The sequence below is a fragment of the Oribacterium sinus genome (assembly GCF_963553175.1).
GTDB classification, from domain to species: domain Bacteria; phylum Bacillota; class Clostridia; order Lachnospirales; family Lachnospiraceae; genus Oribacterium; species Oribacterium sinus_B.
On record NZ_CAUVME010000010.1, the window covers coordinates 1 to 57671 of the forward strand.

A 57671-nucleotide genomic window follows, 5' to 3' on the forward strand; every position below is an offset into this window, starting at 1 on the left:
TCGGAAGTTGGTCTGTATCAGGACGACTTTTCTGATGAAAAGTCTGTCCTTACGGATACTAAGCGAAAAACTGCGCGTCTCTTGTTTTTCGTAAGTATCGGGCTAAGACTATCCCATATTCAGCCCTATATTGCCGAAAATTTCTTTTTTGCTTTATAGCATTCTTCAATAGGATGGGGAGGTTCATAAAAGTCTTTTCCCGAAGAATAAATAACTTTTATACAAAAAATAGAATAGGCTTGAAGTTTTTATGGTAAAAATTTCGTAAAATTCGGTTTTCAAGCCTTGAGCTTAGTGCTATAATACAAATACCAGAAGGAGAAGAAGATTAAGAATTCTCTTAATATTTGAATAGAAGTATTTGAATAGAGAGAAAGCTCTTTGTGGTTGCCAGTGCCATATGTTTTAGATGCAGAGAGGTGATGACGTGATTAAGAAAGAGATGATCGCCATGCTTTTAGCTGGCGGCCAAGGCTCACGCCTTGGGGTTCTTACAAAGAATGTTGCCAAACCGGCGGTTTCTTTTGGCGGAAAATATTCCATTATTGATTTCCCCTTAAGTAACTGTATTAATTCCGGCATAGACACAGTGGGAGTACTTACTCAGTATCAACCCTTACGCCTGAATGCACATATCGGCATCGGTATTCCTTGGGATTTGGATCGTAATAGGGGAGGCGTTACGGTATTGCAGCCCTATGAATCTCAGAAAGATACCGGCTTTTATTCGGGAACGGCCAATGCCATTTACCAAAATATCGCTTATATCGAGAATTATGATCCGGAGTACGTGTTGATTCTTTCCGGGGATCACATTTACAAGATGGATTATGAGGTTATGCTGGAGTATCACAAGGCGATGAAGGCCGACTTAACCATTGCCGCCATGCCGGTACCCATGGAGGAGGCAAGCCGTTTTGGAATTACCGTCACCGATGAAGCCGGCAGGATTATAGATTTCCAGGAGAAACCGAAGGAACCCAAGAGTAATTTGGCTTCTATGGGAATTTATATCTTTACCTGGAAAGTGCTAAAGGATGCTTTGCTACGAACCCGGGATGTGCCGGATTTGGATTTTGGAAAGCATGTTATTCCTTATATTTTCCAGAACATAGGGAATGTTTTTGCCTATGAGTTCAACGGATATTGGAAGGATGTGGGAACCTTGTATTCCTACTGGCAATCCAATATGGAACTGATTGCATTGATTCCCGAATTTAACTTGTACGAGGAATATTGGAAAATTTACACCCAGACCGATAATCCCGCTCCACAATTTATCTCAACCCATTCCCACGTAGAACGATCCGTTATTTCTGAAGGTTGTGAGATTCATGGAGAGATTTACAATTCTATTATCGGTGCCGGTGTAACAGTGGAACATGGGGCCGTTATTTCAGATAGTATTATTATGGCAAACACGGTGGTGGGAGAGAACACACATATCGACCAGGCTGTGATTGCTGAAAATGTAGAGATTGGCAAAGATTGTGTGATTGGTACCGGAGAATACCAGGATTCTGTTTATGACAGCAGGGTGTATTGTTCAGACCTTGCTACGATAGGGGAGAATTCCCTTATACCCGATGGAGTTTCCATTGGCAGAAACACGGCGATTTATGGGAAGACGGATCTTTCGGACTACCCGGATGGATTCCTTCAAAGTGGAGGAGCGATTATAAGGGAGGATGAAAGACTATGAGAGCAATAGGAATTATTTTAGCAGGCGGTAACAACAAAAGAATGAGAGAGCTTTCCAACAAGAGAGCGATTTCCGCAATGCCGGTTGCAGGCACCTTCCGTTCTATCGACTTCTCTCTTTCGAATATGTCCAATTCGCATATTCAGAAAGTAGCTGTGTTGACCCAGTATAACTCCAGGTCGTTGAACCAGCATCTGTCCTCTTCCAAGTGGTGGGACTTCGGAAGAAAACAAGGTGGACTATATGTTTTTACCCCGACTATTACTGCGGAGCATGGAGATTGGTTTAGGGGTACGGCAGATGCACTCTATCAAAACCTTGTTTTTTTACAGTCATCTCATGAGCCTTATGTCATCATTGCCGCAGGAGATGGGGTATATAAGCTTGACTATAACAAGGTACTGGAATATCATATCGAAAAGAAAGCGGACATCACCGTTGTATGCAAGAACATGGATGCAGGGGATGATATATCCCGCTTTGGCTGTCTTAAGATGAATGAGGACAGCAGAATCGTGGATTTTGAAGAAAAGCCCGTATCAACTGATGCCAGTTGTATTTCCTGCGGAGTTTATATTATCCGCAGAAGACAGTTGATTGAGCTTTTGGAAAAAGCCCATGATGAGGATCGTTATGATTTCGTAAAGGATATTCTGATTCGCTACAAGAACATCAAGCGAATCTACGGTTATAGACTAAATACTTATTGGAGCAATATCGCTTCAGTGGAGTCCTTTTATCAGACAAATATGGACTTCCTAAAGAGAAATATTCGGGATTACTTCTTTAAGCAGGCCCCCGGTGTATACACAAAATTGGCCGACAATCCGCCTGCGAAGTACAATCCGGATTGCAGTGTGCATAATTCCATAGTGGCCAGCGGTTGTATCATCAACGGGACAGTGGAAAACTCTGTTTTGTGCCGTAAGGTCTACGTTGGAAATAACTGCATTATTCGCAATTCGATTATCCTGAATGATGTGTATATCGGAGATAACAGCGTCATTGAACATTGCATCGTGGAGAGCCGGGACACCATTCGCGCCAATACCACCTACATTGGAACACCGGAGAATATCAGAATCGTCATCGAGAAAAATGAAAGGTATACCATGTAAAAAGGAAGGAGTATCATGGAGGTTACAGATGTACGGGTTCGTAAGGTTGACAAAGAAGGTAAGATGAAGGCCATTGTTTCTATCACATTTGATGAAGAATTTGTGATTCATGACATTAAGGTCATTGAGGGAGAAAAGGGCTTATTCATCGCTATGCCTTCCAGAAAAACTACGGACGGTGAGTATAGAGATATCGCTCACCCTATCCGCTCCACCACGAGAGAGTTACTTCAGCAGACCATTCTGGAGAAATACCAGGAGGATGCAGAGGAAGAAGGCGAAGGATTTTGATTTCGCGACGAAGTAAAATCTCACAAACCTGAGGCCACTAAGGACAATAATCCTTAGTGGCTTTTTGCGTACAATGCTTTACAAGTGCAAATCTTACGGTATTTTGTTTATTAATTTTCCTTCTTTGGTCGAAATGTAAAGATGGTAAGGAGCACTTTCGTTTTTTTTCTACAATGAATCAGGGAATTATGGATGCCTGAGAGTAGAACAAGCTTAAGAAATATGTTAAAATAAATGCACTAATCTATAGAGGGAATTGAATAAAGAGTTTTCTCGGAAAAGGAGTTCGGAGAAATAGTATGAATAGAATAACAGAAGTTAAGATACGCTTTATCTACCTATTGTTTTTGATTTTTGTGCTTATCTTTGTGGTAGCCAGTTCTATGCGCTACTATGATAAGCTTGGATTTTATGAGGAAAAATTTGAAGTTTTACAATCCGGCTGGCAAAGAGTTTTGCCGGACGGTTCAAAGAAACGTTTATATTCTACCGGGGAGTCCGTTCCGGAGAAGGAGCTCTTAATTGAGCGACAGTTACCCCAGGATGTTCCTTATGCGTTAACCAGCTTGTTTATTCGAACAGTGCATCAGGATATTACGGTGTGGATAGACGGTAGAGTGGTATATGAATTTAAATATGCGGATATCCCGCCATTTAATAGTAAGATTCCGCCTATTTCCTGGGTTCGTATCCCGGTACAGAAGGATCAGCTTGGGAAGATGATTCGTATTGAGCTGACCGGAAGAGGCAGAACAGCGGAGAATACCCTTGGAGGTATTTATTTTGGAGAAGACGTCTCTATTATTTGTGCCATTCTTTGGAAGAATGCTTTGCAGATACTGGCAGCTTTTTGTCTCATGTTCCTGGGAATCGGAATGTGGGTGGAATATATTCTGGTGGATAAAAAGAAGGGAGACGAAAGAGGAGCATATTATACAGGAGTCAGTCTATTTTTTATGGGACTATGGCTTGGTTGTCAGATTGATGCCAGACAGCTGATTTTTAACAATATTCTCTTGCTGTGGAATTTGGAGTACCTGTCTATTATCATGATTCCGGTACCGGCGCTACTTTTTATCAACAAAGTGGAAAAGGGCTTATGTCAAAGAGAACTCTTCCTATTGTCCTTTTTTATCTTTATCTGTGATACCTTGATAATCTTTTCTGCGGGTGTAGGAATCTTTTCCTTTGCAGAATTAAATCTTCCCATTGACATTTTGGGACTGATTACCGCAATTGAGGTATTGCGTAGCTTTTACATGGTTTGGAAGAAGGATAAACATCTCTTTAGGGAGTTGACCTGGATGATGGGGGCTTATTGCACCCTGATTGGTTTCTGTATTATTGAGTTGCTTTCCTATATGATTAGCGGCTATGCAAACCAGGGAAAATTCCTTTCCATCGGAACCATTATCTTTGCCTTCCAGATTATGCATGCGCAAGGCATTGAGTATGATAAGGTACAGAATGAAAAGAGCAAGCTGGAGATTTCCGATAAGGTACAGGCAGAATTTTTAGCCAATATGTCCCATGAGATTAGAACCCCCATTAATACCGTTATCGGTATGAATGAGATGATTCTTCGGGAGAGCCGTGATGATGCGGTATTAAGCTATGCACAGGATATTCAGGCTTCCGGGCAGACCCTCTTGTCTTTAGTAAATGATATTTTGGACTTCTCCAGAATCGAATCCGGAGGAATCAAGCTGGTACCTAAGCCCTATGAATTGGCTACTGTGATTCACGAAATTAACAGTATGGTTCGTTTCCGTGCAGAGTGGAAGGGTCTGCAATTCGAAATCCTTGTTGACGGAGACACTCCGGCGGTGCTTTACGGAGATGCTTTCCGGGTGCGGGAGGTTATCCTAAACCTGATTGATAATGCGATTAAGTACACGGAAAAGGGAAAAATTACTCTGAGCGTAACAGCAAGGGCTTTGGACGAAGAGGGAAATTCTCCTGTGCAGTCCAAGGAAGAAACCGGGCTCAGTACGGCAAAAGCCATTGAGCTGCAGATTGCTGTAAAGGATACCGGTGTAGGTGTGAAGGAAAGTGATCAGAAGCTTATTTTCCAGAAGTTCCAAAGAGTACAGTCCGGTTGGAGCCAGAATATTCAGGGAACAGGCCTGGGACTGCCCATTACCAACTATTTTGTGGAAATCATGAACGGACACATTCAGTTGGATAGTGTGTTTGGAGAGGGCTCCTGCTTTACAGCTTATATTCCCCAGTGGCAGTTAAACGAAGACCGTATCGGAAATTATGAAGAACGGTACCAGAAGCAAAGAGGAGAGAAGAAGGACTTTAATAAGGGCTTTATTGCCAAGGACGCCAGAATTTTGGTGGTGGATGACAATGAATTAAATCTTCGTCTGGTACAGAATCTTTTGAAGAGGACAGAAGTACAGATTACCTGTGCCTTTTCGGGAGAAGAGTGTATTGAGAAGTTAAGAGAAGAGAACTTCGATATTATATTCCTTGACCATATGATGCCGGGAATGGATGGAGAAGAAACCTTGAAGAAGATTCGGGAAAATGCCTTTGAAAACCGTTATGGAAAACCGGTTCCCGTCATTGCCTTTTCCTCCAATATGCTCCCCGGTATTCGTCAGAAGTACGTAAACACAAGCTTTGACGCTTATCTGACGAAGCCTGTGGATGGAAATGAGCTGGAGAAAACCTTGTATACCTTCCTGCCGGAGAATTTAATTCGGAAGAGAACAAATGAAGAATATTTTCAGACAGAATTAAAGAAACATGCTATAGTAGAGAAGGAAGAAGAAGAGAAAACGCTGGATCGAAGTACAGGTTTGCAGTATTGCATGCAGGATGAGGAAGTATATCGAGAAATCCTGGGGCTTTTCAGAGACAGTAGTGACGAGAAGATGCAGGAGCTGGAGAAGGCATTTGCAGAGAAGGACTACAGTAAATATCGTCTTTATGCCCACGGATTAAAGACAACCTCCTTAACAGTTGGCGCCGTAAAGCTATCCGAAAATGCAAAAAAACTGGAACATGCAGCAAAAAGAGTAGTAGACAAGGTAGAGAAAGAGGAAGCCGAGCATTATATTGCCTATAATCATGAGGCTTTCATGGCTCTCTACAGGAAGACAATTCAAGAAGCTAGAGAATACTTACAGTAGTCCGGGAGTTTATCCATGAAGAAAATTAAGCTTGTGGTATGTGATGATGAGCTGGTACAACGGAAATTTTTAGGGGTCCTATTGGGACGATTTTTTAAAGAACGGATGATTCCGGTAGAGATATCTTACTATGGCTCCGGAGAGGAATTTCTGGAAAATAAAGAGCAGGATCTTAACCTTACAGATTTGTTTTTATTAGACATTTTTATGCCGAATTTAAATGGAATTGAACTGGCAAGGGAGATTAAAGAACGAAATGCTCCGGGGAAAATCATTTTTATCACAGGGGGAAATGACTATGTGACGGAGGCTTTTGAATTAAAGGCATTTTCCTACATTCAAAAGCCTGTGGAATATGAGAAATTTTCCAAAGTGCTTTCCCACGCCTTGGAAACCGTGGAAAAGGTAAAGTATATGGAAGTCATGGTGGACCGGGAGCCGGAACGGATTTATCTGGAAGACGTGGAATACGTAGAAACCATGGGAAGAAGGCTTCTCATTCACCTGCGTGAAGATGATATGGAAACCTATATGTCCATGAAAGCCTTTATGGATCAACACGGGAAAGATGATTTTGTACAGATTTCCCGTTATATTGCGGTATCCAAGGATTGCATTCAACGGATTACCGGGCGAAGTTTAATCTTGCAGGATGGAACGGAATTATCCATCAGTGAGAAGTATTTAGCTACAGCCCGGAAGGAACATACGGAATATTTGCATACTAAGAAGATGGCCAGTGTCTAGGAAGCTAGACATGGCCTCTTTGTGTGTTACTAAAGGATTTTCGATAAAGTAATTTTAATAGATGAATTAAAAATTATTTTCTTAATTTTTTCAAAGAAAATTAAGAATAAAAAACTTAAATAGAGCTTGACGTGTCTTTATCGTTTTTCGTATGATAAAAGCAGGATGTAAGATTTTTGTAAGATGTTTCCAGGGATGGTGGAAAAGGAGTAAAATGAGCCAGAGAGTGGTCATCGTGGATGACGAGTTGATTCCCAGAAAAATTGCAGAAAAGGCATTGAAGGATCATTATCAGGTAGCTACTTATGACAATGCCAAAGCCGCATTGGAGGATTTGCCGAATTCCAAACCGGATATTTTGCTGGTGGACTTGCATATGCCGGAGATGGACGGCTATGCTTTCTTGAAGGAGATTCGCCGTTTGGAACGCCATGATTTGGCCAATATTCCGGTGGTGATTATGACCTCTGACGAGGATTCCGGAGCGGAGATTAAGGGCTTTGATTTGGGCGCTTATGACTATATCAGAAAACCTTTATTGCCGGATCTTTTACTTCGCCGTGTGGAACGGATTATAAAAAGAGAACAGATGCTGAAGCATCTGGAAAAAAAGGCGGATATCGATGTTTTAACGGGACTTTTTAATAGAAGTGCCTGTGTACAACAAATTAACGAGTATTTACAAATGAAAAAAGACAACGGTCTTTTGCTCATGCTGGACCTGGACCATTTTAAGATGGTAAATGATCGTTTCGGTCATGAGATGGGAGATCAGGTTTTGATGGAAGTGGCGAAGGTGCTACAGGGACTGGTGCGTTCCGATGATGTTTTGGGGCGTATTGGCGGTGACGAGTTTATTATTTTTTACCGAGGCTTCTGGAATGAGGATGCTTTGAAGGATCGCTGTGAGGAAATCTGCATGAAGGTGAAGTCTTGCCTGGAACATGTCTTAGGCTCCTCTGTTTCGGGACAATTCGGAATTTCCATCGGTGTTGCCATGGCGCCTCAACAGGGCTCCGACTTTTTAAGTCTTTACCAAAAGGCGGATGAAGCCATGTATCATGTAAAGTCCGCAGGACATGGGGGATATTTCGTTTTTTCGGAAGAGCAGGAGGAAGAAGAGGAAATCAGCAACGTGGTTTCCTTGCCGGAGATTCAGAAAAGAATTGAGGGCAGAGATTATTTCCCCGGTGCTTATATGGTGGATTATGAAGATTTTTGCAGTATCTATCATTTTCTAAAGCGGACGGGAGAGAGAGCACAGCTTCCGGTACAGATGGTTTTGTTTACGGTAGAAGAGAGTTCGGATGCGGATCGCAGAGGAACGGAAAATCGAATGAGGAACTTTGGAGGTCTTTTGAGCAAGACGATTCGAAGGGGAGATGTGGTGGTTCGCTGCGGTAATAAACAATACATGATTTTATTGGTTGGAGCAAGTGCGGAATCCAGTCATGTGGCTATTGACAGAGTGATGCGACAGCGATCTTTGGAGGAACAAGAAGATTATCCTATTCGTGTAGAGGTCAACAGCTTGATAGGTTAGTAGATGATTAGAGCATAGAGCATTTAGAGCATAGAGCATTTAGAATAAAGAGCATTTAGAATAAAGAGCATTTAGAGTAAAGAGCATTTAGAGCATAGAGCATTTAGAGCGAAGAACATTTAGAGTATAGAACAGATAGGGTAAAAAAGATGAATATGTTGATTGAGGCCAACCGGCTTGTGAACCGGTTTATTTGGGGAGTACCGGCTATGGCCTGTATTCTTGGTGTGGGTTTGTATCTGAGTATCCGTACCGGATTTTTACAGCTTCGGAATTTTCCTGAGGCTATGCAGGTAACAATCGGAAGAATTTTTCGAAAAAGAGAGGCAAAGGACGGGGCTTTGACACCCTTCCAGGCGGTTTGCACCGCTTTGGCGGCCACCATTGGAACGGGAAATATTGCCGGTGTGGCGGGAGCCATCAGTATCGGCGGTCCCGGAGCAGTCTTTTGGATGTGGATGTCCGCGATTTTAGGGATGTGCACAAAGTTCTGTGAAGTTACCTTGGCAGTTTATTATCGGGAAAGCAATAAAAAAGGGGAGCTGCTGGGCGGACCCATGTACTATATCAAGAACGGTTTAGGCAGGCAGTGGATGTTTCTGGCTTACCTCTATGCGGTATTTGGTATTCTTACGGTGTTTGGCACCGGAAATGCGACCCAGGTGAATACGATAACAGCGGCAATTAATGAGGCCTTATTCCATTTTTCCCTATTGCCTACGGAAGGGAATGGAAGGGTAAACCTTTTTATCGGGATAGTGATTGCTGTGCTGGTTGCTTTGATTTTGTTGGGAGGAATCAAGAGAATTGGACAGGTGACGGAAAAGCTGGTTCCTTTTATGGGTTTGTTTTATGTCGTATTGTCCTTAGGGGTTGTTTTCCTTCATTTTGATAGGGTTCCCTCTGTTTTTACTACGATTTTTGCTTCTGCCTTCTCTCCCAGAGCATTTACGGGAGGTGCTGTAGGAAGCTTTATTCTTTCCATGAAGAAGGGAATTTCCAGAGGGATTTTCTCTAATGAAGCGGGCTTGGGAACCGGTTCTATTGCCCATGCAACGGCGGATACCAGAAAGCCGGTTAAACAGGGATATTTTGGAATTTTTGAGGTGTTTGCGGACACCATTGTGATCTGTACGCTGACGGCTCTTGTAATCTTATGCAGTGGAGTAGATATTCCTTTCGGAAGAGAAGCCGGCGCTGAACTTACGATTTCAGGCTTTACCAGCACCTATGGAGCATGGTCCAGTATTTTTACTGCGGTGGCTCTTTGCTGTTTTGCTTTTTCCACCATTTTAGGCTGGGGCTTATATGGAGCTCGATTTACAGAGTTTGTTTTTGCCTCTCCTATTGCGGTAAAGATTTTTTTAAGTCTTTATGCCTTGGTATCTATCTTGGGAGCTACGGTGGATTTATCCGTGGTCTGGTCTGTAGCGGACAGCTTTAATGGTCTTATGGTAATCCCTAACTTGATTGCTCTTTTCCTCCTGTGTCCTAAGGTGTTACAGTGTATTTCGGAATATCGTAAGAGTGAAGGATAGGAAAGGCTCTGTTTATTATGCAAAATGAAAAGACTGTTGTCGTTTATGCGACAACAGTCTTTTCATTTTGCACGTCCATGGAGAAGCTCCAGTTTCCCATTTGGGTTTTCGGGGTGTGGATTTCTTCGTAGGACATTAAGGAAAAGCCTGCTTTTTCATAAAAGCGGGCGTTATTTTCCGTGTTGGTAATCAGGGTGAATTGTCCCCCGCCTTCAGAGGCTACATAGGGAATTACTCCTTCTTCCAGGAATTGTGCGCCGATGCCTTCCCCTCTACGGCTGTTTTTTACTGCTAAAGAGCTTAGATACCAGAAGGGGCATTTTTGGCTGTGAATTACCTTTTCCGCTTTTTCTGTCATGGATATCCATGCCAGAGTCTTGAAAATACCGCCAATCATAAAGGTTTGCAGTGCCTTTTTGGAAACGTAGTCTTTAAATTCCACACCCTTGTCCATAGGGCTTTGGATTGCTGCTACGGCGAGAATTTCTCCCTCTTCTTCGGCCAGTAACATTCTCTGTTTTCCGTAGTAAATTTCCACGGCAATGGTTTGGATAGAGCGCACAAATTCTCTGCGCTTTTCATTTTCTTCAATAAAATTAGAAAAATAAGGATAGTCAAAAAAAGAATCGGTTAATAAGTCTACGCAGGCAGTCAAATCTTTTTCTTCAGCAAAACGGTATTGTAACATGGAATCCCTCCCGTAAATCATAGGCGTATTCTTCGGAAACATCCTGTTTCCTTTTCGAAATAATTTCGACTCATTTACACAATAATATAAAATTTAATTTTTAAAGCAGGCGCTCATCATAGGAAGCACGAATACCGCCAATAAACTTCGGTCGTACTCTGGCTGCAGTAACATGGGCGTGGAGAAGTTCCTTTTGAGAAAGCCTAAGAGGAACTGCAACGGATTTTAAGTGCATTCCGATAAAGGTATCCCCGATATCCAGACCTGCATCGGCTTGGATTCTCTCTACAAGAATAGGATCCCGGAAATTCTCATAAGCTTTTGTGGAAAATGACCCTCCTGCCTTTGGTTTCGGAACTACATTTACAGGCTCCGGAAAGGGAAGGGCTGCACGTTCCACCACAAGGGCTCTATTTAAATGCTCACAACATTGGGTGGCTAAAAAGACCTCTGCCTCTGAACAGGCCCGATAGATGCCCTGAAAAAGGCATTCTGCCGCTTCCAAACTGGAACAGCTTCCGATTCTTTCTCCGATAACTTCAGAGGAGGAGCAACCCACCACAAGAATCTGTCTCTTTTGCAGCTTGGCCTTTTCAATCAACTCTTTACATAGAGAATAGCTTTGTGCTTCCAGTTCTTTGGGACTGATTTCTGTAAGAGGATGTTCTGCTAAAGCGTCTAAATTTCTCTCGATGTTTTCGTTATTCATAAAGGCTCCTTTCTCTTTTTTGCAAAGAATTCCGCCAAATCTTCTGTAAGGCAGTTTAAATATTACAACCGGTGAATAAGATAATCTTGTTGATTTCCTCTACAGTTTACTCGAATGAGAGAAAAATTTTCAAGTATTTTGTGTGTAAGATAAAATAATTTACTTATATTTCATTTTTGTATTTAGAAAATTAAGCAACAGCAAAGAAGAAAATACAAAGGCAAAGTTGATTATATTCTTAGAAATTATATTTCTAAATTCCGAACAGTGTGTTCTATAAATTCAATTTATTATATGAATTTTAGTTTTGCCGATAATAATCAGGTCGTAAAAAATCGAGAAAAATGGAATTTTCTACAGAAGGAGTGAAGGAACAATGAAAAAACACGATTTGAGTACATCAAAGGGCAGACAAATGCAGGGGTCAAAGCGAAGCCATTCCTTAAGCGGAAGAATTTCTTTGAGCTTAGGTATTATCATGCTTTTCTTATTTGCATTGATGACCGCTTTTATCTTGGCAGTGGCCAGCGCGGCATTTAACAAGAAAAATGAGCAAAACATGAATGCTCTTTCCAACTTGAATGCGAGTAGAGTGAACAAAATCACGGTCAATACCAGCAATACCATGAAGTCTTTGGCAGAGAGCTTCGTGAATTTTCATAAAGAAGACGGCGGAGATTCAGCTCTTAGCGGAAAGAGCAAGCTGGAAGAAGCTACCGGAGCATTGACGGTTTCGGAGGCTGAGGAAGAGTATTATTTAATGAAAACCATGCAGGGCTTTGCGAAAAACAATCTGGGGATTGTGAGCCAGGCATTGCTCTTGGAGCCGGATGCATTTTCCAAGGAAAACAGCAATTACTCTCTTCGTTATGATACCGACGGAGACAAGTTCTCCATGGTGCCTTACGAGGTTTACGGTACACAGGATTTTTATAAGCAGGCTCAGGAAAGCAAGGTGGCTTCCGCAACCCTTCCTATGGAAAATGCGGACACCGGTAAGGCAAGCTTCTATATGACTGTTCCCATTCTGGACGGAGATCGTTTTTTGGGAATCGTAACCACAGAGATTTCCACAGAGGTTTTCAACGAGTTGGATATGAGCACCCTCGGTTATGAGAATGTGTTCTTTGATGTTTTAGATAACCAAAATAACTTCGTTTACAGTAACAACCCGGATGCAAAGGGAAAGAATTTAGGAGACCTTATCGGTCAGAAATATAGTGATATGCTGGTGGAAAAGATGCAGACTAAGGAAGCATTTTTCCAAAGAGACAGTCAGGTTCGTTACTATGTACCTTTACAAATCGAGGGTGTAGATTGGTGGGTACAGACCGCGATGACCATTCCTCATTTTGATCAGGAGAAAAATCAGCTTTTATTTGCTTTGATTTTGTCCGAGGTCATCATTTTCATTCTGGTTCAGATTATTAACTTCCTGCGGATTTCCAATGCATTAAAACCATTAAAGAAGATCAGTGAGGCCGGAAAAGAAGTGGCAGGCGGAAACTTCGATGTGGAAATTCATTATCCCCAGCAGGATGAAATCGGAGAGCTTTCTCGCAGTATTTCCGAAGTAATCGGAAGAAGTAAGAAGATTGTATTTGACCTTAGAGACCGTTTGGATGCTATGGCGGGCGGAAACTTTACCGAAAATCTGGAAAGCGAAGAGTATGTAGGAGATTATGCACCGCTTCTGGAAAGCTTAAAGCATATTCAAGAGGATATGAATAAGACTTTACAGGAGGTTCATGCTTCTTCCGTACAGGTATTAAGCAGTGCGGAGCAGGTAAATACCGGAGCACAGAGCCTGTCTCAGGGTGCTACGGAGCAGGCTTCCTCCATCGAGGAGCTGTCTGCCAATATGCAGGATATCTCTCACTCCATTCAGGCTTCTACAAAGACTGCAGGAGAGGCCTATAAGCTCCAGGGAGAGGCAGGAGTTGCGGTGCTTCAGTCCAATGAAAAGATGGAAGAAATGCGTAAGGCTATGGACGATATTACTGCAAAGTCCAATGAAATCAGTAAAATTATTAAGACCATTGATGACATTGCCTTCCAGACCAATATCCTTTCCTTAAATGCGGCTATTGAGGCGGCAAGAGCAGGAGCAGCCGGAAAGGGCTTTGCCGTGGTGGCGGATGAGGTGGGAAACCTTGCCCAGAAATCTGCCAAGGCGGCACAGAATACCGGTTTACTCATTGAAGAAACCATTGAAGCTGTGGAAAAGGGTGCAAAAATCACCGAAGAAACTGCAGAATCCTTAAATTCCGTTTCCAAGAGTACGGAAGAAGTAAACACCTTGATCGAGAAGATTTCTTCTGCATCCAGCAAGGATTTGGAAGGTATCACTTCCTTAAATCAGGGCTTACAGCAGATTTCTTCCGTAGTACAGGCAAATTCCGCAACAGCAGAACAGAGTGCGGCAGCCTCCGAAGAGCTTACCGGTCAGGCCAATAAGATGAATGAATTGGTGGAGCGCTTCCAGTTGAAGGAAGAGTAAGAAATAAAAGCTAAGATAAAAGCTAAAACAAAAGCTAAAACAAAAGCTAAAACAAAAGCTAAAACAAAAGCTAAAACAAAAGCTAAGATAACAGCTAAATAACAGCTTGAACATTAAGAAAAAGCCTTTATGGATATAGGCCTGAAAAAGGGAAATCCGAAGCCGATTTCAGCCCTGAATTCCATAGAGGCTTTTTTGTATTTTTAAAGTCCAAAATTCATAGACATTTTTTTTCCCTATGGTAAGATAGAAAACGTAATTCTTAACGAGTATCGCTCACGTAGTGTGCGGTATCTCGTTTTATAAAGAATCGGTCAAGAGCTTAGGAGGAAAAAATGAATAAAGAGATTGAAACGAAGGCAATAAACAGTATCCGTATTCTTTCTGCAGATGGAATCCAAAAGGCGAATTCAGGACACCCCGGATTACCCTTGGGAGCGGCACCCATGGCATATACCCTTTGGGCGAAACACCTTCATTTTCATCCTGAGCATCCGGAATGGGATAACAGAGATCGCTTCGTGTTATCTGCAGGGCATGGTTCCATGATGCTCTATTCTTTATTACATCTTTTTTCCTTTGGGCTGAGCAAGGAAGACTTGATGCAGTTTCGTCAGCTGGGGTCCCTTACTCCCGGACATCCGGAATATGGTCATACCAAGGGCATTGATGCCACCACTGGCCCCTTGGGGGCAGGTCTTGCCATGGCGGTAGGTATGGCTATGGCGGAAAGTCATTTGGCGGCAGAGTTTAATAAAGAAGATTTAAAGCTGGTAGACCACCGAACCTATGCTCTCTGCGGAGACGGTTGTCTGATGGAGGGAATTTCCTCCGAGGCCCTTTCTCTTGCCGGAACCTTGAAGCTGGATAAATTGACCATCTTGTACGATTCCAACAAGATTTCTATTGAGGGCAATACAGACATTGCTTTTACGGAAAATGTGGAACAGCGTATGCAGGCCTTCGGTTTCAAGACCTTGACGGTTGAGGATGGTAATGATATCGAAGCGATTTCCCAGGCTATTGAAACCGCTAAGGAAGACTGTTCTGCCCCCTATTTTATTACGATTAAGACTCAAATCGGCTATGGCGTTCCCAAGAAGATGGGCAGTGCTTCCGCCCACGGAGAGCCCTTGGGAGAGGAAAATATTAAAGAAATGCGGCAGTTCCTAAACTGGGAAGAGGAGGAGCCTTTCCTTGTACCGAAGGAGGTTTATGCCCACTATGATGCTTTGGTAGAGGAAAAGAAGACTTCCTACAGTGCCTGGGAGGATTTAAGAGCAAAGTACGAGAAGGCATATCCCGAGTGTTATGCCAAGTACTGTGCTTATCATAATCCCGGAAGTGCAGCTTCTCTGTTGCAGGAAGAAAAGCTCTGGACAGCTGTGGAGAAGCCGGAAGCAACCCGTTCTTCCTCCGGAGAAGTGATTCAGATTTTAAAGGATTTGGTGCCGAATCTTTTCGGCGGTTCTGCAGACCTTGCCCCTTCCAACAAGACGGAAATGAAGGGAGAGGGATTTTATTCCCCGGAAAATCCCCTTGGAAAAAATATCCATTTCGGAGTAAGAGAGCTGGCCATGGCAGGCATTGCCAACGGAATTCTCCTGCATGGAGGACTTCGTTCCTATGTAGCGACCTTCTTCGTGTTCAGTGATTATGTAAAGCCTATGGCAAGACTGGCAGCCCTTATGGGATTGCCACAGATTTATGTATTAACCCATGACAGTATCGGTGTAGGAGAGGATGGACCTACCCATGAGCCTATTGAACAGCTGGCTATGCTTCGTTCCACCCCGAATTTCCGGGTGTTCCGTCCCTGTGACAGGCAGGAGACCGCAGCGGCCTGGTTCTCCGCATTGTCCAGCACGGATTGTCCCACAGCCATTGTACTAAGCAGACAGAATCTTCCCCAGTATTGTAAGGATGGAAGAGATGCTTTGAAGGGTGCCTATATTCTTTCCGGAGGAGAGCAGGAGCCTGAATTAATCCTCATGGCCACCGGTTCCGAAGTGGAGCTGGCAGAAGAGGCGGCTAAGGTGCTTAGAGGAGAAGGAAGAGCGGTTCGCGTGGTTTCCATGCCTTCCTTGGAAGTATTTGCTCTGCAAAGTCCGGAATATCAGGAGAAGGTATTACCGAAGTCCTGCAAAAAGCGCATTTCCATTGAGGCCCTTTCCACCTTCGGCTGGGGCAAATATGTAGGCTTTGAAGGAAAGAGTATCGGTCTGGATCGCTTCGGTGCCTCCGGTCCTGCCAAGTCCCTCTTTAAGGAATTTGGATTCACGGTAGAAAGAGTTGTGGAAGAGGCAAAGAGCTTATAAATTTTCTGTTCAAGGAGGGAAAGAGATGAAATTTTATATTGATACAGCGAATGTGGCGGAAATTCGAGAAGCCTATGATATGGGAATCATTGCCGGTGTAACCACCAATCCTTCTCTCATTGCCAAGGAAGGTCGGGACTATCAGGAAACCCTGAAGGAAATCGCCTCCTTTATGGACGGCCCCATTTCCGGTGAAGTACGGGCGGACAGTGACACCGCAGAGAAGATGATTGCGGAGGGACGTGAGATTGCCGCTTTATCCAAAAACATGGTAGTAAAGATTCCTATGACCGCAGAAGGTTTAAAGGCGGTAAAGGTGCTTTCCAAGGAGGGTATCAAGACCAATGTCACCTTGATTTTCTCTGCAAACCAGGCGCTTTTGGCAGCCAGAGCGGGAGCAAGCTACGTTTCTCCTTTCTTGGGAAGAATGGATGACATTTCCTCCGACGGCCTTATCCTGATTCAGGATATTATGGACGTTTTCAGCCAGTATCCGGACTTGGAAACCGAAGTGATTTGTGCTTCTGTAAGACACCCGATTCATGTTTTGGAATGTGCAAAGACCGGGGCGGACATTGCGACCGTTCCCTTCAAGGTTTTGTTGCAAATGATTTCTCATCCTCTGACAGATCAGGGAATTGAAAAATTTAAGGCAGATTATGCGAAGGCATTTCCAATAATGCGAAGGCATTTTCAATAAAGAATTGACATCTTTTTCACAGCACAGTATAGTAAAAAATGCTGTGAAGGATGACAATTTATGAGGGCGCTATGGAAAAAAAAGGAATATCCCAGGCGGTAATACAACGTTTACCCAGATATTATCGGTACCTAGAGGATTTAATGGATCAAAAAATTGATCGTATCTCTTCTTCGGAACTATCCAAAAGAATGCATTTGACTGCTTCCCAGATTCGACAGGATTTGAATAACTTCGGCGGATTCGGACAGCAGGGCTACGGTTATAATGTGAAGAATCTTCATGAGGAAATCGGGAAGATTCTAAACATCGATAGAGAGCATCCTATGATTATCGTAGGGGCCGGACATTTGGGAATTGCCTTGGCAAATTATACGAATTTCCGGAAGCGGGGCTTTGTCCTTCGGGGGATATTTGACTCCAACCCCAAGCTATGGGGAGAGAAGGTAGGAGACTTAAAGATTGCTCCTATGGAGGAGATTGAGTCGGTGGTAAAGCAATATCACATCCGCTTGGCTGCCATCTGCATCCCCAAGGATGTGGCAGTACCGGTGGCGGAGAAATTGATTTCTTACGGCATTGACGGTCTCTGGAATTTTGCCCATGTGGATTTGGAGGTACCGGATCACGTGGTGACGGAAAATGTTCATTTGTCAGAAAGTCTTATGCGCCTGTCCTACCGTGTCTTCGAGGAGCGTTCATGATTTTGGGAATCGGCTGCGATATATTGGAAATTGCCCGTTTAGAAAAATTAGTAAAAAAAAATTATACCCATAGGGTATTCACAGAAGAAGAACGCCGGCAAAGTGAGGGAAGACTCTCTCGCTTGGCCGGTGATTTTAGTGTAAAAGAAGCAGTGTCCAAATGCTTCGGCACCGGAGTAAGAAGCTTCTCCCTTTTGGATATTGAAGTGCTTAGGGATAGTCTGGGAAAGCCCTATGTGAAGCTCTATGGCGGCGCGGAAAAGATTTTTCTGGAAATGGGCGGAAAGGCTCTTCATGTCAGTATCAGCAATACCAAGGATCTGGTAATGGCCTATGTGGTTTTGGAAGGAGAAGGCTTTTAGATAATGTAATGAGAGTTTGATACATGCTAAAAGATAGAATGAGATTTTGATAAAATCCAAAAATATGATGAGATTCTGATAAAATTTAAAAGATATGATGGGATATGAACTCGAAAAGATATGTTGAGATTCTGATGAATTCTAAAACTGTGGTAAAAATATGATAAAAGAGGAACAGGACGGCTTTAAAATGAAAATATTTCTTCCTAAACGAAATCCGGCTTCTCATAAGGGATCCTATGGAAAATGCCTGATTATTGCGGGAGCGGGAGGAATGGCCGGAGCAGCTTATTTTGCGGCACTATCCGCCTATCGTTCCGGTACCGGGCTTGTGAAGCTGTGCAGTGCAAAGGAAAATTTGGGGATTTTACAGACCTTGATTCCGGAGGCTATTATTCTTTCTTTTTCGAAGGAGAGGGAGCATTTCCAAGAAGTAGAAAAGGCAATAGAATGGGCGGATTTTCTGCTCTTTGGTCCGGGAATGGGCACAGGGGAAGAGGCAAGAGAACTATTGGGTTTAGTTTTGGAAAAGGGAAAAGTTCCTTTATTGATTGATGCGGACGGGCTTAATCTTCTTTCAAGGGATTCCGCCTTACAAGCTTTGGCAAAAGCCTATGGAAGGAAGTCTCTTTTATTCCTAACCCCTCATCTTATGGAGTTTTCCAGACTTTCGGGAAAAAGCCTTACAGAAATCGAAAATCAAGGAGGAGAAATTGCAAAATCCTTTGGAAAAGAGTACCATTGTATTTTGCTGTTAAAGTCTCATGACACCATGGTGATTTCTCCGGAGGGGGAACTTGTTTATCACAGGAAGAAAAGTTGTGCTGCCCTCAGTAAGGGAGGCTCCGGGGATGTGTTTGCCGGAAGTTTGGCCGGGATTTATCTGATATTAGAGGAAGAAGATAAGACCGCAAAGCAAATCCGGCAAGGCTGTATTGCGGCTATCTTGTCCTGTGAGGCACAGATTTTAGCCGGAGAATTGGCTGCCAAGGAATGGGGAGAACACGGCGTCCTGGCACAGAACATTGCCAATGCCATGGGTAAGGCTCTGGAACTTTTGGAAGAGCAGGGATGTTCGATAGACTAAGGCTAGAAATGAGAAGACATTTGCCAAAGAGTGAATCAGGGAATCTGTCAAGCTAAAACGAATTAAAGAAGACAGATTATAAAAGACAGATTATAAAAGACAGATTATAAAAGACAGATCAAAGAAGACAGATCAAAGAAGACGGTAAAAGAAGGTAAGCGAAAAAATGTGTTTGGGAAGAGAAAGCTACGGCAGAACCTACGCGGTAGTGGAGTTAAGTTATTTACAGGATAATATCAAAGCAGTGAAATCCCATCTTCGGGAGGGAATGCAGTTTTGCGCCGTAGTGAAAATGGATGCCTATGGCCATGGAATTGTGGAGGTGGCCAGAGCCGTAGAGGAAGAATGTTCCCTCTTTGGGGTAGCCACCATTGAAGAAGGAATTATATTACGAAAGGGAGGAATCACCACGCCCATATTGATTTTGGGGGTGGTTCCCAAGGGGCAGTACAGAAGTCTTTGGCACTATGACATTATGCCCTCTCTGTTCACCAGGGAGCAGGGAGAAGCGCTCTCCGCTATTGCCAAGAAGGAAGGGAAGAGCCTGCCCTGTCATTTGGCTTTGGACACCGGAATGGGAAGAATCGGTATTCAGGTTGAGAAAGAGGACGCTGTAGAATTGGGACTGGAGCTTTTCTCTTTGAGCGGAATTGAAATCTGCGGTATTTTTTCTCATTTTGCCTGCTGTGACGAAAGGGATAAGTCTTATACGGAGATGCAGGAAAGGCGTTTTGCAGACTATCTTAAAGCTTTAGAGGAGAGAGGAATCAAGCTTCCCCTCTGTCACCTTTCCAACTCCGCCGGGATTTTAGAGGGACGGGGAGTGCAGTACGATATGGTGCGGGACGGCATTGCGATGTATGGGCTTTATCCCTCCAAGGACATGCAAAGAAAGCTACCCTTGAAACAGGCTCTATCCTGGAAGGCGAAACTCAGTCATATTAAGGAGGTTCCGGCAGGAGAAGCCATTTCCTACGGTGCAAGCTTTATCGCAAAGGAAGCTATGCGGGTGGCTACCGTTCCGGTGGGCTATGGAGACGGTTATCCGAGAGTCCTTTCTAACAAAGCAAAGGTCTTGGTGGGAGGAAAGCCTTGTCCCATTCTTGGCAGAGTTTGTATGGATCAGTTTATGGTTGATGTGAGTCATACAGAGGCGGAAATCTTTCAGGAAGTTACTCTTCTGGGACAGGAGGGAGAGGAAGAGATTTCCCTTTATGATTGGGAGGAATGGGGCGTTTTTTCCTATGAATTCCTCTGCAACCTGGGAAATCGAGTGCCGAGAGTTTACAAAATGAAGGGAAAATGGGTGGGAACCTATGATCCCCTGTCTTCCTTGCATATTGAGGAATATCAGGATGAAGAAGGCTAAACCCGGGAATAAGCCTATTAAGCTACTATGCGGATGGAGTCATCACCGGAACAAAATGTTCTAAAAAAATTCAGAGACCCCGAGGCAAAGGAGTGGCTCACTTTGTGGAACGACTTGTTTTTTGGAAAAAAACTTGCATAGAAGGGGAAGACTGGATAATATAGAAAAATATTATAGAAAGTAGGAGATAAGCATGTCAGGACATTCAAAATACTCAAACATTAAAGCAAAAAAAGAGAAAAATGATGCCGCAAAGGGAAAGATTTTTACCATTATCGGTCATGAAATCGCCTTAGCCGTAAAGCAGGGAGGAGCGGATCCTGCCAGTAACTCCAAGTTAAAGGACGTTATTGCCAAGGCGAAGGCTAACAATATGCCTAACGATACCATTCAGAACGGTATTAAGCGTGCAGCAGGTGCTTTGGATACGGTAAACTTTGAAGAGCTGCAGTATGAGGGCTACGGGGTAAACGGTGTAGCCATTATCGTTAAGGTATTGACCGACAATAAGAATCGTTCCGCAGCGGATGTTCGTTCCGCCTTCACAAAGGGAAAGGGAAGCCTGGGAAGCCAGGGCTCCGTATCCTTCCTTTTTGAGGAAAAGGGACAGATTATTCTGGATAAGGAAGAAATGGAAGACTTAGGCCACGATGCGGAAGCCTTGATGGATATGGCGATTATGGCCGGTGCCGAGGATTTACTGGAAAGAGATGATTACTATGAGATTCTCACTGACCCCACCGAGTTTTCCTCCGTACGAGAAAAGCTGGAGCAGGAGAACCTGCCTATGGCGGAAGCGGACGTGGTTATGATTCCGGGAAATACCGTTTCCGTAACCGACGAAGAAGCGGTAAAGAACTTAAGAAAGACTCTGGACCTTTTGGACGCATCCGATGATGTGCAGAACGTTTACACGAATTGGGAAGAGGAATAAAAAGAGATTGCCCCCATTCCGGACCTATACTGTATGAAATCCTAATGTACTGTATCTTTTACAGTCTCTTTTGGGCTTATAGGACAAAACGTGTTGATGAAAACCGCTCTACATCCTTGTAAATCAAGGCTGTAGGGCGGTTCAAATTTTTTGCAGATAGTGTGCTTTCTTCCCCAATTCCAGACCTATACTGTTATGAAATGCTTAAAATTCATCTTCTCTTTTTCTTCCTCCACATTTTACCAGGGGAAGTCTTTAATTTCTTCCAGAGCCAGTTTTGGGCTTACCAGAATGGAATAGTTCTGATGATAAATCACAAAGCCGGGGGCGGCTCCGGGAACCTTCTTTAGGTTCTTCTTCTGGGTATAATCCACCTCCACCTTTTGGCTGCTGCCTTCCGAAGAGAAGTAGGCGGCCAGCTCTGCGGCTTCTTCAAAGAGTCGATCGGGAAGCTCTTCCAAATCCTTTCCCTCTGTTTTAGCGATTACATGGGAGCCGGGAATATTTTTTCCATGGAACCAAAAGTCTTTTCCCTCTGCAATCTGGAAGCTGAGAATTTCATTTTGCTGGTTATTTTTTCCCACATAGAGAAGATAGCCGTCTGAAGAACGGAAAAGTCTCGGCTTGGACTGGTCTTCCTTTCGCTGTTTTTTCTTCTTTCCGCTGACTTTTTTGATAAAGCCGAAGTCTCCCATTTCTGCCCTTATGGCATCCAGATCCCCTGCACTTTCCGCAAGCTGAATACTGTTCATAATGGACTGGAGGTGGTAGAGCGTTTTTTTGCTTTCCGCTACCTGCTCTAAAAGATTCTGCTCCGTCCTCTTGGCCTTATCATATTTTTCAAAATACTTCTTGGCATTTTCCATAGGAGAAAGAGTAGGATCCAAGGGGATTTTTTCTTCCTTTCCCGTGTAGTAATTTTCGCACTGGAGCTCTTTCTCGCCTCCTGTAAGGCTATAGCCGTAGGTGGTTAAGAGTTCTCCGTAGATTCTGAATTTATCCTTTTTCTCCGTGTCCTTTAACTGCTTTTCCTGTAATGCCAGCTTTTTATTACAGCGCTCCAAGAGGGTATGGCATTGCTTCTTTAAGTCTGTGGATTTCTGCCGTACTCTGTCGTCCCTCTCCTTATTTCCGTAATATTGAAGAAGGAGGGCGGAGGGAGAGGAAATGTATTCTTCGGAAAATGCCGGATTACCCTTGTATTGTTGCACCGGGAGTGCGGAAAAATCAAAGGCCTTTTCCCCTTCATACAAAATGACCGGATGAAAATCCTTTTCCTGAATCGTTTTCCGAAAGGCCAAAATGGATTCCTTAACCTGCATCCGTTCCTCTGAAGATAAGGTATTGGAGAGTTTATCGATAGGGAGACCGGCATCAAGACAAAGCTCTCTGGCCAGTAATGGGCTTAGTCCGGAAAAGCTTTGGAAGAGGCATTCCCATAAGGGGAGGGATTCCTTTTCCAAGAGCGTATTCAGCTCCTCCATAGGGAAGGATAAAATGTTTTCCTTATGGAAGGCATCCGGAATAAAATATTCCCTTCCGGGAAGCACTTCTCTTACCGAGGACTGGCTCAGGGAAATTCTCTTTATGGCGTCTAAAATCGTATAATCCTCTTTCAGTAAAATGATGTTGGAATACTTACCCATAATCTCCACAGCCAAATGCTTGATACCTACATCCCCCAGCTCATCTCTATGGGATATATCCAAAAAGAGCACCCGCTCCAGTCCTGCCTCCGTAAGCTTTAGAGAAGCCTGCCGAATGCTTTGAATAATGCCGTTTCCGATATGCTTTCGAAGGGACATACAAAAGCTGGGGGCGGTAATGGGGGCGGTTTTCCCTTCATTTGCCAAATATAGAAGAGGGAAGGAGGGATTGGCGGAGAGGTGGAGAATCTCCGTGTTTTTTTCCTTCTTTATAAAAAGTTGTAATTCATCCTTTTCACTTTGGATGATTTTGGAAATCTTTCCGCCTAAAATTCGTTCTTGAAATTCCGCGATGCACGCTGCAAGATACAATCCGTCAAATGCCATGAAAACCGTCCTTTTCCACTTGAAATAGTAAATCCACCTTGCTATCATACTGGAATACCGGCCTGTAAGTTTGGTGGTTTATACGTAAATGAAATTGCCAACAGGAAAGTTCTTTATCCTTTCCGGCTATGACTTTTCCTGTATTTTCGTAGGAAAAGCTACAAAGAGGATAAAGTAAAGGCATGAAAAATGCAAGAGAGGGGGCTTTATGAGTATCAAAAGTATGACAGGATTCGGCCGCTGTGTGGGAGAGAAGGATTGCTCCGGTATCACGGTGGAAATCAAGTCGGTTAATTCCCGTTTTTTAGACCTGTCTATACGCCTGCCCCGGACTATGCAGCATCTGGAAATGAAGTGTAGAGAATGGGTGAAGGAAAGAATTTCCAGGGGAAAGGTGGAAATCTTTGTTTCTCTGGAGGACAGCACGGAAAAAAAGAAGAAACTTCTACTTCGGGAGGATTTACTGGATGCCTATGTGGAAAGCATTAAAAAAGTAGCCGAAAAATATTCTCTTCCCTATAATCTGGATGCCAAGGAGCTAGTGTTTTTTCCAGAGGTGGCTCAGATTGTGGAAGGGGAGGAAGAAGATCGGGAGGAAGCTCTTTTCTTGGCTATGGAGCTGGCTATGACAGAATTTCAAAAGGCCAGAGAGAAGGAAGGAAGCAATTTAAAAAGAGATATTCTTTTAAAACTTTCGGAAATGCAGGAAGGCATTGATTTCATTAAAGGAAAAGAAGGAGATATTCAAAGGGCTTATGCTGAGCGTCTTCGGAAAAAGATGGAGGAGATGCTCTCCGGAAGAGAGGTGGAGGAAGGCAGAATTCTGCAGGAAGTGGCAATTTTTGCTGATAAGGTGAGTACGGATGAGGAAATCACAAGGTTGCAAAGCCATATCCAAAGAATGGCAAAGCTTTTAGAGGAAGAGATTCCTATAGGAAGAGATTTGGATTTTCTTTTGCAGGAAATGAATCGGGAAAGCAATACCATATTATCTAAGGCTAATGATTTATCTGTATCCGAGAAGGCTTTAAAATTGAAAAATCATATCGAAAAGATTCGAGAGCAGGTACAGAATATAGAATAAGGGAAGCAGGAAAGAAGAATGGAAAAGCATAAAGAAAAGGGAATTTTGGTGGTGGTGTCCGGGTTTTCCGGGGCGGGGAAGGGAACGATCATGAAGAATCTGACCCAAAAATATGATAACTATGCCCTGTCCATTTCCGCAACAACAAGAGCAGCAAGACCGGGAGAGGAGGAAGGAAAGTCCTATTTCTTCGTCAGCAAGGATCGCTTTGAAGAGATGATTGACCGGGATGAGCTGGTGGAGTACGCCAAGTATGTGGACAATTATTACGGAACGCCCCGAAAGTTCGTGGAGGATTGCCTTGCCGAAGGAAAGGATGTCATTCTGGAGATAGAGATTCAGGGTGCCTTGAAAATCAAGAAAAAGTTCCCCGACAGCCTTTTGATTTTTATGGCACCACCCTCCGCTGAGGAGCTCAGAGCCAGACTGATCGGCAGAAACACCGAGGATGAAGCGACAGTTAATAAACGCTTAAGTCGTGCCATTGTAGAGGCGGAAGGTGTGGAGGCCTATGACTATATTCTTGTCAATGCAGATATTGACACATGCACGGAAAAACTGCATAATTTAATCCGTGCCTCTCATGATCGGGCAGAGGTACATTTGGATCTGATTGAAGAAATCAGAAAGGACTTAAGGAGGATAGAAGATGCTACGTCCAACGTATAATGATTTAATAGAATCTATGAACCGCAATAGAGAAGAGGGGGAATTGGAAGTACAGTCTCGCTATTCCGTAGTAATTGCCAGTGCTAAGAGAGCCAGACAGCTGATTGACGGAGAGGAACCTTTGATAAAGGGAGAAGAGGGTAAGAAGCCTCTTTCCATGGCGATTGAAGAGATTTCCCGTAACCTTGTCAACGTGGAAAAGGGCTTGGATTATGAGGATGAGCCGATTATCCTTCCGGAGAAAGAAGAGTATTCTCGTTATGCCATTGATGAAGATTTGGATGAGGACGAGGATGTAGAAGAAGATTCGGAAGAAAAGGACGAAGAGGAAGACTTTTCCGAAAGGGATGAGGAAGAGGAAGACTTCGGAGAAGACGATTATCAGTCTGATAGTGAGGCCTAATGAAGCTTTATCTGGAGAGCTTAGGCTGTGATAAAAATAGAGTAGACGCGGAGAAGTTGCTTTTCGAGCTTTTACAGAAATATCCCGGTTCCTCCGTTACCGATGAGCCAAGTGAGGCGGAGATTGCCATTGTGAATACCTGCTCTTTTATTGGTCCCGCCAAGGAAGAAAGTATTCAGTGTATTCTGGATTTGGCGCAATACAAGGAAACGGGAAAGCTGGAGAAGCTTATTGTGGCAGGTTGTCTCGTGGAGCGCTACAAGGATGAGATTCGGAAAGAACTTCCGGAGATTGATGAAATTACTTCCGTAAAGGATTATGTGAAGAGACTGGACTATCAGATGGCCAGGGTAGAAAGCGGAGAGAAGTACAGTCGCTACTTAAAGATTGCAGAGGGCTGCGATAAATATTGCAGCTACTGTATTATTCCAAGGCTTCGCGGCCATTATCGTTCCATTCCCAAAGAGCTGGTCTTGGAAGAAGCAAGAGCTTTGGTTTCGGAAGGGGCCGGGGAGCTGATTTTGGTTGCCCAGGAAACCACTCTTTACGGTACGGATCTTTATAAAAAGAAGGCTTTGGCAGAGCTTTTGGCAGAGCTTTCCGAGATTCCGAATCTTCAGTGGATTCGGATTTTGTATTGCTACCCGGAGGAAATAGAACCGGAGCTGATTCGGGAAATGAAGAGGAATCCGAAGGTATGTCACTATCTGGATCTTCCTATACAGCATGCCTCTGACAGGATTTTAAAGAGGATGAATCGGAGAACCAGAAAGGAAGAGCTGAAGGAAAAGATTGCTCTTTTAAGAAAGGAAATGCCGGATATTGCCTTGCGTACCACGATTATTACCGGCTTCCCGGGAGAGACGGAAGAGGATTTTCAAGAGGTTTTGGACTTTATTTCGGAAATGCGCTTTGATCGTCTGGGAGCCTTTCCCTATTCTCAGGAAGAGGGAACCAAGGCTGCGGAGATGGAAGATCAGATTCCCGAAAAGCTGAAAAATCAAAGACTTTCTCAGATTATGGAGCTACAGCAAAATATTGCTTTCCGAAAGGCGGAGGAGCAGATAGGAAGAAAGCTGAAGGTTTTGGTTTGCGGCTATGACGAGGAGGAACAGAGAGTGCTTTGCCGTTCCTATATGGATGCTCCGGATGTGGACAGCTATCTCTATGTTTTCGGAGAGAAAAAGGAAGTGGGTAGCTTCCTATATGCTAAGGTAATAGATACGGAAGGCTATGATTTGATAGGAGAATGGTGTGAATCTGCCGAATAAATTAACGCTGTTACGAGGAATTCTTGTTCCTTTCTTTGTGTTTTTTATCCTTTTAGAGGGTGGAAACAATCTTCTTTACCGCTATATCGGTTTGGGAATTTTCTGCTTTGCCTCCTTTACGGATTTTTTAGATGGTTATCTGGCCAGAAAGAATCATTTGGTGACCAATTTCGGAAAATTCATGGATCCTTTGGCAGATAAGCTTCTGGTGTGCTCTGCATTAATATGCTTGATTCCCCTGGGGGAGCTGCCGGCTTGGTATGTGGTCATTTTAATCGGAAGAGAGTTTGTGATTTCCGGGTTTCGATTGGTTGCGGCAGATCATAATATCGTTATTGCCGCATCAATCTTTGGAAAAGCGAAAACAGCCAGTCAAATGCTTATGATTATTTTGCTTCTTTTACAGATTCCCGCTTTGGCTTTTGTAAATCAGATTTTTATTGTTTTATCTTTAGTGCTCACCATTCTTTCTTTGGTGGACTATGTATATAAAAATCACAGGGTGATTTCAGAGGGAGGCTTCTAATGGGAGATAAAAAAGAAAAGAAGGTTTTGGTGTATAATAGTGAGGCACCCATTGAAGAACAGGTGGTTTCTTTACTGAAAGGTTTAAAGAAAACCATTACTACCGCCGAAAGTATAACAGGCGGCATGATTTCTGCCGCTATTACTTCTGTGGAAGGAGCTTCCGAATGTTTTAAGGTGGGTTATGTCAGTTATTCCAACAAAGCAAAAAGGAAGTTGCTTTCCGTTAAGAAGGAGTTATTACGAAAGGAAGGAGCAGTTTCCTCCTCTGTGGCAAAGGAAATGGCTATTGGAGCCATGATGGAATCCGAGGCGGATTTGGCGGTTGCCGTAACCGGTAATGCAGGTCCTACTGCCTTGGAAGATAAAGAAATCGGTCTGGTTTACATTGCGGTTTGCGCCGGAGGAAAGACAAAGGTAGAAGAGTATCATTTTACGGGAACTCGAAAAGAAATCCGGGAACAATGCTGTAACACCGCATTGGTGATGGTAAGAAACTATCTTTTGGAAAAAATGACTTAGTATGCGTTTTTCAAAATTTTTACAGTTTGGCGAAAGGGCCAAGAACTACATTCCCTATTTGATGGAGAATTTAAGAGAGGGACATACGGTCCCCATGTGTTATTTAATCTACTCCGGCTTGGGAAATAACCTATATGAATTTTATGGGGCTCCCCATTGGTCTTTACCCACATTTCCCAGGAAAGAGGAAGAAATCCTTGGGGTGGCTTATGGCTATAAAGATGCCCTGTTGCTGGTGTCCGGGATGACCCGGCAAGCATTGGAGGAAGAAAGGAAATGCTCCTTGTCTTAGGGATTCTAAAATGGATATTGCTGATTATTCTTATCCTATTTTTGCTCCTTCTTTTCTTGCTTCTTCTGCTCTTGCTTCTTCCCTTTCATTATGAAATCTTCGGGGAGAAGGAGAGAGAGGAGAAATTACCAAGGGGAAGAGGGAAAATTACTTATCCCGGTTTAAAAATTTCCGGAAGCTTTCAAGAGGGAAAATTGGAATATAAGGGAAAGTTTTTGTTTTTTACTCTTTTTGAGAGCGGCAAGGAAGAGAATTCTGAAAAGAAAGAAGACGCTTCTCGAAATGTAGAAGGTTCGGGACAAGAAGCAGAACTCGAAGAGGAAGAAAATTGATGAAGGCTATGGAGAAAATCCTATCCATCCCTAAGAAGACCATACGGAAAGGGAAGGAAATAAAAAAGAAAATCCGGATGCTTACCCAAGAAGAAACAAAGGAGATGCTTGTCCTTGTTTTTCGCCAGATTCTCTATCTTCTTCATCATTCCAGGGTCAGGAACTGGAAGGGGGAGCTTTATCTTTCCATGGCGGATCCCTACACCTTGGGACAGGTTTTGCAGGGAATAGCACTTTTATCCCCATTCCTCGGAGATTCCCTGCATGTTTATCCGGAATTTGATGACTCCTATTACTACGGAGAGATTAAGGCAAAGGGAAAGTTTCGTTTGATCCATATCGTTATCGTGGCTGTTCGTCTTCTTCGGAACAGGAAGTTCCGGGAATTGCTTTTTAAGGGAGGAAATGATGGCAAATCATAATACACAAGAATTACTGAACGCCCTGTTTCAAGGCTTAGATGGTTTTGTCCAGTCGAAAACCGTGGTGGGAGAGCCCATTGTTGTGGGAAATACCACTCTGATTCCTCTCATGGAAGTAAGCTGTGGAATGGCAAGTGGAGCCTTTATGAAGGAGAATCAGAAAAAGGGGGATGGAGGAGCGGGAGCCATGAGTTCCAAAATCACTCCTGCTGCCATGCTGATTATCCAGGAGGGAAGAACAAAGCTCATTCGTGTGAAGAATGAAGATGCTTTTTCCAAGATTATTGATATGATTCCAGAGGCCATTGACAAGATTACAGGAGGAAGTCGGGTAACAAAGTCTGCAGAAGATTTGGCGGAAGAGAATCTGGAAAGCTTAAAGCAGAAGAACAATACGAAGAAAAAGGATAAAGTGGAAGAAGAATATGTCGCTCCGGTGATTGATCTGCCGGAGGAGGAAGCCATCGAGGAAATCGACTTAGTGGATATTGATTTAACAGACTAAGGATCGGTATTCCTGTGGGATTTTGTTTATTTCCGGGAATGTATAGGAGGAAAAAAACCGGAAATAAGGAGTTTTAGGAAAAAAGCAAGAAAGCCCTTGCAAGAAACTATTCTTTTTGCTATTATATTTTAGTCGCTGTTTTGCGGTGGAACTTTTAAAAGAGGGAGGTGCAATCATGGCTAAGTGTGCTATTTGTGAGAAGGCAGTGCATTTCGGCAATCAGGTAAGCCATTCACATAGAAGATCTAATAAGATGTGGAAAGCAAATGTGAAATCGGTTAGAGTTAAGGTAGATGGCGGTACAAAGAAGATGTACGTATGTACTTCCTGCCTACGTTCCGGAAAAGTAGAACGTGCCGTATCCGGTGTAGCTGAATAAGATTTTAGAAAAGATATTGTGTGAGCAATATCTTTTTTTTTGCCTAAAGAGTATAAGGAGTCCTATTTCATAAGGGGGGCTAATGTATGGAATATTGTAAAGGAAAAGTAGCATTAGCTTTTGATAGCTTTCCTTAAAGCTCAATATTTTTTAAATACTTAAGAAAGAATTATGATTTATCCCTAAGAATCCCTAGTATTTCTAGGGTAAAAAGAAAGAGAATCGAAATACTTTAAAGGAGAAAGCTATGGTTCAATGCAAAAATTTAACAAAAAAATACGGATCCAAGGTTGCTCTTAGGGATGCCACCTTACATATTTACCCGGGAAATATTTATGCTCTTTTGGGGCCGAACGGTTCCGGAAAAACCACTTTCATGAAGATTCTCGGAGACTTAACCAAGCAGAGCAGTGGAGAAGTATTATTTGAGGGAAAGCCCTTAAGCATTCAAAGTAGAAAAGATATTGCCTATCTGCCCACAGAAAGTCAGGCCTATCCCTTTATGACAGTGGGAGATTATGGAAAGTATCATAAAAGCTTCTTTCCGGAATTTCAGGAGGAAGAGTACAAGAGAATGCTGGAAGAGATGGATATTTCTCTAAAGCTTCCCTTCAAGGCCTTATCCACCGGTATGGACAAGAAGGCAAGAATTGCGGCAACCCTTGCCCGAAATGCAAAGCTGGTGCTTTTGGATGAGCCCTTTAACGGAGTGGACCTTCTGGCCAGAGAAGAAATCGAAAAAATGATCTTGGAAAAGAAACAAGAGAACAGTACCATCCTTCTTTCCAGCCATTTGGTGGAAGAGGTGGAGGATTATGTTCAGTTCGCTATTTTCTTCCATCAGGGAAAGGTACTTTCCGTGGAACAGCTTGAGAGGATGCAGGAAAATAAGGGGCAGAATCTTACAGAACGTTACAGAAGTCTTTTGGGAAAAAAGAAGGAGGGCTAAATGCTGACATTACTACAATATGAAATGAAAAAAACCGCCTTTATGAAGATTCTCTGCGGCTTTGCCCTTTTTATTTCCCAGGCCTTTGTGATGCTGGGAACAGCAACGGATAATTATGTGGTAGCCGGTCTTGGTGCAGGTTTACTGGTTTTCTTCAGTTTTCTGGTGATTTTTATTCTGGGATTATCCAGTATGGCCAGTCTAAGCAAGGATTTAAATACAACCCAGGGCTATATGCTCTTTATGCTGCCGAAACACAGTGCCTATTTCTTATTGGCAAAGATTGTTGAAAGCTTAGTAAGTACCTTTTTGGCAGGCCTGGTGATTGTCCTGATTTTCTTTTTTAATATCAGCTACTTTGCTATTGATACAGAGGCATATAAAGATCTTTTGGAAATGTTTTGGAATCTTGTGATGAGCGGAAAAGGCTTTGGGACACTTAGTTTATATATGATTCGTTTTCTTGCCACTGCGGCGGCTTTCTGGATTTTCCTTTCCACCATGGCGATTCTTTGTGTGACGGTACAGGCCAGCATATTTAAAGGAAAGGCATTAGCCTTAGTAGTCAGCATAATTGCTTTCTTTTGCCTCTTTTTATATTTGTTCAGTGCCTTGCCGGAGCTGGCCGCTAACATATCCTGGGAGTACAAAGATCCGATTTTTTATGGAATGATTGTAGTATTATCTGTCGGCTTCTTTGCACTTTCATCCTATCTTTTAGAGAAGCAAAGAAATTTTTAAAAGGCGAAGAGGGAAGATTCTTTAAGTGGATCAAAAAGAAAAGAGACAGTTCATTCATCCTGAACAACAATAGATTTCCTTTTCAGAATAGGGAAAATGGAGTATACTATACAAAATTCTCATCATAGCAGGTTCTGCCCTTAGGGCATAGGAGCATTTGCTTACGGGAAAAACATAATGACTAAGAATGGACAGAAGATAGGGATTGGAGGAAAGACAATGAAAGGAAAAATCTCCTCTCATTACGGTGAGGTACAAATCTCCGAAGAAGTCGTTGCAAGCTACGCAGGAAATGCAGCAGTTTCTTGCTTTGGTATTGTTGGAATGGCTGCGGTTCCCATTTCCGGAAAGGGACTGGCAAAGCTTTTGAAGCAGGAAAGCTATCACAAGGGTATTTCCGTGGAAATCCAGGGCAATGAAATCAGTTTGGACTTCCATGTGATTGTAGCTTATGGTGTAAGCATTCAGGCTGTGGCTGAGAACCTTATGGAAAGTGTAAGATACAGAATTTCACAGTTTACAGGAATGAAAGTTAAACGAATCAATGTGTATGTAGAAGGGGTTCGGGTAATCGATTAAGTTTCAAAGAAATAGGAGGAATTTACCTGTGGGTAAAGTACTAAGTGCAAGAGATTTGCAGAAGGCTTTCTTAGCCGGAGCAAATCAGCTGAATGCAAAAAAGGATTTGATTAATGAGTTAAATGTCTTCCCGGTTCCGGACGGAGATACGGGAACCAATATGACCATGACAATCCTTTCCGCAGCAAAGGAAGTGGCAAAGATTGAGGGAGGAAGCTTGAAAGAGATTTGTAAGGCGATGTCCGGCGGATCTCTTCGCGGAGCCAGAGGAAACTCCGGTGTTATCCTTTCTCAGCTGATTCGCGGATTTACGAAGGAATTATTGGATGTAAAGGAAGCTGACAGCATTGTTCTGGCAAAGGCCTTCCAAAGAGCTGTGGAAACAGCCTATAAGGCGGTAATGAAGCCTAAGGAAGGAACTATCTTAACTGTAGCCAAGGGGATGGCGGATAAGATTATGGAGCTGTCCTTAACGGAAGAGGATATTTTACCTCTTTTGGAGAAGGTGGTGGCCTACGGCGATGAGGTTTTAAAGAAAACTCCGGAAATGCTTCCTGTTTTGAAAGAGGCGGGAGTGGTGGACTCCGGTGGAGCCGGTTTAATGTGCGTGCTGGAAGGAGCTTTACGTTCCTTAAAGGGAGAGAAGATTGAACTGGATTTGGAATTTAAGGAAGATTCCGGCGTTTCCGCATTAACCGGAGAGAGAAAGAGCCGTGGAGAGATTTCTACAGCGGACATTCGTTTCGGTTATTGTACGGAATTTATGGTAAATGGTGATCATCCTTTCTCTGACGAAGAGGTAGAGAAGCTTAGAGACTACCTTTCCGGTATCGGAGATTCCATCGTTTGCTTCTCTGACGAGGATTTGATTAAGGTTCATGTACATACCAATCATCCGGGAGATGCCTTTGAGAAGGGTCTTACCCTGGGCTTCCTTTCCAAAATGAAGGTAGATAATATGCGCCTTGAGCACCATGAGGTATTGATTGAGGATGCTTCCCGCATTGCGGCTATGGAAAAGCTGGAAGAACAGCCTAAGGGTGCAGAAGCTCCTGGAGAGTCTGAGCCGGTGGAGGAAAAGGACTTCGGATTTGTGGCCGTATGTTCCGGTGACGGACTTAGAGATATTTTCTTAGACCTTGGGGTAGACCAGGTGGTTTCCGGAGGACAGAGCATGAACCCCTCCACCGAAGATTTGTGTGCTGCGGTAGAGAAGATTCATGCCAAGCATGTCTTTATTTTACCCAATAACAAGAACATTTTACTGGCTGCCCAGCAGGTAAAGGATATCCTGGAGGATCGTTCCGTATCCGTAGTGCCCAGTAAGACCATTCCTCAGGGAATTTCCGCAATGATTTCCTTCCAGCCGGAGGGAACGGTGGAGGAGAATCAGGAGGGTATGGAAGACAGCCTATCCATGGTTTCTTCCGGAGAAATTACCTATGCGGTTCGAGACACCAGCATTGACGGAAGAGAAATCCATAAGGGAGACATCCTTTTCTTAGGCGATCAGGGATTGCTTTCCGCTGAAAAAAGCATTTCCTTGGCTATGAAGGAAGGCTTGGAGAAGATGGGAGAGGGAGAAATCCTGAGTCTTTACTATGGAGAGGGCGTTACGGAAGAAGAGGCCAAGGCCTTGGAGAAGGAGATTTTGGAGTATATGCCGAATCTGGAGGTGGAGGTTCATGCCGGCGGACAGGCAGTGTACTATTATCTTCTTTCCCTAGAGTAAGAGTCGTTTTTACAGAAATGTAGTCGCTATTTAAACAAGGTACATAGAATTGATACACTTTCGACATCATAGCTTTGAATCGGGGGCACGCTTTCGCTAACTTCGCCTCGTAGCAGTACTAAGCTAAAAGCTTCGCGATGCTCGCTTTTAGCAAGTACTGACGGGCTCAGATTGCCCCCCGGCTTCAAAGCTATGATGCGAAAGTTCGCTGTTCTATAAAGCCTTGTTTTTTTGTGAGTTTAAAAGGAGATGTATGCTTCAGGATGCTGTGGAAAGGATTAAGGGGGTGGGAGAGAAAACCGCCGCTCTTTTTCATAAGATGAATATTTACACAAAGGAAGATCTTTTAGAGGATTTTCCTATTTCCTATCTGCAATATCCCAAGCTTTGTCTTATCTCGGAAGCCAGGGAGAAGGAGTGGATGGCTTTTTCTCTTGTACTTTTAGAGGATGCCAGGGTTTTACGAAATACCAAGCTTTCCATGCTGCAGTGCTCCGCCGGGGATGAGAGCGGAAAGCTACTGATTCAATACTTTCATGCAACTTACCTTTTAAAAACTTTAAAAAAGGGAAGAAAACTGGTGTTTTTCGGGCAGGTCAAAAGCTTTCGAGGCCATCTTATCCTGCAACAGCCTAAGATTTTTTCTTTGGAGGAGTACGAGGAAAAAAGAAAGAGCTTAGAGCCTATCTATTCCCTTCGAAAGGGGCTTGGCAATGCCCTAAGAAGAAAGTGTATTCAGGAGATTTTCAAGGAAGATCCGAAGATTTTAGAGAGCTTTCCTAAAGATTTTTTGGAAAAAGAAGGGCTGTGTAATAAAAGACAGGCAATGGAGTATCTGCATTTGCCGAAGAGGGAAGAGGAGAGGCAGGAGGGATTAAAGCGTCTGGCCTTTGAAGAATTGTTTTACTACAGCCTGTTTCTGGAAAAGGAGGAGAGGGATTTTCTCTCTCTTTCGGGTAATGAGGAAAAAATTCAGGGAAAGAGGGAAGAGTTTCAAAAGGGACTGCCTTTTTCTTTGACGAAAGCCCAATCAGAGGCTTTGGAGGAGATGGATAGGGTGTTTTCCCAAGGAGAGAGACTTCTTCGCTTTGTGCAGGGAGATGTGGGATCGGGAAAAACCATTTTGGCCTTTTATGCTTTGTTTCTTATGGCATCCAAGGGCTTCCAAACCGCCATTATGGTGCCTACAGAAATTTTGGCGCAACAGCATTTTCAAAAACTGCAAAAACTGCTGGAAGAGAATCAATGGGAGATTCCCATTGCCTTACTGATTGGCAGCAGCAGTAAGAAGGAGAAGGAAAGAATTTATCAGGGACTAAAAGAGGGCAGTATTCTGGGGGTAATCGGTACCCAGGCTTTGATTCAGGAGAGCTTAGCTTTTTCCAATCTGAAAATGTTGGTGATTGATGAACAGCACCGCTTCGGGATTCAGGAAAGAAACCGTTTGGAAAAGAAGGGGGAAAATCCCCACTGTATCTACCTTTCCGCAACCCCCATTCCCCGCTCTTTGGTAAAGCTCCTCTATGGTGCGGTGCCCTACCTCCTTCTTTCGGAAAAACCGGCCAATCGTCTGCCGATTAAGAATGCCCTGCTTTCCCCTGCGGATCGGGAGAAGGCCTTTTCCTTTATCAAAAAAGAACTGGACAAGGGGCGGCAGGCCTATATTATCTGCCCCTTGGTGGAGGAAAATGAAAATCTTTCCGTGGAAAGTGTTACGGCCTACCAAAAAAATCTAAAGCAATACTTTGGAAAGGACTATTCCTTCGCGGTTTTGCATGGGAAAATGAAGGCAGGAGAGAAGGAGCAGGTGATGCAGGACTTCTCTTCCGGAAAGACAAGGATTCTTCTGTCTACAACCGTTGTGGAGGTGGGAGTGGATGTGGCCAATGCCACGGTGATGCTGATTGAAAATGCGGAGCGTTTTGGTCTGGCCCAGCTCCACCAGCTACGAGGCAGGGTGGGAAGGTCGGAACTGCAAAGCTATTGCATCTTTATGGATCATAAGGAAGATGAGAAATCCCAAAAAAGACTTTCCATTATTCGGGACAGTAATGACGGCTTTGCCATTGCCAAGGAAGACCTGGCTCTGCGAGGACCGGGGGATTTGTTCTTTGGAGAAAGGCAGTCCGGCCCTCTGCAATTTCGTTTTGCGGATCCTTTACGGGATGAAGAGTTATTTTTCAAGGCAAGAGAGGCGGCAAAGACTCTTTTAGAGGAGGATGCCCTTTTGGAAAGACCGGAACATCAGGGGATGAAAGAGATTTTCCAAAGCCTCCTTACAGAAAGTGCTTAAAGTAAGAATATTCGAATAGAAAGCTTGCTATAAAAATCGGAAGTTGTAGAAAAAAATTAATCTTTATCCCTTTACAACGAACTGCATTTTCGCTTTAATATGAGGGAAAAGGAGAGTGGTATGAGAGTTATTGCAGGTACAGCTAGAAGGCTTTTGCTTTCGGTGCCGGAGGGGAAGGATACCCGTCCCACCACGGATCGAATCAAGGAGACCTTATTTAATATTTTACAATTTGACTTAGTGGACCAGGACGTTTTGGACCTTTTTGCGGGAAGCGGTGCTCTGGGGATTGAGGCCCTGTCCAGAGGGGCGAAAAGAGCAGTTTTTTGCGACAGCGGAAAGAAGGCTTTGGCTTGTATAGAGCAAAATATTGCCCGTTGTCATTTTCAGGAACAGGCTCTGGTGTATGGAGGAGATTTCCATAGCGCTTTAAGAAGTCTGGAGGGAAAGGATTACCACTTCGGTATCGTCTTTTTGGATCCCCCCTACGGCGAGGATTTGGCAAAGGAAGCCCTTCGGAGACTGGCAAAGTCCTCCATGGTAGGGAAGGATACGGTTTTTGTGGTGGAAACAGCCTTGGAAGAGGATTTTTCCGAACTGGAAGAGGAAGGCTATCGAATTCTTCGGGAGAAGCTGTACAAAACCAATAAGCATATCTTTCTTCGTTTACAGGAGGCTGTATGAAGATAGGATTGTATCCCGGCTCCTTTGATCCCGTGACCTTCGGGCATTTGGACGTGATTGAACGAAGCCGAAAAATGGTGGATAAATTAATTGTGGGTGTGCTGCAAAACAGGCAGAAGACGCCGTTGTTTTCCATGGAAGAACGTGTTAGAATGATTTCTGAACATACGAAGAAATGGAACAATGTGGAAGTGCATAGCTTCACCGGTTTAACAGTGGATTATGCGAAAAAAGTCCATGCCAATATGATTGTGAGAGGCCTTCGGGCGGTAACGGACTTCGAGTTTGAGTTGCAGCTGGCCCAGACCAATAAGGTGATTGCGGAGGAAGTGGACACCATTTTCCTTGCTACCAGCTTGAAATATTCGTATTTAAGTTCCAGTACTGTTAAGGAGATTGCATCCTTTCATGGGGATATATCAGCCTTTGTTCCGAAAGATGTGGAAGAGGCTATGAAGAAAAAATTTGATGAACAAGAGAGACGGAGGGGGATATGAGCAGAATTGAGCAGTTGATTGGAGAAATTGAGGAATACATTGATAGTTGTAAGTATCAGCCTTTGTCCAATACGAAGATTTTGGTAAATAAGGAAGAGATGGAGGAGCTTTTAGTGGAGCTTCGTCTTCGGGTTCCTGAGGAGATTAAGAAGTATCAGAAGATTATTTCCCAGCAGGATGCTATCCTGGCTGATGCGAAGGCCCAGGCGGATATGATGTTAAATGATGCCAGAACCCAGACCGAGGAGATGGTTTCCGACAATGAAATCATGCAGAAGGCTTATGAGAAGGCCAATGCTCTTTTACAGGATGCTCAGAAGCAGGCAGACGGTATTGTAAACAATGCAGTGGCGGATGCAGATCAGATTCGCAGCAATGCCATTCGCTACACAGATGAGATGCTGGCAAGCCTGGAAACCATTATTACCCGTTCTCTGGACACCGCAGAGGAGCATCTGAGCGGCTTAAAGTCCTCCTTACAGGATTCTCGTTCTATCGTGCAGTCCAACCGTTTTGCACTGGCAAAGGCCATTCCGGAGCAGAAGCAGGGCTAAAAGGGTTTTAAAAACGAATAAGAAGATTTATAGAAAGTTCCCCTTCTCCACTGGAGAGGGGGATTTTTTTAATGCAATACTTGAAATAAAAGTCCTTAGCTGTGATCTTTTACGAAAATAGAAAAGGAATAATTGTTAAAGTATACAAAAAAATCATCCTGCATTTTATATAAAAAAATTATCTTATATAGCTTGACAGTAATAAAACACTATGATATAAAAATTAAAATTTAATAATACGCAATAAAGTATTGAAGAGAGGATGTAGAAAAATGAAATTTTATTTGCGCTTAATCTCTTTGTGGCTATGTTTTGGGAGTCTATATCTCCTCATGCGGAGACTTTTATATACAGACGCACAGGATATACTCATGATATTCAGCGTTGTTATTTATTCGTGGCTATATGTTTTTTTTGCTATGATTACAAGTGGTACTAGCAAAAAGAAATTTAATATTCTTCTTTACCTTTTACTGGTAGTATTTCTTTCCATGAGTGTTGAGCATTTATTCAAGTCTTATGCTCCCAATACTTGGAAAGATAATATTATGGCCTTTTTTGGAGACATTTTTTGCTTTACATTGATATGGGTATCGTCCATTTTAGCAAGTAAACTAATGATCAGAGGATATAGACGTTTAAAAAATGTGGCAATAGTTTAGTCTCCTATTTATAACAACAATATGAAAACGCTAAAAAAGTGTCTGTTAATGGTCTTGAAATCTATTTTTCTAACTTGTATTTATAGAGGTGAAAATAATAATTATGCAGAATAACAAAAGATTCATGGGTTTAAGAAATCGTTTTACAATAGGGCAAGTAAATTACTTTGTACTCAATGCTTTACTTTCTCTATTACTTATGCTCCTTTTAAGTGAATTTAATTATAGCTTATGGCTTATCTCTTTTTCTTCGGTGCTTTCTTTATCCTTTTATGAGAGTCTATCGCATCAAAAGATATCCGGAAAACAGAAAGTGGCAATTTATGTTTTTACCATAGGCATGATTAGTATTGTTTATCTTATAGGGCAAAAATGGATCAATCAACTATCTCCTTTTTGGATTCTGTATTATTTCTTTCAACAATTTATTGGAACTGTTGGGGGGATATTTTTTGCTTATCTTTTGAACAAATCAGAGTAAGCTTTCACAGTATAATACTAAAATGGATTTCTAATTTTAACGAAGTATAATTGGAAATCCATTTTTTTATGTAATGCTTTAAAGAAAAGATCTTAGGCATTATTTTTTTGCGCAAAAAATGGAATAGAAAAATAGATAAGGTATGGGAGCTTAAAAAAGCATTTTAAATTGCGGAAAATAATTAGAAAAAAATCTAAAATATAGTATAATTTTATATCGTGAAATGGCAAGAAATAAGAAAGGACGATAGAGATGAGAAGAAAAAATATGCTGGCGTTAGGACTTAGCTTTGTACTGGGAGTGGGTGCGAGTAGCACTCTTGCTTATGCTCTTCCTTCAGAGCAGGAAGAAAGCCTTCAGACAGGTAATTTAGAAGGGGAAATTGCAGAAGAAACAGCTTTCAATGCAGAGGCTGTTACAGAGGAAGAGGCAAAGAAAGATACTAAGGAAGAATCTTCTGTTCTAGAGGAAAAGGAAGCCTCTGATAAGGAAAAGGAAGAGGCAGAAGAGACTCTCACTCCATTAAGCAGAAGTAGAAGAGCCTTGGCAGATCCTCCTTACTATGCTAGTGAGGAGGAAGAAAAGGCGGATAGGAAAAATCGAATAATCTCTCTGACTGCTGAATTTCACATAGCCGATGCGGCCGCCAGGGATCATATGAAGGTGGTTAGAAAGAAAGAAATAGATGTAGTAAGTTATGCTGTGCGAGATATAAATGCTCCTCGACATCCGGAATTATTAAGTATACAACCGGATAGAATTGTAGAGAAGAAAGTAGGAGACAATAATTGGGAAGTTTATACTTTGGATTATTTTACTCCCGGAGTTTATCGCTATAAATATGTGTTGGAAATTGAAAAAGGCTCTACTCTTTTTCTTTTGCTGGGAAAAGATTACGGGGATGGGAAGGCCTTCAGTAGAACAGGCATTCTTCTTAAAACGAAATTCATAGCAAATATAAGTAATGAATCAAATAGACTTCAGCCAACAATTGCTTTAGAAACGGATAGTGCTAAAGGTAGAAAATATCTTTTAGAAGGAAAAGAATTCACGGTAGAAGCACAAAAGACCATCAGCAAGGTCTATTTAAAGTCCAGCTTTGATATTCACAATGTCCATGTAGGGGACTTGATGAAGAGGGCTACCTTATCTACCGAAAAAATAGTATTAACAGATGGTACAGAGATTAAACCGGATAAAAATCCATTATTTTTTACAAATCCCTATCGAAGCTATCCCAATAACTTAGACCAATGGAGGCTACTGCTGGATAGTTTTAAAACAGAGGAAGGCTATATAGGAGATGTTTTCGATATAAAGGAAACTAAGGCTTTTGATCCGGGGCGTTATCAGATTTCTTACTTGCTTCAACAAAATTACCAAATAGACCAGTATCGCCTTTTGATGAAAGGAACGGATGATAACTATGGGAAAGGAACGGAATTCTATGTTAACAATGAGCTATATATTACGGAGATACCTGCTAAGCCGGAGGCTGATTTAACTCCGCGACCATTAATAACCTCTCCTTTATTTGATGCTAAAAAAGCAGAAAATCCATCTAAGAATAATTCCGGAAATTCTTCACGTGGAAACTCCGGTAGTTCTAGTAGTTCTGGAGGCAGTTCTTCCGGTTCCGGTAGTTCAGGGGGAAGTTCCGGTGGTGGTTCCGGAAGCTTTAAGGTCAGCACTAGCTTTTCAGGACAGGTACTTGGCGTGGACCGTTCTCTATCCGGAGGCCAGTGGATGCAGGATGAAAAGGGCTGGTGGTATCAAAGACCGGATGGAAGCTATCCAAAGAACAGCTGGGGCTATGAAGCCTACAACGGAAAGTCTTACTGGTACTATTTCTTGGATTCCGGCTATATGGCTACAGGCTGGGTAGAGGTAAACGGTAGTAAATACTATCTCTTCCCAAACTCTGACGGATGGAAGGGAAGAATGCTTACCGGTTGGCAGTGGATTGACGGAAACTGCTACTACTTAGACTCACAAGGACAGAATGAAGGAGCCCTTTATAGAAACACCACTACTCCCGATGGTTTTACAGTAGATTCGGAAGGAAGATGGGTAGTGAATGGAGTGGTACAAAAGAAGTAGCAGTATGAAAGATTTCCTCTCTTAAAATGTATGGGAATACTTTGTTGTTTCTGGTGGATGTATAGGCGTATCACGACAAGGATATAGCCGGTGCATTTTTACGCTGGAACAAGCATGATAAAGTCAGTGAGGAGGATGTATCTTCATGAGATTAATTCGAAGGATTGTATTTTTTGTTTTTTTGTTAATTTTTATTATTTCATTAATTAATAGTTTTTCCATACTGCTAAACATGTATGGTGATTATAAACATCCACCTAAATACTTATTAGAAAATGCAGGGTCTGGTGGTATACTGGCGTTTGATACTACATATTTTGCAATTGATGACGATGGTGTAAAAAAAATCTCGGAAAAAAGGTATAATAATTTAATATTTGCTGAAGACAATCATTATAGCTTTGTATGGGAAAAATATTACAACTTTGAGGTTAACGCCAGATCGAAAGATCCTTCGGATTGGGAGTATGAAATATCTGAGTTTAACGATGGTTTTTATGATACAGATATTTTAACTGAGCAAATAAAAAAAATGGAACTTAGTGTTGATGGCAAAATTGATATCCAAGTAACTAAATTTGATGATTATTACATAGTTAAGGTCAACTGTTTGGAAGCTGATGATTTAACTATCATAGATTCGTATTATGCAATATTTCACAATGGAGAAAGACTGGCTATGAAGAAAAATATAGAATTAAACTCGATTCGAGATGTACGTAAATACTCATAATATATGTTAAGATGGAAAATCCGGAAAGTTTATACTTGCATCAAGTCTTGAATGATATTAAAGAGTTAACTTCCGATCTCACTCTAATTATAATTAGAATTTGCAAATTTTGACTTTCATGACAGAAATTTTTAGCTTTATAGACAGAAAATAATTGACAGAACAAAGGAGAAAAGCTTATAATCTCCCTTGTTCTATATATTTAGAGCGATGCGTGGCTCAGCTTGGTAGAGCGCTGCGTTCGGGACGCAGAGGTCGCTGGTTCGAATCCAGTCGCATCGACTGTAAGCAACGAGTGGGAGATGCCTAGGCATCTCCTGTTCTTATGTAGGAAGGGTAAAAATGAAAAGAGAAAGTTTTAAGTCACGAATCGGCTTTATTTTGGTGAGCGCGGGCTGTGCCATCGGAATAGGTAATGTTTGGAAGTTTCCCTATCTGGTAGGACAAAACGGCGGAGGAATCTTTGTTCTATTCTACCTCTGCTTCTTGCTTTTAATCGGTCTTCCCATTCTTACTATGGAGCTTGCGGTGGGGAGAGCCAGTAAGAAGTCCGTGGTAAAGGCCTATGAGGTTTTGGAGCCCAAGGGTACCAAGTGGCATTTGCACGGCTGGGTTTGTATTTTGGGCTGTTATCTTTTGATGATGTACTACACCACCGTTTCCGGTTGGATGCTTTCTTATTTCTTTAAATTTGCCTTTGGAACCTTTTCTAAAATTGAACCCTCTCAGGTGGAAAATGTTTTTGGAACCATGCTTAGTCGTCCGGAGGAAATGACTCTATGCATGGCCATTACGGTGATCGGGGGATTTTTGGTTTGCTCTTTAGGATTGCAAAAAGGGCTGGAAAAGATTACTACCATTATGATGGCCTGCCTTTTACTGTTAATTATTGTCTTGGCGGTACATAGCCTGATGCTGCCGGGGGCTCTGGAGGGAGCGAAGTTCTACCTCTTCCCCAATCCGGAAAAGGTGAAGGAAATTGGCCTCTTTCACGTGATTTCTCAGGCTATGAATCAGGCCTTTTTCACCCTTTCTTTAGGGGTTGCGGCCATGGAGATTTTCGGCTCCTATATGTCTGAGGACTATTCCTTAACAGGAGAGGGAATCAGAATCTGTGCTTTGGACACCTTTGTGGCTATCCTTTCCGGTTTGATTATCTTCCCTGCCTGCTTTAGCTTTCATGTGGAGCCTAATGCAGGTCCTCCCCTCATTTTCTTTACTCTGCCCAGAGTATTTATGCACATGGCGGGAGGAAGAATCTGGGGAAGCCTCTTCTTTGTTTTTATGACCTTTGCCAGCTTTTCCACCGTTATTGCGGTGTTTGAAAATCTCATTTCCACCAGTATTGACAACTTCCATTGGGATAGAAAGAAGGCGGTTATCGTAAACTGTATTCTGATTCTGCTTTTGAGTATTCCCTGTATTCTTGGCTATAACCTTTGGAAGGATTTAAAGCTGATTGGCGGCAGAGATGTATTGGACTCCGAGGACTTTATTGTTAGTAACTTAATTCTTCCCATCGGCTCTCTGGTTTACCTTCTGTTCTGCGTAAGCAAGTGGGGCATGGGTTTCCCTAGATATTTGGAGGAATGTAATAAGGGTGAGGGCGTGAAAATGCCGGCCTTCCTCCTGAATTATTTCCGCTTTGTTTTACCAATTTTCATTTTACTTCTCCTGTTCCAGGGCTTATTATAAAAGGAACTGTTGTTTTGCTTTGATCCGGGAGGAAGGAGCAGGATGAATATTCGAGAAGAAATGGAGAAAATGGAAAAGGAGATTCTCTCTCCCTTTGCTTGTTGCAGCGTGGACTCTTTGGGAAGAGATCTACCGGAGGAAGAGGATGATATCCGAACCATTTTCCAAAGAGATAGAGACAGGATTTTACATTCCAAGGCCTTTCGCCGGCTAAAGCATAAGACTCAGGTCTTTATTCAGCCGGAGGGGGACCATTATCGTACAAGATTAACCCATACCTTGGAGGTGAGTCAGATTGCCAGAAGCATTGCCAAGGCTCTTCGCTTAAATGAAGACCTTACCGAGGCGATTGCCTTAGGCCATGATTTAGGTCATACTCCCTTTGGCCATGCTGGAGAAAGGGCCTTAAACAAGCTTTGCTCCGAAGGCTTTTCTCATGTGGACCAAAGTATCCGGATTGTGGAGATTTTAGAGAAAAACGGTAAAGGACTGAACCTTAGCAAAGAGGTTCGGGACGGAATACAAAATCATAGAAGCTCAGGAAAACCCAAGACTTTAGAGGGGCAGGCGGTTCGTTTTGCAGATAAGATTGCCTATCTAAACCATGATGTGGATGACGGCATCCGTGCAGGACTTTTCCGGGAGGAAGAGCTTCCGGCGGAATTTCGGAAGGTGCTGGGCTTTACCGCAAGGGAACGGCTAAACACTTTGATTCGCTCCGTCATCTTTACCTCCAGGGGGAAGGATAAGCTTTCCATGGAGCCTATGATGGAAGAAAATATGCAGGGCTTAAGGAAGTGGATGTTTCAAAATGTTTACACCAGCAGTAAGGCCAAGGAAGAGGAGTGGAAGGTAGACGGCATGCTGAAGCTCTTATTTTCCTTTTATCAGGAGCACCCTCTGGAAATGGCGGAAGAATATCGTTTTCTGCTAAAAAAGGGAGAAGAGGAAGGAAAGGAAGACCCCAAGCTCCTTTTAGACCGTATTGTTGCGGATTACATTTCCGGCATGACGGATGAGTATTGCAGCCACAAGTTCATGGAGTATTTTGTTCCGAAGGCCTGGGAGAAGGACTGATATGTACTATGGAGAAGATATCGTAGAGGAAATCCGGCAAAGAACGGATATCGTGGATTTAATAGGACAATATGTACATTTGAAAAAGAAGGGCTCAAGCTACTTTGGGCTCTGTCCTTTTCATGGGGAGAAAACTCCCTCTTTTTCTGTTTCTCCCGGGAAACAGATTTTTTATTGCTTTGGTTGTGGCAAGGCGGGAGACAGTATCCGCTTTATGATGGAGTACGAGAATCTTAGCTTTGTGGAGGCGATAGAGCAGCTGGCAGAGCGGGCAAATGTCACTCTTCCTGAAAAAAGCAGCGGAGTCAATAAAGGGGAAGAGGACCTTCGGTATAAGCTTTTGGAAATCAATAAAAATGCCGCTTTGTTTTTCGTAAAGCAGCTACGTAGTCCCAAAGGAAAGCTGGGCTTACAGTATTTGGCTAAAAGAGCCTTAAGCGGGGAAAGCATAACCCACTTCGGCCTTGGTTATGCGGTACAGGAAAAGGATGCTTTGTATCAGCATTGTAAAGCTTTGGGCTATGAGGATGCTATTTTGCAGGAGTCCGGCTTATTTACCTTTAAAGAAAACGGTGTTCGAGATAAGTTTTTTAACCGGGTAATTTTCCCCATTATGGACCTTCATCACAGGGTAATCGGTTTTGGGGGAAGAGTCATGGGAGAGGGGGAGCCCAAGTACCTAAACTCTCCGGAAACCAAGCTTTTTGACAAATCCAGAAATCTTTTTGCCTTGAACTTTGCCAGAAGAAGCAGAGAATCCTATCTGATTCTCTGTGAAGGCTATATGGATGTGATTTCCATGCATCAGGCAGGCTGTATTGAGGCGGTGGCGGCTTTGGGAACCGCCTTTACGGAACAACAGGCCGCCCTTTTAAAGCGTTTTACCTCCACGGTGCTTCTTTGCTTTGACAGTGACAATGCGGGAAGAAAGGCTTGTAAGCGTGCCATTCCCATCTTACGGGAAAAGGAAATTCAGGCAAAGGTCATTTCCCTAAAGCCCTATAAGGACCCGGATGAGTTTTTAAAGGCGGAGGGAAAGGATGCTCTTCTGGAGCGGATTCATAATGCAAAAAATGCTTTCCTGTGGGAGGTGGAGGAATTAAAGGCCGGCTTTAACCTGCAAGATCCGGGAGAGATGCAGGGCTATATGGAGGCGATTGCCGCCCTGCTTAGGGATTGCTTCTCCGACCCTGTGGAGCTGGAAAATTATTGCAAGGCAGTGGCTAGAGAGCAGCTTTTGTCTGCGGAGAATCTCTTGTACCTGGTACAAAAGGGAGAAGAAAAATCCCAGCTTTCCTTCGCTCTTTCCAAACAGGGAAGACGGGAGGAAAATAAGCGGGAAAAGGCTTTAACAGACAATTTGGAGGAACAGTTTCTTTCCCTCCTCCTGCAAAAGGAGGAATGGATTGCTCCGGTTTCTCAATATATTAAGGCAGAGGATCTTAGGGAGGAGCTTTGTCGGCAGGTATTTCTTTCTTTACAGGAGGGAAAGTCCGTTCAGGAAATCATGGACGGATTCCTAGGAGAGGAAGAAAAATATCAAAAGTGTATGGCCCTCTATCATGGAGATCTCTATCATTTGGATCTGGAAAGACAGGAGGAAGAAAGAATGCTTCTGGACTTTATCCGCCAGATGAAACTGCGGGGAATTGAAAAGGCCATTTCAGAGGCTATGGACGGAGAAGAGCTTTCCCGACTGTTCCGGGAGAAGGATAAGTGGGAGCATTTTTCCGGATTTTCCGGTTAAAGAGCTTAAATAAGCTATATTTGGCTTCGTAGAGATTACAGTTTGGATATAGAGATTGGATTTTTTACGAAATATAGTCTTTACGGTGTATAGAGGCGAAAAGAGTTTTGGGGAAAATTATTTTCCTCCTAAAGGAGTGTGTAGATGAAGGGACTTGGGGCAAGAATACAGACCATGGTGAACCTGTATCCGGTGGTGGACAGTATTGCGGATATCGGCTGCGACCATGGCTATACCGCCATTGCCTTGTTTGAGGCAGGAAAGGCGGAGAAGCTTTTTGCCTGTGATATCGGAAAAGAGCCCTTGGAAATGGCGAAGAAAAATGTGCGTTTCAAGGGGCTGGAGGATAAAATCAGCTGTCGCCTTGGAAATGGTCTGGAAGCCTTGGAAAAAGGGGAATGTAAGCACCTTCTTCTCTCCGGTATGGGGGGGATGCTGATGATTCAGATTTTGGAAAAGCGGATAGAGGAGTTCGAAACGATTTTGCTTTCTCCCCAGTCCGACTATGAGAAGGTTCGGCGTTTTTTATATCCCTATATGGAGCTTGTGGAAGACTGCTATGTGAAGGAGAAAAATAAGTTCTATCGCATTATATTGGGGAAAAAGCGAAAGGGACAGAATTCTTCAGGAGAAACACCGGATGCAGGAATGATTAGCCTGAAGATTGGGGGAAACAAATCGGAGACCGAGGGAAAAACTTTGGATTCTTCTGAAATATCAAAAGTGGAATGGGAGTTTGGCTGGCTTCCTCTGGCAAAAAAGGATCCTGTTTTAAAGGAGCTTTTAGAGGATGAGGAAAGGCATTTGGAAGAAATGCTTTTGAAAAATCCTCAGAAAGTCCTGTTGGAGAAGTTGGAGAGGGTAAAAGAGGGGCTTCAATACTATAGATAGGAGAAATACCATGAAAAAACAAGAGCTGATTTCCTTTTTGGAGGAATTTGCGCCGAAGCAGTATGCGGAGCACTGGGACAATGTGGGTTTTTTGTTGGGAAAGAAGGAAGAAGAGCTTAGCAAGGTCTACATTTGTCTGGATGTGCAGAGAAGGTCTGTGGAAGAGGCGATTGCCCGGTCCTGTAATTTCATTTTGAGCCACCACCCCTTTATCTTTCAGGGGATGAAATCTGTTACCGGAGATAACGAGCAGGGAAGATTACTTCTTACTTTGGCGGAACATAAGATTTCCGTCTTTAGCATGCATACCAACTTCGACAGCGTGAAGGAAGGGATGGGAGATTTGATTTGCTCTAAACTTTCTTGGAAAAAGGAGGGGGTACTTCAGGAAGTTGCTCCTTCTTCTGAGGGTATGTCTCAGGGGATAGGATTTTACACCAGGGTGGATAAGGCATTTTCCTGCGAGGAACTGGCGGCCTATGTGAAAGAAAAGGCCAAGCTTCCCTATATTGAGTACTTTGACAGCGGAAAGCCTATCCGGAAAATTGCGGTTTGTCCCGGTTCAGGAAAGAGCTTTATTAAGGATGTGATTGCTTTAGGTGCAGACGCTTATATCACAGGGGATCTGGGACACCACGATGCGGTGGATGCCTTAGGAGAGGGGCTTAGCCTCCTTAATGCAGGGCACTACGGCTTGGAGCGCTTCTTCGTGCCTTATATGGGGGAGCAGATTCGCCGACATTTTCCTAAGATAGATTGTGTGGAGGAAGAGGAAGTTTTCTTAGGAAAAATTCTGTAAAACAAAATAGAAAGGTCAGGGATGTCCATGAAAATTACAGCAAAAGGAAGAGTGGTAGAGTTAGAGGAGGGAAGTAAGTTTCAAGACTTGGTTCCCTTGTTTCAGGATATGGAGGAGTATCCCATTGTTTTGGTGCGCTTTGGAAAGCGTATTTATGAGTTGCATAAGAGAATCCCCAATGTTGATCAGGAATGCACATTTTTAACCTTGAAAGATAGTATCGGTATGAAGAGTTATCACCGCTCTGCCGTATTTATGCTTTTAAAGGCTTTTTACCATCATTGTAAGGATGTGCCGGGATTTCGGGTAAATATGGATTATACTTTGGGAGGCGGTTTTTACGGCTACCTTTCCGGAGATGTGAAGATTACAAAGGAGCTCTTGGAGAAGGTGAAGGCTTCCATGTTGGAGTATGCGGAAAAGAAGATGCCGATTATGAAGCGCTCCGTTTCCACCGAGGATGCCAGAGCAATCTTCCGTGAGGTGGGGATGCATTCCAAGGAGGAGCTGTTCCGTTATCGTATGACCAGCCGTGTTAATATCTATTCTTTAGGGAATTTCCAGGACTATTTCTATGGCTATATGTTGCAAAATACTTCTTATGTGACTTTATTTGACCTGCTTCCCTATGGAGACGGTTTTATCCTGCTTTTGCCTACTCCTGAGAAGCCCAATGAGCTTCCGGAGTTCTGTCCAATGGATAAGCTTTATCAGGTGCAAAAGGAATCCTCCCTTTGGGCCAGAAAGGTGGGAATCGGAGATATCGGTGCATTGAATAAGCAGATTGTTCAAGGGGATACGGATTCTCTTATTCTGATGCAGGAAGCTTATTTTGAGAAGCAAATCGGAAATATTGCCATGTCTATCTTTAAGGAGAAGAAGCGGGTGGTACTGATTGCAGGACCTTCTTCCTCAGGAAAAACCAGCTTTTCCAAGCGTTTAAGCATTCAGCTTTCCGCACTTGGACTAAAGCCCCATGCTATTTCTGTGGATAATTATTTCAGAGCCAGAGTGGAGGCACCCAAAGATGAGGAAGGAAATTACGACTTTGAGTCCATTCAGTGCGTGGATTTGGAGTTGTTTAACAAGGATATGCTTTCTCTTCTTTCCGGAGAAAGGGTGGAGCTTCCCCGTTACAATTTCTTCACAGGAGAAAGAGAGTATAAGGGAGATTATCTGAAAATGGAGGCGGAGGATGTCTTGGTTATCGAGGGTATCCACTGCTTAAATGATTTAATGTCCACCTCCCTGCCGGAGGAAAGTAAGTTCCGCATTTACATTTCCGCTTTAACACCCCTGAACATTGATGAGCATAACCGTATTCCTACAACAGATGTGCGCCTGCTTAGAAGAATGGTAAGAGATAACAGAACCAGAGGCTATTCTGCGGAGGATACCATTTCCATCTGGAAAAATGTAAGACGGGGCGAAGACAATTACATTTTCCCCTTCCAGGAGAGGGCGGATGTGATGGTAAACTCTGCATTGATTTATGAGCTTGCAGTTTTGAAGATTTTTGCCCAGCCTCTGTTGTTCCAGATTGAAAATGACAGTCCTGCCTATCAGGAGGCTAAGCGTCTCCTAAAGTTCCTGGACTATGTGCTTCCCGTAAGTCCGGAGTCCATTCCGAAGAACTCCATTATTCGTGAGTTTATTGGCGGTTCCTGCTTGCATGTGGGGTAAAGCCTTGATTGGAATGTAGATTTAAAATTGAAATCTATAGCATAAAAAATTTCAAAAAACTTTAGCTGATTTTTCAAACCGAAATTAGCTAAAGTTTTTTTATTAGAAGAACTAAAATATAGAAAAAATCATATAATTATCAACATATTAGTACAAATCATGAATTTTTGCAGAATAAATAAAGATTAAAACAAAAATATTGTTTAAATCACGTTTCACTGATATACTATAAAAGCAGGAAAAGGAGGTGTGCAGAATGAAATTACTTTATGTAAAAGCCAAAAATTTTAAAAACTGTATAGAAGGATATACTATTGATTTGGTGGCTAAATCGAGGAAGACTGCAGAAGATAAAGAGTATGAACTGCAGGAGATTGCGCCTGATTTATATGTTTATAATACGATGGCATTTATTGGAAAAAATGCTTCCGGAAAAACCTCTGCATTGGAGCTTTTGGATGCTTGCTATTCTATTTTGGGAGACTTTCGCTTAGAAGATAAACACTATGACTATGACGGTGTTGAATTGGAGATAGTCTTTTATCATGCAGGCTTTATTTATAAGTATGAGTGTTTATTGTCTACGGACATATCTCTCAGTAATCAGGCAATTTTTAAAGAGGAAAAGCTGTATAGAAAAAAATATTATAAAAGTCGTATTCATGAACTGTATGAAGATAGTTCTTTCGAGAAAATGGATGAGTATGGAACATTGCCGGAGGATATATCCAAAGTATTTTTTGTCTTAGAGAAAAAAAGTACAAGAGCTATTTATTTCGAAAGTTTTGGAAATGGAGCAGAGACTTATCGTATGATTTTCAAAGCCTTAAAAAATTACAGCATAGATACTTTGGTTTTGAAAAATATTATGCGTATTTTTGATGACAATATTGAACATTTACAAAGCTTGGACGAACATAATTACAGATTGGTTTTTAACGGGGAAGAGAAGTATCTTTCTGATAGCCAGTTGATTTATATCTTGTCTAGCGGTACAACAAAGGGATTACTACTGTATACCTTAATGGTTGCTTCTTTAAAAGAAGGTTTTGATCTTTTGGTTGATGAGGTAGAAAATCATTTTCATAAAACTCTTGTGGAAAATATGATTAGTTTGTATAAGGATAAATCGGTCAATAAGAAGAATGCTTCTTTAATCTTTACTACTCACTATTGTGAGGTTTTGGATCAGATGGGACGGCAGGATAACATATGGATTTGTAAGTCAGGAAAGCATGTATCCCTCTCTAATATGTATGAAGACTATCAAATCAGGACTGAACTTCTGAAAAGCAAGCAGTATTATAACAATGCTTTTCAAACTGCTGTAAATTATGAAGAGCTGATGAGCCTAAAGAGGAAGCTAAAGGAATGAAAAGATTAATCATGTGCGAAGGGGCAAATGAACTGGAAATTGTTCGTATCCTCTTGGCAAATAATCGATTAATCTTTGGAGAGGATGAATTATTGGGCTTGACTCCCTATCATGCAAGACAAATTACCGGTAATGGGCAGGTTCGGACAGAACTAAACATTTATCCCGGCAATGATGTATTAATTATGCGGATAGGAGATGCACAAAAGGAAAGGCTAAAGATACCGGAAGACTACAAAGGCAAGATTATAGGAATTGAGAAGTATTGTACTAAACCGGAATTGGAAATATTGTTTCTAATTGCAGAAGATAAAGTCGCTGAGTTTGAGAAGAATAAATCCACAGTAAAACCAAAGGATTTTGCTAAAATGCATATAAGCTTAGGCAGGAAAAAGTACGATAACAGTACAAAATTTTATAAAGATTATTTTGGTGATAGGGTGGATGTTTTGGTACAGACTATCCTTGAATACAAAAGGATAAAATCTTCTCATAAAAAAGAGGAGCTGTATTTAGCGGATTTGATAGACCTGAAATGAGGTACATTACCCCTTTTTCAGGTCTAAGTTGCTTTAAAAATAGATTGGATTTAGTTTTTTACATCCCCTTTATCGGGATTCGAAAATTCAAAGCCCTTATCATACCATTCTAAGAAGGAGTGCTTCTCTCCATCGGTTTTTAGACCCAAGATGGTATTGATGGACACATTTTCTGTGGAGCGGAAGATATTTTTCTCGATAAAGGGATTAACTTCCTTTAGGGAAGCAATCAATTTCTTTATCTCCAAGCGCTTGGAACTGGTGGTGCCGTCCACATGGCAGGTGCTGCAGGTTTCGGTAAATTTGCAGGCACACTGGATAAAGTTTAACTGGTTATAATTTCGCCAATGGATAATGTCTTCCTCCCGAACATAGTAGAGGGGACGAATCAACTCCATTCCTTCAAAGTTTGTGGAATGAAGCTTGGGCATCATGGCCTGGAATTGTCCACTGTAAAGCATTCCCATTAAGACGGTTTCAATCACATCATCAAAGTGGTGCCCCAAAGCAATTTTATTGCAGCCCAGCTCCTTTGCCTTGGAATACAGGTGTCCCCTTCGCATTCTTGCGCAAACATAGCAGGGGGAGGAGTCGATGGTGAAAACCGATTCAAAAATATCGCTTTGGAAAAACTCCAAGGGAATCCCCAGAAGAGCGGCATTTTCCTCAATAATCTGTCGATTGTAGGCGTTATAGCCAGGATCCATACAAAGAAAATGCAGGGTAAAGGGGAATTTGTTGTGCCGTTTTAACTCTTGGAAAAGCTTTGCCATAATCATGGAATCCTTACCGCCGGAAATGCAGACGCAGATGGAATCGCCCTCTTTAATCAACTCATAATCATTGATGGCCTTGGCAAAGGGGGTAAAGATAGACTTTTTGAATTTTTTTCTAAGGCTTAATTCAATTTCCTTCTGTCGTTCCTCCTGTTTTGCAGCTTTTTTTATTTGCTGTAAAACATATTTCCCATATCCCCCCTCCAGGTTTGCCACCTGATAGCCCCTGTCGGAAAGTCGTTCTCCCAGCTCTCTGGAAAGGGTTCCGTATTTGCAGTAAAGGAGATACTGTCCTTCTATGGACAGGGGAATTTCCTCCCCCAGTAAAGTCTCTATAGGATAGGAGAGGGCCTTGTCCATGTGTCCGATTTCATATTCCTCTGCTTCCCTTAGGTCAATGGGGGTATAGTGTTTATATTCTTCCTTCTCCCAGGCTTCCGGGGAGATTTCTTTGATTTTACTCATGTTTAAGTCCTTCTTCACAAAATAATCGAAGCATTCTTTTTAAAATAATCACAGTATTTTTTTAAAATACACCGAAGCAGTATAGCATAAAGGGACTATGGAAGCAAAATATAAAGGAAGCATGGGGCAAAATAATACTTGTCAGAAAAAGGAACTTAGGCTATGCTCTTTGAGATAATATTAGTGTTGGCTAACGAAAAAATCTGAAAGCCTCATCTTAGAGATAAGGACGGAAGCTTCCGGGTAATGCATCATTTGCTTTCGTTGAAGAGTAGTAAAGAAAAGGAGTGCTAAATGAATCCCATGGAGTTAATGCAGTTTAGTAGAGACTTGGATGATTTTCAGGCAAACCACCCCAAGGTAGCTAAGTTCTTACAAATAGAATTTGGCAAGGGTTTACCGGAAGGAACCATTCTGGAATTAAAGATTCAAAGACCGGGGGAAGAAGAAAAAGTTACTAATCTGCGGGTTAAGCCGGAGGATAAGGGCTTGGCGAACCGTTTTAAAAAAGGCTAAATGAGATACCCCGCGCACTGCGAAGGAAACTTGTTAAGAAAATAAATGAGCATACCTAATGGGTATGCTCATTAATTTCTTCTTCCTCTGTTTTGGAAAAGAGTATTTTTTGACTGTGATAAAGGCCGTAATTCCCGGAGAATAGATAGCTGATGGCTATGGCTAAAAGGAAGTAGGAAGAGGCCTGGAAGCCGAAAAGCTCAAAGCTGATAAGCAAGGCTGTCAGAGGACAGTTGGTGACACCGCAGAAGAGGGCGGTCATTCCCAGTGCTGCACATAGAGAAGGATCTAATGGCAAAAATCGGCTTAATGCATTACCTAAAGTTGCTCCTATAAACAGGGAAGGCACAATCTCTCCACCCTGAAATCCTCCTCCAAGAGAAACGGAAGTAAAGAGAATTTTCAAGAAAAAGGCAAAGAGAAAAATTTTCGTCTTTGGATCATGGATTGTTTGAATAATCAGCTGGATACCGGTTCCGTTATAGATATTGGTGTTTAGAGCCAAAGTAGCAAGGAGAACGATAGCTCCACTTACAAAAATACGCAGGTAAGGATTTGGGAAATATTTGCTAAACAAATCCTTTGCTTTATGGGCGCAGGAAACAAATAAGATACTTACCAAAGCGGCGGCGATTGCCAGAAGAAGAGTATATAGGGCGGATGACCAATTCATTTCCGCTATCAGAGAAAGGGCAAGATTCGGTTCCTCCGCATGAATGACTTTTTCCGCAAAAAAATGGGCTGTTAAGGCTGAAACGGTACAGGGGAGTAAGGCGGTATAGTAAATACTGCCTACGGTGCAGAGCTCTATGGCAAAGATAGCGGCCGCTATCGGGGTACCGAAGAGCCCGGAAAAAGCTGCACTCATTCCGCACATCATAATTCTTCTTTGCTCTTTCTCAGAAAGATGTAAAACTCTGCCGATACTGGAGCCTAGAGACCCCCCTACCTGTAAAGCGGCACCTTCTCGACCTACGGAAGCGCCGAAGAGGTGAGAAAGTACAGTGCTGAAAATAATCAGGGGAGCCATTTCCACCGGCAACTTTTCTCCTCTTCGCACCGACTCAATCACCAGATTGGTACCCTTTTTATTTTTATCGGACAGAATGCTGTAAGCGAAGACCAAAAGAAGTCCGGCAAAGGGGAGGGCAAAAAGAATCCGGGGGTGCTTTACCCGGAATGCGGAAGCCAGTACGATACCATGGGCAAAGAAGGCGGAAATACTGCCTACAACAGCACCGGTAAGAATACCCAGCAGAATCCATTTTAAACCGTTTTTATAGGTCTCCTTTACTTTTTCAAGCTTTGCTAATCTGCTTTGATTTTTCTCTTTCCTGCTGTCGGTATTTTTGCTTTCCGGTATTGCTTCATTTTGCGCATTCATTGTTCTAAACTTCCCTATGTTGTTATTTTAAATTCAAGCTACTTTCTTTCTTTGCATCGATGGCAAGCTGTAAACAACCCAGTATACCCTGATTGTCGTTTAAGCTGGCAGGAACGATATAATGATCTAAATCTGCTAATTCCTTGGTTTTCAGATAGTCATTCAACTGTGCGGCTACTTCTTTGCGAATTAAGGGGAAGAGCTGTTCCTGATGCATTACGCCGCCTCCCAGAATAATTCTTTCAGGACTGAGGGTTAAGATCAGATTACATAGAGCCTGACCGATGTAGTAGGCCTCAATTTCCCAAACCTCTTTTTGATTTACCAGTTCAATGCCTTTCTTTCCGTATCTTTTTTCAATGGCAGGGCCGGAGGCCATTCCTTCAAAACAATTCTTGTGGAAGGGGCAGTTTCCCGCAAAGGAATCCTTTGGATGGGGAACCAAGAGCATATGTCCAAGCTCCGGATGTAACATACCGTGCAGTAATTTTCCGTTACTGATAACGCCACCGCCGATTCCGGTACCGATGGTAATATAAATGGCATTTTCCAGCCCCTTACTGGAACCGAAGGAAATCTCTCCCAGAAGAGAACCGTTTACATCCGTGTCAAAGCCCATGGGAATGGATAAAGCCTTCTGTAAAGTAGGAATCAGAGGATAGTTCTGCCACTTGAGCTTTGGGGTACTGGTAATATAGCCATAGGTTTTGGAATCTTTATGCAAATCGATGGGACCGAAGCAGGCTACACCCAGGGCGACAATGTCTTTATCCTTAAAATAATCGATAATTTTAGGAATGGTCTCCTCCGGGCTTAAGGTGGGAATGGAAACCTGCTCAATAATCTTTCCGTTCTCCTCGCAAACGGCACAAATCATCTTAGTTCCACCGGCTTCTAGGGATCCGTAATACATATATTTACCTCGCTTTAATTCTGAACAAGAAACCCGAATATAATTTCGGCTTCCTTGCTTATGATGGAATGCAGAAAACTCTACAATTTCTTTTCCCTTCAGTGTATAGAATGCTTGACAAAAATGCAATGTCTATTCCCTTTTTCTTTTGATTATCCATGCTTTTTGTATAAGTTGAATATTTTATTTTATTAAATAGAAACAAAGTGTATCCTCTGTTTCACTTTTCCTTGTTGCTTATTTTGCTTTAGGGTATAATGAGGAAAATGTTCCAAAGAAGAAAAGAGTTAGTTTTTCAGGCATCTTGGAAGATGAGCGCTTGGAGAGGTCAAGTCTTTACCTTCTAGAAAAGCTATAATAGAAAGGGATATCAGTATGGGGAAGAAAAAGGAAACGGGTAGCAAAGAGCATAAAACAGATAAGATGAAGATAGAAGAATGCACCGAAAAGAGGCTGAGAGCATTGGAGCCCAATGCAGTGAAAACGAAGGTAACGAATACGGTAGAGGAAGTTCAGGATGACTATATTACGGCTTATCAGAACCGTCTGGCTACCCATATGGATGAGTTGAAATGGCTATATTATGAGCTGTATAGAAGCAATGAACAATCCTTTCAATATTTTCTTTCTCTTTTGGATAAATATGCCAGAGAACGGTCTCCTGAGCTTAGAGCATTAGACCAAGAAAGAATGAGAAAGCCCCAGTGGTTTAAAGGAAACAACCTTATCGGAGTTCTTTTATATACCAATTGCTTCGGAAAAGACTTAAAGGGCGTGGAAAAAAGGATTCCTTACCTTAAGGAATGTGGCTTTAATTATATGCATTTGATGCCTATTCTGGAGAGTCCAAAGGAAAAGTCTGACGGGGGGTATGCGGTATCCAATTTCCACAAGGTTCAACCGGAATTGGGAACTATGGATGATCTTAAGAGTTTATGTTCTGTCTGCCATGAAGAAGGAATCAGTGTTTGTTTGGATTTTGTCATGAACCATTGCTCCGAGGAACATGAGTGGGTAAAACGTGCCAAGAACGGCGAACAAGAATTTCAGGATCGTTTCTTCATGTTTAATGACTGGGGGCTTCCCAATGAATTTGAACGTACAGTTCCTCAGGTTTTTCCGGAGTCCGCTCCCGGTAATTTCACCTATTGTGAAGAAGCGAAAAAGGTTGTTATGACTACCTTTTATCCGTATCAGTGGGATTTGAACTATGGGAATCCTACGGTTTTAAATGATATGTTGGAAAATATGCTCTTCCTGTGTAATCAGGGAGCGGATGTTTTCCGCCTGGATGCGGTTCCTTATATTTGGAAAAAGCTGGGTACAAACTGTCGAAACCTTCCGGAGGTACATACATTAGTTCGCATCTTCCGTATGGCGATGGAAATAGTGGCTCCCGGTGTATTGCTTTTGGGAGAAGTGGTAATGGAGCCTCAAAAGGTAGTTCCTTACTTCGGAAGTCTGGAGAAGCCCCAGTGTCACATGCTGTATAATGTTACCACTATGGCATCTACCTGGCATACCGTTGCTACTCAGGATACCCGTTTGATGCAGCACCAGCTTGGCCAGGTCTTTGCCCTTCCGAAGGACATGGTATTCCTGAATTATCTTCGTTGTCATGATGATATCGGTTGGGGACTGGACTACGCTTTCCTGGAGCAGTTTTCCATTACGGAGATTCCGCATAAGGCCTTTTTAAATGCTTATTTCAGAGGCTTTACGGAGGATTCCGATGCAAGAGGAGAGCTGTACAATGATGATCCGGTACGGGGAGACGCCAGACTCTGCGGTACCACCGCATCTCTTTGCGGATTGGAAGCGGCTGCCTATGAAAAGGATGAACACAAGATAAAAGCAGCCTTACAGCTGGATTTAATGCTCCATGCCTTTTTGCTGAGTCAGTCCGGTATACCGGT

The 57671-nt window shown here is 42.7% G+C and carries 53 protein-coding genes and 1 tRNA gene (1 of these 54 running past the window's edge); 48 read left to right on the plus strand and 6 right to left on the minus strand.

Going from position 1 to position 57671, the window contains the following annotated elements; all coding sequences use genetic code 11:
* The first annotated feature begins 427 nt into the window (after window positions 1-427).
* The 7 genes from RYO92_RS04065 (at window position 428) to RYO92_RS04095 (ending at window position 10082) form a co-directional block, all read left to right on the plus strand.
* On the plus strand, window positions 428-1702 hold the full coding sequence (locus RYO92_RS04065; RefSeq protein ID WP_315369569.1) for a glucose-1-phosphate adenylyltransferase: 1275 nt from the start codon (window positions 428-430) through the stop codon (window positions 1700-1702).
* Window positions 1699-2820 (plus strand): glucose-1-phosphate adenylyltransferase subunit GlgD, encoded by a 1122-nt coding sequence (gene glgD / locus RYO92_RS04070; RefSeq protein ID WP_007156443.1) that lies wholly within the window; start codon window positions 1699-1701, stop codon window positions 2818-2820. Before RYO92_RS04065 ends, glgD begins: the two co-directional genes overlap by 4 nt.
* A 15-nt stretch (window positions 2821-2835) precedes the next feature.
* On the plus strand, window positions 2836-3111 hold the full coding sequence (gene spoVG, locus RYO92_RS04075; RefSeq protein WP_007156442.1) for a septation regulator SpoVG: 276 nt from the start codon (window positions 2836-2838) through the stop codon (window positions 3109-3111).
* A 299-nt stretch (window positions 3112-3410) separates the two neighbouring features.
* Complete coding sequence (locus RYO92_RS04080) at window positions 3411-6254, plus strand: response regulator (RefSeq protein WP_315369570.1); 2844 nt, start codon at window positions 3411-3413, stop codon at window positions 6252-6254.
* A gap of 15 nt (window positions 6255-6269) precedes the next feature.
* Entirely contained in the window at window positions 6270-7001 is a 732-nt protein-coding gene (locus tag RYO92_RS04085; protein ID WP_315369571.1) for a LytR/AlgR family response regulator transcription factor, read from the plus strand.
* Window positions 7002-7215: 214 nt separating this feature from the next.
* Window positions 7216-8544, plus strand: a complete 1329-nt coding sequence (locus tag RYO92_RS04090) for a GGDEF domain-containing response regulator (protein ID WP_315369572.1) — start codon at window positions 7216-7218, stop codon at window positions 8542-8544.
* A 149-nt stretch (window positions 8545-8693) separates the two neighbouring features.
* Window positions 8694-10082, plus strand: coding sequence for an alanine/glycine:cation symporter family protein (locus RYO92_RS04095; RefSeq protein ID WP_315369573.1), 1389 nt, complete (start codon window positions 8694-8696; stop codon window positions 10080-10082).
* 43 nt (window positions 10083-10125) lie between these two features.
* On the opposite strand, the gene RYO92_RS04100 is transcribed toward RYO92_RS04095, so the two are convergent.
* On the minus strand, window positions 10126-10770 hold the full coding sequence (locus tag RYO92_RS04100; RefSeq protein ID WP_315369574.1) for a GNAT family N-acetyltransferase: 645 nt from the start codon (window positions 10768-10770) through the stop codon (window positions 10126-10128).
* Window positions 10771-10870: 100 nt separating this feature from the next.
* On the minus strand, window positions 10871-11479 hold the full coding sequence (locus tag RYO92_RS04105) for a TIGR01440 family protein (RefSeq protein ID WP_315365099.1): 609 nt from the start codon (window positions 11477-11479) through the stop codon (window positions 10871-10873).
* 376 nt (window positions 11480-11855) lie between these two features.
* Here RYO92_RS04105 and RYO92_RS04110 point away from each other — a divergent pair, with 376 nt between their 5' ends.
* From RYO92_RS04110 to RYO92_RS04145, 8 genes are all read left to right on the plus strand, one after another.
* Entirely contained in the window at window positions 11856-13979 is a 2124-nt protein-coding gene (locus RYO92_RS04110; protein ID WP_315369575.1) for a methyl-accepting chemotaxis protein, read from the plus strand.
* 335 nt (window positions 13980-14314) lie between these two features.
* Window positions 14315-16297: a transketolase gene (tkt, locus tag RYO92_RS04115; protein ID WP_314966777.1), complete on the plus strand. Its 1983-nt coding sequence runs from the start codon at window positions 14315-14317 to the stop codon at window positions 16295-16297.
* Window positions 16298-16322: 25 nt separating this feature from the next.
* Complete coding sequence (fsa, locus tag RYO92_RS04120; protein WP_315369576.1) at window positions 16323-16997, plus strand: fructose-6-phosphate aldolase; 675 nt, start codon at window positions 16323-16325, stop codon at window positions 16995-16997.
* Window positions 16998-17068: 71 nt separating this feature from the next.
* Complete coding sequence (locus tag RYO92_RS04125) at window positions 17069-17701, plus strand: redox-sensing transcriptional repressor Rex (protein WP_183684799.1); 633 nt, start codon at window positions 17069-17071, stop codon at window positions 17699-17701.
* Window positions 17698-18063, plus strand: a complete 366-nt coding sequence (acpS, locus tag RYO92_RS04130) for a holo-ACP synthase (RefSeq protein ID WP_315369577.1) — start codon at window positions 17698-17700, stop codon at window positions 18061-18063. Before RYO92_RS04125 ends, acpS begins: the two co-directional genes overlap by 4 nt.
* Before the next feature lie 190 nt (window positions 18064-18253).
* Window positions 18254-19150, plus strand: a complete 897-nt coding sequence (locus RYO92_RS04135; protein ID WP_315369578.1) for an NAD(P)H-hydrate dehydratase — start codon at window positions 18254-18256, stop codon at window positions 19148-19150.
* Window positions 19151-19316: 166 nt separating this feature from the next.
* Window positions 19317-20519: an alanine racemase gene (gene alr, locus RYO92_RS04140; protein WP_315369579.1), complete on the plus strand. Its 1203-nt coding sequence runs from the start codon at window positions 19317-19319 to the stop codon at window positions 20517-20519.
* Window positions 20520-20712: 193 nt separating this feature from the next.
* Window positions 20713-21453, plus strand: coding sequence for a YebC/PmpR family DNA-binding transcriptional regulator (locus tag RYO92_RS04145; RefSeq protein WP_304071582.1), 741 nt, complete (start codon window positions 20713-20715; stop codon window positions 21451-21453).
* Window positions 21454-21692: 239 nt separating this feature from the next.
* Here RYO92_RS04145 and RYO92_RS04150 read toward each other — a convergent pair whose 3' ends face one another.
* Complete coding sequence (locus RYO92_RS04150; RefSeq protein WP_315369580.1) at window positions 21693-23486, minus strand: Rqc2 family fibronectin-binding protein; 1794 nt, start codon at window positions 23484-23486, stop codon at window positions 21693-21695.
* 208 nt (window positions 23487-23694) lie between these two features.
* Between RYO92_RS04150 and RYO92_RS04155 the strand changes: the two genes are divergently transcribed.
* The 31 genes from RYO92_RS04155 to RYO92_RS04305 all read left to right on the plus strand — a co-directional run bounded on the left by RYO92_RS04155 (window position 23695) and on the right by RYO92_RS04305 (window position 51701).
* Window positions 23695-24570 carry a YicC/YloC family endoribonuclease gene (locus RYO92_RS04155; RefSeq protein ID WP_314329917.1) on the plus strand — a complete coding sequence of 292 codons (876 nt, stop codon included), beginning with the start codon at window positions 23695-23697 and terminating at the stop codon, window positions 24568-24570.
* An 18-nt stretch (window positions 24571-24588) separates the two neighbouring features.
* Window positions 24589-25239 (plus strand): guanylate kinase, encoded by a 651-nt coding sequence (gene gmk / locus RYO92_RS04160; RefSeq protein WP_315365105.1) that lies wholly within the window; start codon window positions 24589-24591, stop codon window positions 25237-25239.
* Window positions 25220-25642: a DNA-directed RNA polymerase subunit omega gene (rpoZ, locus tag RYO92_RS04165; protein ID WP_007156420.1), complete on the plus strand. Its 423-nt coding sequence runs from the start codon at window positions 25220-25222 to the stop codon at window positions 25640-25642. Before gmk ends, rpoZ begins: the two co-directional genes overlap by 20 nt.
* Window positions 25642-26913, plus strand: coding sequence for a 30S ribosomal protein S12 methylthiotransferase RimO (rimO, locus tag RYO92_RS04170; RefSeq protein WP_315369582.1), 1272 nt, complete (start codon window positions 25642-25644; stop codon window positions 26911-26913). Before rpoZ ends, rimO begins: the two co-directional genes overlap by 1 nt.
* Window positions 26897-27439 (plus strand): CDP-diacylglycerol--glycerol-3-phosphate 3-phosphatidyltransferase, encoded by a 543-nt coding sequence (gene pgsA, locus RYO92_RS04175; protein WP_314345658.1) that lies wholly within the window; start codon window positions 26897-26899, stop codon window positions 27437-27439. The genes rimO and pgsA overlap by 17 nt, the downstream gene beginning before the upstream one ends.
* Entirely contained in the window at window positions 27439-27960 is a 522-nt protein-coding gene (locus RYO92_RS04180) for a CinA family protein (RefSeq protein WP_007156417.1), read from the plus strand. Before pgsA ends, RYO92_RS04180 begins: the two co-directional genes overlap by 1 nt.
* Window position 27961: 1 nt before the next feature.
* Window positions 27962-28252 (plus strand): hypothetical protein, encoded by a 291-nt coding sequence (locus RYO92_RS04185; protein ID WP_315369583.1) that lies wholly within the window; start codon window positions 27962-27964, stop codon window positions 28250-28252.
* Between the two features lie 194 nt (window positions 28253-28446).
* Complete coding sequence (locus RYO92_RS04190; protein ID WP_315369584.1) at window positions 28447-28584, plus strand: hypothetical protein; 138 nt, start codon at window positions 28447-28449, stop codon at window positions 28582-28584.
* Window positions 28584-29006 carry a hypothetical protein gene (locus RYO92_RS04195; RefSeq protein WP_315369610.1) on the plus strand — a complete coding sequence of 141 codons (423 nt, stop codon included), beginning with the start codon at window positions 28584-28586 and terminating at the stop codon, window positions 29004-29006. The genes RYO92_RS04190 and RYO92_RS04195 overlap by 1 nt, the downstream gene beginning before the upstream one ends.
* Window positions 28993-29511, plus strand: a complete 519-nt coding sequence (locus RYO92_RS04200) for a GerW family sporulation protein (protein WP_315369585.1) — start codon at window positions 28993-28995, stop codon at window positions 29509-29511. The genes RYO92_RS04195 and RYO92_RS04200 overlap by 14 nt, the downstream gene beginning before the upstream one ends.
* Window positions 29512-29686: 175 nt before the next feature.
* On the plus strand, window positions 29687-29890 hold the full coding sequence (rpmB, locus tag RYO92_RS04205) for a 50S ribosomal protein L28 (protein WP_040648381.1): 204 nt from the start codon (window positions 29687-29689) through the stop codon (window positions 29888-29890).
* A 247-nt stretch (window positions 29891-30137) separates the two neighbouring features.
* Window positions 30138-30839, plus strand: a complete 702-nt coding sequence (locus RYO92_RS04210; RefSeq protein ID WP_007156411.1) for an ABC transporter ATP-binding protein — start codon at window positions 30138-30140, stop codon at window positions 30837-30839.
* Window positions 30840-31580 (plus strand): hypothetical protein, encoded by a 741-nt coding sequence (locus RYO92_RS04215; RefSeq protein WP_315369586.1) that lies wholly within the window; start codon window positions 30840-30842, stop codon window positions 31578-31580. It begins immediately after the preceding gene.
* Between the two features lie 219 nt (window positions 31581-31799).
* On the plus strand, window positions 31800-32159 hold the full coding sequence (locus RYO92_RS04220; protein WP_040648588.1) for an Asp23/Gls24 family envelope stress response protein: 360 nt from the start codon (window positions 31800-31802) through the stop codon (window positions 32157-32159).
* A gap of 28 nt (window positions 32160-32187) precedes the next feature.
* Window positions 32188-33891, plus strand: a complete 1704-nt coding sequence (locus RYO92_RS04225) for a DAK2 domain-containing protein (RefSeq protein ID WP_315369587.1) — start codon at window positions 32188-32190, stop codon at window positions 33889-33891.
* Window positions 33892-34144: 253 nt separating this feature from the next.
* Window positions 34145-36184, plus strand: a complete 2040-nt coding sequence (gene recG, locus RYO92_RS04230; protein ID WP_315369588.1) for an ATP-dependent DNA helicase RecG — start codon at window positions 34145-34147, stop codon at window positions 36182-36184.
* A gap of 120 nt (window positions 36185-36304) precedes the next feature.
* Window positions 36305-36868, plus strand: a complete 564-nt coding sequence (gene rsmD, locus RYO92_RS04235) for a 16S rRNA (guanine(966)-N(2))-methyltransferase RsmD (protein WP_315272077.1) — start codon at window positions 36305-36307, stop codon at window positions 36866-36868.
* Window positions 36865-37365 carry a pantetheine-phosphate adenylyltransferase gene (gene coaD, locus RYO92_RS04240; RefSeq protein WP_007156405.1) on the plus strand — a complete coding sequence of 167 codons (501 nt, stop codon included), beginning with the start codon at window positions 36865-36867 and terminating at the stop codon, window positions 37363-37365. The genes rsmD and coaD overlap by 4 nt, the downstream gene beginning before the upstream one ends.
* Entirely contained in the window at window positions 37362-37919 is a 558-nt protein-coding gene (locus RYO92_RS04245) for an HrpE/YscL family type III secretion apparatus protein (protein WP_183684783.1), read from the plus strand. The genes coaD and RYO92_RS04245 overlap by 4 nt, the downstream gene beginning before the upstream one ends.
* 765 nt (window positions 37920-38684) lie before the next feature.
* On the plus strand, window positions 38685-39062 hold the full coding sequence (locus RYO92_RS04250) for a hypothetical protein (protein WP_315369589.1): 378 nt from the start codon (window positions 38685-38687) through the stop codon (window positions 39060-39062).
* Between the two features lie 252 nt (window positions 39063-39314).
* Window positions 39315-41162 carry a hypothetical protein gene (locus RYO92_RS04255; RefSeq protein ID WP_315369590.1) on the plus strand — a complete coding sequence of 616 codons (1848 nt, stop codon included), beginning with the start codon at window positions 39315-39317 and terminating at the stop codon, window positions 41160-41162.
* A 145-nt stretch (window positions 41163-41307) separates the two neighbouring features.
* A complete protein-coding gene (locus tag RYO92_RS04260) occupies window positions 41308-41895 on the plus strand; it encodes a hypothetical protein (RefSeq protein WP_315369591.1) in 588 nt (195 codons plus the stop codon).
* Window positions 41896-42103: 208 nt separating this feature from the next.
* Window positions 42104-42177: transfer RNA gene (locus RYO92_RS04265), tRNA-Pro, on the plus strand.
* Window positions 42178-42237: 60 nt separating this feature from the next.
* Window positions 42238-43590, plus strand: coding sequence for a sodium-dependent transporter (locus tag RYO92_RS04270; protein ID WP_314966900.1), 1353 nt, complete (start codon window positions 42238-42240; stop codon window positions 43588-43590).
* Between the two features lie 42 nt (window positions 43591-43632).
* On the plus strand, window positions 43633-44667 hold the full coding sequence (locus RYO92_RS04275; RefSeq protein ID WP_315369592.1) for a deoxyguanosinetriphosphate triphosphohydrolase: 1035 nt from the start codon (window positions 43633-43635) through the stop codon (window positions 44665-44667).
* Window position 44668: 1 nt separating this feature from the next.
* A complete protein-coding gene (dnaG, locus tag RYO92_RS04280; protein ID WP_315369593.1) occupies window positions 44669-46414 on the plus strand; it encodes a DNA primase in 1746 nt (581 codons plus the stop codon).
* A gap of 144 nt (window positions 46415-46558) precedes the next feature.
* Window positions 46559-47305, plus strand: a complete 747-nt coding sequence (locus RYO92_RS04285) for a tRNA (adenine(22)-N(1))-methyltransferase (RefSeq protein WP_315369594.1) — start codon at window positions 46559-46561, stop codon at window positions 47303-47305.
* Between the two features lie 10 nt (window positions 47306-47315).
* Window positions 47316-48104 carry a Nif3-like dinuclear metal center hexameric protein gene (locus RYO92_RS04290; RefSeq protein WP_315369595.1) on the plus strand — a complete coding sequence of 263 codons (789 nt, stop codon included), beginning with the start codon at window positions 47316-47318 and terminating at the stop codon, window positions 48102-48104.
* A gap of 27 nt (window positions 48105-48131) precedes the next feature.
* Window positions 48132-49787: a uridine kinase family protein gene (locus tag RYO92_RS04295; RefSeq protein ID WP_315369596.1), complete on the plus strand. Its 1656-nt coding sequence runs from the start codon at window positions 48132-48134 to the stop codon at window positions 49785-49787.
* Window positions 49788-50043: 256 nt separating this feature from the next.
* Window positions 50044-51162 carry an AAA family ATPase gene (locus RYO92_RS04300; RefSeq protein WP_315369597.1) on the plus strand — a complete coding sequence of 373 codons (1119 nt, stop codon included), beginning with the start codon at window positions 50044-50046 and terminating at the stop codon, window positions 51160-51162.
* Window positions 51159-51701, plus strand: a complete 543-nt coding sequence (locus RYO92_RS04305; RefSeq protein ID WP_315369598.1) for a GNAT family acetyltransferase — start codon at window positions 51159-51161, stop codon at window positions 51699-51701. The genes RYO92_RS04300 and RYO92_RS04305 overlap by 4 nt, the downstream gene beginning before the upstream one ends.
* A gap of 50 nt (window positions 51702-51751) precedes the next feature.
* Here the strand turns inward: RYO92_RS04305 and RYO92_RS04310 are convergent, their stop codons facing one another.
* On the minus strand, window positions 51752-52942 hold the full coding sequence (locus RYO92_RS04310) for an ATP-binding protein (protein ID WP_315369599.1): 1191 nt from the start codon (window positions 52940-52942) through the stop codon (window positions 51752-51754).
* Window positions 52943-53236: 294 nt separating this feature from the next.
* On the opposite strand from RYO92_RS04310, the gene RYO92_RS04315 reads away from it, so the two are divergent.
* Window positions 53237-53458, plus strand: a complete 222-nt coding sequence (locus RYO92_RS04315; RefSeq protein WP_183684770.1) for a hypothetical protein — start codon at window positions 53237-53239, stop codon at window positions 53456-53458.
* Window positions 53459-53513: 55 nt separating this feature from the next.
* Here RYO92_RS04315 and RYO92_RS04320 read toward each other — a convergent pair whose 3' ends face one another.
* Window positions 53514-54842, minus strand: a complete 1329-nt coding sequence (locus RYO92_RS04320; RefSeq protein ID WP_315369600.1) for a chloride channel protein — start codon at window positions 54840-54842, stop codon at window positions 53514-53516.
* A gap of 22 nt (window positions 54843-54864) precedes the next feature.
* Window positions 54865-55755 carry an ROK family protein gene (locus tag RYO92_RS04325; RefSeq protein WP_314833592.1) on the minus strand — a complete coding sequence of 297 codons (891 nt, stop codon included), beginning with the start codon at window positions 55753-55755 and terminating at the stop codon, window positions 54865-54867.
* 375 nt (window positions 55756-56130) lie between these two features.
* On the opposite strand from RYO92_RS04325, the gene RYO92_RS04330 reads away from it, so the two are divergent.
* Window positions 56131-57671 carry the 5' portion of an alpha-amylase family glycosyl hydrolase gene (locus RYO92_RS04330; RefSeq protein WP_315001120.1) on the plus strand. It continues 442 nt past the right edge of the window, so the window shows 1541 of its 1983 coding nt (coding positions 1-1541); its start codon is at window positions 56131-56133; its stop codon lies beyond the right edge, outside the window.

What these genes read in the sequence shown, in the direction of transcription:
- RYO92_RS04270 (WP_314966900.1), top strand. Translation starts at nt 42,238, where the DNA reads ATGAAAAGAGAAAGTTTTAAGTCACGAATCGGCTTTATTTTGGTGAGC.
- RYO92_RS04215 (WP_315369586.1), top strand. Translation starts at nt 30,840, where the DNA reads ATGCTGACATTACTACAATATGAAATGAAAAAAACCGCCTTTATGAAG.
- RYO92_RS04185 (WP_315369583.1), top strand. Translation starts at nt 27,962, where the DNA reads ATGCGTTTTTCAAAATTTTTACAGTTTGGCGAAAGGGCCAAGAACTAC.
- RYO92_RS04210 (WP_007156411.1), top strand. Translation starts at nt 30,138, where the DNA reads ATGGTTCAATGCAAAAATTTAACAAAAAAATACGGATCCAAGGTTGCT.
- rpmB (WP_040648381.1), top strand. Translation starts at nt 29,687, where the DNA reads ATGGCTAAGTGTGCTATTTGTGAGAAGGCAGTGCATTTCGGCAATCAG.
- RYO92_RS04200 (WP_315369585.1), top strand. Translation starts at nt 28,993, where the DNA reads ATGGCAAATCATAATACACAAGAATTACTGAACGCCCTGTTTCAAGGC.
- RYO92_RS04090 (WP_315369572.1), top strand. Translation starts at nt 7,216, where the DNA reads ATGAGCCAGAGAGTGGTCATCGTGGATGACGAGTTGATTCCCAGAAAA.
- coaD (WP_007156405.1), top strand. Translation starts at nt 36,865, where the DNA reads ATGAAGATAGGATTGTATCCCGGCTCCTTTGATCCCGTGACCTTCGGG.
- RYO92_RS04125 (WP_183684799.1), top strand. Translation starts at nt 17,069, where the DNA reads ATGGAAAAAAAAGGAATATCCCAGGCGGTAATACAACGTTTACCCAGA.
- RYO92_RS04180 (WP_007156417.1), top strand. Translation starts at nt 27,439, where the DNA reads ATGGGAGATAAAAAAGAAAAGAAGGTTTTGGTGTATAATAGTGAGGCA.
- RYO92_RS04320 (WP_315369600.1), bottom strand. Translation starts at nt 54,842, where the DNA reads ATGAATGCGCAAAATGAAGCAATACCGGAAAGCAAAAATACCGACAGC.
- acpS (WP_315369577.1), top strand. Translation starts at nt 17,698, where the DNA reads ATGATTTTGGGAATCGGCTGCGATATATTGGAAATTGCCCGTTTAGAA.
- rpoZ (WP_007156420.1), top strand. Translation starts at nt 25,220, where the DNA reads ATGCTACGTCCAACGTATAATGATTTAATAGAATCTATGAACCGCAAT.
- RYO92_RS04105 (WP_315365099.1), bottom strand. Translation starts at nt 11,479, where the DNA reads ATGAATAACGAAAACATCGAGAGAAATTTAGACGCTTTAGCAGAACAT.
- dnaG (WP_315369593.1), top strand. Translation starts at nt 44,669, where the DNA reads ATGTACTATGGAGAAGATATCGTAGAGGAAATCCGGCAAAGAACGGAT.
- alr (WP_315369579.1), top strand. Translation starts at nt 19,317, where the DNA reads ATGTGTTTGGGAAGAGAAAGCTACGGCAGAACCTACGCGGTAGTGGAG.
- RYO92_RS04195 (WP_315369610.1), top strand. Translation starts at nt 28,584, where the DNA reads ATGAAGGCTATGGAGAAAATCCTATCCATCCCTAAGAAGACCATACGG.
- RYO92_RS04255 (WP_315369590.1), top strand. Translation starts at nt 39,315, where the DNA reads ATGAGAAGAAAAAATATGCTGGCGTTAGGACTTAGCTTTGTACTGGGA.
- RYO92_RS04310 (WP_315369599.1), bottom strand. Translation starts at nt 52,942, where the DNA reads ATGAGTAAAATCAAAGAAATCTCCCCGGAAGCCTGGGAGAAGGAAGAA.
- spoVG (WP_007156442.1), top strand. Translation starts at nt 2,836, where the DNA reads ATGGAGGTTACAGATGTACGGGTTCGTAAGGTTGACAAAGAAGGTAAG.
- glgD (WP_007156443.1), top strand. Translation starts at nt 1,699, where the DNA reads ATGAGAGCAATAGGAATTATTTTAGCAGGCGGTAACAACAAAAGAATG.
- fsa (WP_315369576.1), top strand. Translation starts at nt 16,323, where the DNA reads ATGAAATTTTATATTGATACAGCGAATGTGGCGGAAATTCGAGAAGCC.
- RYO92_RS04095 (WP_315369573.1), top strand. Translation starts at nt 8,694, where the DNA reads ATGAATATGTTGATTGAGGCCAACCGGCTTGTGAACCGGTTTATTTGG.
- RYO92_RS04145 (WP_304071582.1), top strand. Translation starts at nt 20,713, where the DNA reads ATGTCAGGACATTCAAAATACTCAAACATTAAAGCAAAAAAAGAGAAA.
- RYO92_RS04250 (WP_315369589.1), top strand. Translation starts at nt 38,685, where the DNA reads ATGCAGAATAACAAAAGATTCATGGGTTTAAGAAATCGTTTTACAATA.
- RYO92_RS04155 (WP_314329917.1), top strand. Translation starts at nt 23,695, where the DNA reads ATGAGTATCAAAAGTATGACAGGATTCGGCCGCTGTGTGGGAGAGAAG.
- gmk (WP_315365105.1), top strand. Translation starts at nt 24,589, where the DNA reads ATGGAAAAGCATAAAGAAAAGGGAATTTTGGTGGTGGTGTCCGGGTTT.
- RYO92_RS04285 (WP_315369594.1), top strand. Translation starts at nt 46,559, where the DNA reads ATGAAGGGACTTGGGGCAAGAATACAGACCATGGTGAACCTGTATCCG.
- RYO92_RS04110 (WP_315369575.1), top strand. Translation starts at nt 11,856, where the DNA reads ATGAAAAAACACGATTTGAGTACATCAAAGGGCAGACAAATGCAGGGG.
- RYO92_RS04300 (WP_315369597.1), top strand. Translation starts at nt 50,044, where the DNA reads ATGAAATTACTTTATGTAAAAGCCAAAAATTTTAAAAACTGTATAGAA.
- RYO92_RS04315 (WP_183684770.1), top strand. Translation starts at nt 53,237, where the DNA reads ATGAATCCCATGGAGTTAATGCAGTTTAGTAGAGACTTGGATGATTTT.
- rimO (WP_315369582.1), top strand. Translation starts at nt 25,642, where the DNA reads ATGAAGCTTTATCTGGAGAGCTTAGGCTGTGATAAAAATAGAGTAGAC.
- RYO92_RS04295 (WP_315369596.1), top strand. Translation starts at nt 48,132, where the DNA reads ATGAAAATTACAGCAAAAGGAAGAGTGGTAGAGTTAGAGGAGGGAAGT.
- recG (WP_315369588.1), top strand. Translation starts at nt 34,145, where the DNA reads ATGCTTCAGGATGCTGTGGAAAGGATTAAGGGGGTGGGAGAGAAAACC.
- RYO92_RS04080 (WP_315369570.1), top strand. Translation starts at nt 3,411, where the DNA reads ATGAATAGAATAACAGAAGTTAAGATACGCTTTATCTACCTATTGTTT.
- RYO92_RS04260 (WP_315369591.1), top strand. Translation starts at nt 41,308, where the DNA reads ATGAGATTAATTCGAAGGATTGTATTTTTTGTTTTTTTGTTAATTTTT.
- RYO92_RS04290 (WP_315369595.1), top strand. Translation starts at nt 47,316, where the DNA reads ATGAAAAAACAAGAGCTGATTTCCTTTTTGGAGGAATTTGCGCCGAAG.
- RYO92_RS04245 (WP_183684783.1), top strand. Translation starts at nt 37,362, where the DNA reads ATGAGCAGAATTGAGCAGTTGATTGGAGAAATTGAGGAATACATTGAT.
- RYO92_RS04150 (WP_315369580.1), bottom strand. Translation starts at nt 23,486, where the DNA reads ATGGCATTTGACGGATTGTATCTTGCAGCGTGCATCGCGGAATTTCAA.
- tkt (WP_314966777.1), top strand. Translation starts at nt 14,315, where the DNA reads ATGAATAAAGAGATTGAAACGAAGGCAATAAACAGTATCCGTATTCTT.
- RYO92_RS04135 (WP_315369578.1), top strand. Translation starts at nt 18,254, where the DNA reads ATGAAAATATTTCTTCCTAAACGAAATCCGGCTTCTCATAAGGGATCC.
- RYO92_RS04325 (WP_314833592.1), bottom strand. Translation starts at nt 55,755, where the DNA reads ATGTATTACGGATCCCTAGAAGCCGGTGGAACTAAGATGATTTGTGCC.
- RYO92_RS04220 (WP_040648588.1), top strand. Translation starts at nt 31,800, where the DNA reads ATGAAAGGAAAAATCTCCTCTCATTACGGTGAGGTACAAATCTCCGAA.
- RYO92_RS04305 (WP_315369598.1), top strand. Translation starts at nt 51,159, where the DNA reads ATGAAAAGATTAATCATGTGCGAAGGGGCAAATGAACTGGAAATTGTT.
- RYO92_RS04100 (WP_315369574.1), bottom strand. Translation starts at nt 10,770, where the DNA reads ATGTTACAATACCGTTTTGCTGAAGAAAAAGATTTGACTGCCTGCGTA.
- RYO92_RS04085 (WP_315369571.1), top strand. Translation starts at nt 6,270, where the DNA reads ATGAAGAAAATTAAGCTTGTGGTATGTGATGATGAGCTGGTACAACGG.
- rsmD (WP_315272077.1), top strand. Translation starts at nt 36,305, where the DNA reads ATGAGAGTTATTGCAGGTACAGCTAGAAGGCTTTTGCTTTCGGTGCCG.
- RYO92_RS04275 (WP_315369592.1), top strand. Translation starts at nt 43,633, where the DNA reads ATGAATATTCGAGAAGAAATGGAGAAAATGGAAAAGGAGATTCTCTCT.